This window comes from Streptosporangium sp. NPDC006930, assembly GCF_040635605.1.
Classification (GTDB): Bacteria; Actinomycetota; Actinomycetes; order Streptosporangiales; family Streptosporangiaceae; genus Streptosporangium.
Genome location: NZ_JBEYID010000004.1, coordinates 357,392 through 412,990 on the forward strand (window position 1 = coordinate 357,392; position 55,599 = coordinate 412,990).

Consider the following 55,599-nt stretch of genomic DNA (forward strand, 5'->3'; position numbering starts at 1 on the left):
GGGGCGCGGGGGGGGGGGGGGCCGGCCCCCCCCCCCCCGCCCGGGGCGCCCCCCGCGGGGGGGGCCCCGCCCCCCCGCCGGGGGGCCCCCCCCCCCCGGCCGGGAAACGATCGCGTCCAGCGAGAACGGCCGCTCCGGCCGGGCGGCGACCGCGCCCGGCAGGAAAACGAAATGAGGGATGCTGCGCTTTCAGCGAAAAGCGCTGACAGCGAACGAACGGAAAACGCGGCTCCCTGCTGGACTATGGTCGCGGGTATTCGTTTATTAGCAAACCTCGGGTTCGGAGTAGGTGGAAGACATGAGCGGTCCCCAGATCGTCCCCGAAGACCAGCTGTATCAGAGGCTGCTGCGCAAGCGGATCGTCGTGCTCGGCAGTGAGGTGAACGACGAGGTCGCCAACCGGATCTGCGGGGAGTTGCTTCTGCTCTCCGCCGACGACGACCGTCGCGACATCTGGCTCTACATCAACTCACCCGGTGGCTCGGTGTCGGCCGGAATGGCCATCTACGACGTGATGCAGTACGTCCCCAACGACGTGGCCACCGTGGGCATGGGCATCGCGGGGTCCATGGGGCAGTTCCTGCTCTGCTCCGGCGCTCCCGGAAAGCGCTACGTCCTGCCGCACGCCAGAGTGATCATGCACCAGCCCTCGGGAGGCCTCGGGGGCACGGCCGCCGACATCGCCATCCAGGCCGAGCAGATGCTCTACACCAAGCAGATGATGCGCGAGCGGATCGCCTTCCACACCGGCCAGTCGCTGGAGCGGATCGAGGAGGACTGGGATCGCGACCGCTGGTTCACCGCCACCGAGGCCAGAGACTACGGCTTCGTCGACCAGGTGATCAAAAACACCAGCGAGGTGGTGTCCGAAGGCTGACCTGCCGTTTCCGAGGGCGATTTCCTCCCGGGGGGTATTTCACTCCGGGAGCGATCGCGCTTTCGGAGTGGTTTCCTGTTGCCTCTCCGCGTATTTCGCATGGAATGGTCTGGCGCCATTTTCGGCCTCGCTCGGAAATGGCGCCACGCGATAAAAACGGTGCCGCGCGATGAATCGTCGCCTTTGGGGTCGTCGAGGGGCCGTCGGCCGGTTTTGCCGCGTCAGTGTCGGCAGAGCAGGCAGCGTACGGCGTGTTCGAGGGACTCCGCGTCGCCGATGGGCGAGGGCCATGGAAGCCGGATCAGCGTCGGGTCGCTGTCGACGCCGCAGCGGACGGTCGCCCCGAAGCGGTCGAGCTCCCAGAGCCAGGCCTCCGGCGCCGGTGCGGCGAGCAGGGAGACGAGCGCGGCCTCCAACTGCCGGCGGTGGGAGCCGTTGATGTGGTGGAGCATGCGCTCGGCGTCGTCCATCAGAGGGTCGGGGGCTGCGCCCAGATACTCCTCGGCGTCCAGCAGGCCTGACTCCGGCCCGGTGAGATAGATCACCCTGCCGACGTCGACGCGGATCAGCCGAGGGCCGTCCATCCCCTCCAGCGTCTCGAACAGGGCCTCGTCCGGGCAGCGTTCGGCGATCGCCACCGCCGTCTCCCTCACCTCGGCCTCGGGCACCGCCTGCGCCCAGCCCTGCACCTTGAGCAGGCCCCGCGAGAGCTCGTGCCCTCCCAGTGAGCGGGTCGACGTCAGATCCACGGTCACCACGGGCTCGTCTCGCACGTCATGGAGCGGATCGCCGGGCAGGACGAGCAGCACGGGTCGCCCGGCGCCGTCCACGCCGCCCCTGGCGGGTGTCGCGGGAGCGTTGGTTCCGGAGACGGACACGTGGGTGGGAGCGGCGGTGGCTGCGAGGGTGCGGACCCGCTCGGGGATCGGCGGAGCGGTGACGGGCTGCATGAACCGGCTCTCCTTGAGGTCGGGGACACTGCTGTGTGTAAGATTAGCCTTGCCTAACTAAGGTAAACCTAACCACAGGGGAGTGAGTATGCGCTACACCGGGCCGAAGGTGCGTCTTTCTCGGAGGGCCGGCGTGCCGCTGACCCGCAAGGCCGTCCGATACTTCGAGGAGCGCCCCTACCCGCCGGGTGAGCACGGTCGCAAGACCAACCGGCGGCAGACCGGTGACTACGGGCTGCGGTTGATGGAGAAGCAGAAGCTCCGCTGGTACTACGACGTCTCCGAGCGGCAGATGCGTCGCTACTGGGACATGGCGCTGCGCGGCACCGGGCGGGCGGGCGCGGAGCTGGTGGTGCTGCTGGAGACGCGCCTCGCCTCTCTCGTCCTGCGCTCAGGCCTCGCCCCGTCCATCTACGCGGCCCGCCAGTACGTCGCCCACGGCCACATCACCGTGGACGGCCGCAAGGTCGACATCCCCAGCTACCTCGTCAAGCCGGGCCAGGTCGTCGCGGTGCGCGAGAGGTCACGCCGGATGCAGCCGTTCGTCGCGGCGTCCGAGGGCGTGTACGCGGATGACCGGACGGCCGCCTACCTCGACGTCGACCACGCCGACCTCCGGTTCACCCTTTTCAGCCGCCCGCTGCGCGAGCAGGTCGTGGTCCCGGTGGACGAGCAGCTCGTGGTGGAGTTCTACTCGCGCTGACCCGGCGCCTATCCGCGCCGCCGGCCCGCCGCCTTCCGGGCGGCGGGCTTTCTCACGCCGCCGTTCGTCGCGCCCTTCGAACCCGAGCCGTTCTTTCCCTCGGAACCGTTCTTCCCCCCGGAGCCTGAACCGTTCCCTCCCCCGGAGTTCGCGCCGTTCTTCCCTGCGGAGCCCGAGTCGCCGTTCGCCGTGCCCTTCGCCCCCGCGGTGCCGTTCATCGGCGCCGGGACCCGGTCCCGCAACTCCCGCACCTCGGCCCGGAGCGAGGCCAGTTCGGCGAGCACGGTCCTGCCCAGTTCCTCGGTCGCCTGTACGGACTCCTCGGCGTGCTCCTCCTCCATCGCGCTGACCACCACCGCGATGAACAGGTTCAGCACCACGAAGGTGCACACCAGCATGAACACCACGAAGAACAGCCACGCCGACGGATGCTCGTCCATCACCTCCCTGGTGATGTCGGACCAGGCGTCCCCGGTCATCATCTGGAACAGGGTGAACAGCGAGGTGGGCAGGTCGCCGAAGTACTCGGGGGCGGTGACGTGGTAGAGCTTCGTGCTCATCACCGCCGCGACGTAGAGCACCAGTGCCAGCAGCAGCACGATCGAGCTCATCCCCGGTAGTGCCGTGAGCAGCGCGGTCACCACCCGGCGCAGGCTGGGCAGCACGGAGATGAGCCGTAGCGCCCGCAGGATGCGCAGCGCGCGCAGCACCGAGAGCCCGCCCGCCGTGGGGAGCAGCGAGACCGCCACGATCACGGTGTCGAAGAGGCTCCACGGGTTGCGGAAGAACCGCCAGCCGTAGGCGTACAGCTTGGCGGCGAGTTCGGCGACGAAGATGTAGAGGGCGAGGTGGTCGACGGCGGCGAGCACCGCGCCGTACGGCTCGGCGAGCGTCGCCGAGGTCTCCAGCCCGAGCGTGACCGCGTTGATCACGATGACGGTGATGATGAACTGCTGGAAACGGTGCGTTTCGAGCAGGCGGCGGAGACGCTCGCGCGGTGGCACGGGGACTCCCGGAAGTCGGAAAGGCCAAGGACAAGCAAAGATCATAACGGACCGGTGAAGACCGAAATCCGCCTTTCGTAAGGCGAGATATCCCAAAATATTTGATCTTTGTGGTACGGGAACGCTCCGTGCCGGGAAGAGGGTGCCGAACCACTGCTTACGGCTCTGCCCCGGTGCCCCGTCCGGCGGGCGGAGGGGCAGGGGGCCGTCCCGTCCGGCGAGCGCGGTGTTCAGTGCGGAGGGCCGTACGGCTCGATCCTCGGGTCCGAGTAGGGGCCGCCGCCCGCCTTCGGGTCGACCCGGCGGGCGGCGGCCTCGCTCACCCGCAGGCCGTACAGGCCCTGGTCGGGGTCGATGAGCACCAGGCCGTAGTCGGTGTCGACGTCCTCCTCGGGCAGCTTCAGGTGCCGCATGGCCTGCGCGAGCGTGGCGTCGGGCGGAAGCCGTACGGTGATCAGGAGCATGCACTCACGCTACGCGCCTGGCGCGGCGTCGCAACGAGGCGAGCATCCCGGGGGTGTCGACGACTCCGTAGCCGTAGTCGTGGTCGAACCCGATGTCGCCGTGGTCGTCGGCGGTGCGCCGGAGCAGGGTGCGCAGCTGGGAGGGTGACAGACGGGAGGAGGGCCACAGGGTGCGGATGGCCGCGACGAGCCCGGCGACGACGGGGCACGCGGCCGAGGTGCCCGAGTCGGCCTCGTCGTCGCCGAAGGCCCGCGAGCCGGAGAAGTGGGTGAAGGCGCAGAGATCGGGCTTTCTCGCGGTGAGGCGGCCGGGGCCCTGCGAGGAGTAGCCGACCCGCTCGCCACGGATGTCGACTCCGCCGACCGACAGGACGCGCGGGTGGGAGTTGGCGCCCGTGATCGGTCGGTTGGCGTACGCGCACCGGCCGTCGGGGCAGTCGCGCCCGCAGTTTCCCGCGGCGAACAGCACGTCGGCGCCCGCCCGCTCCAGGCTGGAGACGATCAGGTTGAACGGGTGGGCGGGGTTGTCGGAGTAGTTGCCGGGATGGCCTGCGGGGAAGTCCCAGGTGGGGGAGAAGGAGCCCCAGCTGTTGGTGACGACGAGGGAGCGTGAGGCCGCGGGCTGGTCTTCGAGGACGGTGCGCAGGTGGGCGAAGGCGGCGACCGCGTCCGACAGCAGGCCGTCCAGCGCCGAGCCGCCCGGACGCCGGGAGAGCAGCACGGGCACGTCGATCAGCGACGCCCTCGGGGCGGCGATGAGCGCGTCGAAGGCGCACATCGTGCCGTGGTCGACGGGGAACTCGCCCGCCTCGCCCCGCACCCCCGACGGCTTCCAGCTGCGCTGGGCGTCGAGGGCCACGCCGCGGTCGAGCTGCCGGGCCACGTGCGCGGCGTTGATGCCGCTGTCGAGCACCGCGAGCGCGACGCCCGAGCCGTCGAGGCCCTCGCGCGCCAGCTCGGGGACGTGGAGCAGCCGCTCCACGTCGCGCCAGTCGCCCACCGGTGGCGTTCCGCCGCAGGTGAGGCTCCGCTGGATCATCGGGTCGGCGAAGACCCCAACCACGTCGGGACGCAGCGAGGGCAGCAGGGTGATCCGGGTGGAGATCTCGTCGTCGGAGATCTCCCCGCGGACCAGGACGGAGGCCTCGTCGTCGGCGAAGGAGAACGTGAGCGGCTGGTTGAGCGAGAGGGGATCGCCCCCGGCGAGGGGGACCGGGCGGGGAGCGACGACAGGGGTGAAGGAGGGGTCCACGACGACCCCGGGCAACGCGTCGGCGACGTCGGCCGCCGTCGTGCTCACCGAGGGGTCGGCCACGGCCGCCACGACGTCGGGGGATGGACGGAGCTGGAGCAGGACCCGCATGTGCACCACCGGGACTTGAGAGGATCGGGTTCCACCACGTTCCTGCATCCGCCTCGATCGCGTCCAGCCGTTGAAACCACCCCCTATCTGGTCTCATGGCAGGTAACCCACACAAACGACAGGGATGGATTTCCTTCCCTGCGCGGGTGCCGGTGACTAGCGTTGGGCGGCATGACCGCAGAGGCGGAGACGACTCCACCCCCCACCCCAGATGTCCGGCACACCCACTGGCTGAGCACACGGCCCAGACTGATCGTCGCCAGTGGGTTCATGCTCTTCCTGGAGCTGGCCCTGATCCGGTGGACCGGATCGAACATCGTTCATCTGAGTTATTTCACCAACTTCGTCCTGTTGGGATCCTTTCTCGGTATCGGACTCGGCTTCCTCCGGGTAGGACGCACCACCCGGCAGCCGTACTACTCGCCGATCGTGCTCGCCGTCCTGGTGCTGGTCGTGTGGCTCTTCCCGGTCACCGTGGACCGCCAGACCGAGGGGGTCCTGTACTGGACGAGCCTGAGCGAGAGCGGGCCGCCCGCCTGGCTGATCCTGCCGGTGATCTTCGCCGCGGCGGCGATCGTGCTGATGGGCCCGGCCGAGCTGGTCGGGCGGTGCTTCCCCGAGCTGGAACGGCTGGAGGCCTACCGCTACGACCTGATCGGCAGCCTCGGCGGCATCGCGCTGTTCACCGCGCTGTCGTTCCTCAGCGCGCCCCCGGTGGTGTGGGGGGTGATCGCCGCGGTCGCCTACGCGGTGCTGCTCTGGCCCCGCAAGGTCTGGGCCCGCGCGGCGCTGCTCGTGCCGTCGCTCATCGTCGTCGGGGTCCTCGCGACGGAGTCGCTGACGGCCGGGGCGCTGTGGTCGCCCTACTACAAGGTGACCTACGTGCGCGGCTACTGGAACGACGTGCCGCTGATGGACATCAAGGTCAACGGCATCCCGCACCAGCAGGCCAGCCCGGCCAAGAGCCGCCTGGAGTGGGAACGCCAGTACGCCCTGCCGTACGAGCGCGCGACCTCGGGCAAGCTGGACGACGTGCTGATCGTGGGCGCGGGCAGCGGCACCGACGTGTCGATCGCGCTGTCGAAGGGCGCCAAGCGCGTGGACGCCGTGGAGATCGACCCCAAACTGCTCGAACTCGGCCGCTCCTACCACCCCGACAGTCCGTACAGCGACCCCCGCGTCACCGCCCACGTCACCGACGGCCGCGCCTTCCTGGAACGGACCTCCGACAAGTACGACCTCATCCTCTTCGCGCTGCCCGACTCGCTCACCCTGGTGTCCGGGGCGAGTTCGCTGCGGCTGGAGAGCTACCTGTTCACCCAGCAGGCGATGGAGGCGGCGAGGGACCACCTCAAGCCGGGCGGCACCTTCTCGATGTACAACTACTACCGTGAGACCTGGCTGGTGGACCGCCTCGGCTCCACCATGCAGGCCGCCTTCGGCCACAAGCCCTGCGTCGACATCGTCAGCGAGACCGGCCAGCAGGCGGTGATCACCGCGGGGCTCACCGCCGAGGCGCAGCGCTGCGACTCCGAATGGGCGGGGGCGAAGGCCGACACCCCGCCGCCGAGTGGTGACGACCGGCCCTTCCTCTACCTGAAGGACCGGACGATCCCGCAGATCTACATCATCACCCTCGGCCTGATCCTCATCGTCAGCCTGCTCGCCGTCCGCGCCGTCGCCGGTCCCTACCGGCGGATGCGCCCGTACGCCGACCTCTTCCTGCTCGGGGTGGCGTTCCTGCTGCTGGAGACGAAGAGCGTGACCGGGTTCGCGCTGCTGTTCGGCACCACCTGGGTGGTGAACGCGATCGTGTTCGGAGGGGTGCTGGTCGCCGTGCTCGCCGCGGTGGAGGTGACCCGCCGCTTCAGGGTGCCGTCCCTGCCCGTGATGTACGGCGTGCTGCTCGCGGGGCTGGTCCTCGCCTGGCTGGTGCCCAACTCGTGGCTGCTGAGCCTGCCGCTGCCGGTGCGCGCGGTGGCGGCCGTGGTCGTGGCGTTCCTGCCGATCTTCGCGGCCAACGTGGTGTTCGCCAAGCGCTTCGCCGACTCCGCGGACGCCACCGTGTCCTTCGGCGCGAACCTGCTGGGCGCGATGGTCGGAGGTTGCCTGGAGTATCTGGCGCTGGTCATCGGCTACCAGGCACTGCTGATCGTGGCGGGCCTGGTCTATCTGGGGGCCTTCGTCCTGCTGCCCAGGACCGCGAGGGGCGTCGGAGCGGCCAAGGTCGGCTGAGCCCGGCCGGCTCCGGGGGAAAAACGTGTGGCCCGTCCTCCTTCGCGGAGGGCGGGCCACATACGTGCGGGGTGGTCGGCGACGAAGCCGGTCACGTGGGGCGGTCAGAACCCGCAGAGCTCGTCCAGGGACGCGGCCTCGCCCTTGCCGTTCGGGGTGGGCGTCTGGCTCGGCTTGGCCACCGCCGTCCTGGAGGGCTTGGGTGTGGCGGTGGGCGTCGATCCGCTCGCACCGCTCGTGCCGGGGGAGGCCGTCGCGGCGAGGGGGCGGCGGGCGGGCTGCAGTGACTGGCGCAGCGTCCTGGCGGTCGCGGCACGGATCTTCTGCCAGTCGGGGGAGCCGGTGTAGAACTCCGGCGGCACGAACTGGAGGCTCACGATCCTCGCGTCCTTGACCTTCAGCCCCAGCTCGGTGATGTGCTCGAGCAACTCGCGAGGGATGTCGGTCTTGGCCATCTTCTTGGCCACGTTCGCGATCTTGACGAAGTTGGTGAGCACGACCGACGGGGTGGCCTGCTGGGTGAAGGCGCCGATGACGCAGCGCTGGCGGGCCATCCGGGAGAAGTCGTCGCTGCCGACGCGGGAGCGCCCGTACCAGAGGGCCTCCTCGCCGGTGAGCTTCCGGTATCCGGCCTTGATGGTCCCCGCGGTGCCGTAGAGGCCGCCCCAGGGGACGTCGCTCTCCACCCTGATCCTGAGACCGCCGATGGCGTCCACCAGGTGGGCGAAACCGAACATGTTGACCAGGGCGTAGTAGTCGATCTTCAGGTTGAGCGTGTAGCCGATCGCGTCCATGAGGGCCCGGGGGCCTCGATGGCCGTCCTTCACGTCGGGCATGAGCTCGGGGTGGTCCTCGGCGTACTGCCAGACCTCGTTGAGCAGGCCACCGTTGGGCAGCTCGCGCATGAAGCCCTCGGGGAACCGCTTGCCGAGCGGGGTGTTCGGCGGGAAGCGGACGTGCTGGAGGTTGCGAGGGAGGCTGAACATGGCGGTGTTGCCGGTCGCGACGTGCACGCTGGCCATGGTCATGCTGTCGGTCCGCACGCCCTCCCGGTTTCCGGCGCCGTCGCCGCCGACGAGCAGGAAGTTCACCCGCTTGCGCCCGCCCCACGGGTCCTCGTGCTTGACGGGAGCCGCCGTGGGGTTGGCCGAGGCGCTCTCGAAGATGCTGTTGGCCGCGTCCTTGACGGTCAGCACGGTGCTCGCGGTCAATGCGAACGGCGCCATCACCGACACGCACAGCACGCCGACCGCGACACCCGACACGATCTGTCCCCTGCCGCTGAGCCGGTCGGGCCCGAGGGAGACGTAGGAGAAGAGCACCAGCAGGAACCAGGCGATCGCGCCGACGATGGCGAGGACCGCTCCGGTCATCAGCGTGCTGTCGCGGGCGACGAAGCCCGCGTTTCCCTCACCGCTGAGGACGAGCGCGCCGACCAGGGCGGCGAGCAACAGCGCGCCGAAGATCGTGAGGAGGATGTACCCGGTGCGGCGGTGTCCCGCCCGCAGGTGCGCCGCGCCGGGGAGGAGCGCCGACAACGCGGTCCAGCCGATGAGCGCGCCGACCGTCATCGGCTTGGCGAACCGCGGCCGCTTCCCGGGCGGCCCGGGAGGGGCAGGGGGACCGGGGGGCGGTCCTCCGCTCTGGCCAGGTCCCCCGCTCTGGCCCGGTCCTCCACCCTGGCCCGGTCCTCCGGGACGGCTCGGCCCTCCGGTCTGGGCTGCTCCCTGAGGCTGAGCCGGCCCCGCGGTCCGGTCGGGCCGCGGGGCCGCTCCGGCCTGCGAGGGAGAGGCCGCCTCGGTCTCGGGCGTACCCCGGGAAGGAAGGGATTCCTGCGCGTTGTGCGTGGCCTGCCCGTCGCGTACGACATTCGGGTGAAGCGTCTCCTGCCCGTCGCGTACGTCGTGGGGGGAGGGTGCCTTCGGCCCGTTGTGCGCGCCCTGAGGGGAGCGCGCCTCCTGCCCGTCGGTGGCGCCCCGTACGCCGGGCCGGGTCTGCGGGGGTGTTCCCCGCCCGTCCGGCACGCTCTGGACCTGGCCGGGAGCCGTCCGGAGCCCGCTCGCGTCCCTGGAGGGGGGCGCGCTCTGCCCGGAGGGAGCGCCCTGGGCCTGTGGCGTGCCGGGTGGAGCGGAGGGGGACTGCGTCTCGGCCGGCCCCTGCGCGCCGCCACGACCCGCACCTTGGCCGCCGCCGCGGCCCGCACCCTGGCCACCGCTGCGGCGCCGGGGGCGCCGTTTCCCGTTCCCACTGTCGCCGGCGAGATCCCCCGAGTCTTGCCCAAGGCGCATCGTCACATCGCTTCCTACTACGTCTTGCCCCGGTCTACCTGGCAAAACAGCCAAGGTTCCCCGATTGAACGGAATTTGCCAGGATTCTAGTCCCCATACCTGGACATGACAGACAGATAGCTAATCTGTGGTGAATGATCGTTTAAGTCGTGATGTTATCTAAGACGTCGCCGAAGACGGCGCCAACCAGGTGTTGCACTGGAACGTCTTGTTCTTCTCGTAGCCCTGACGGAACCACCGATGGTTGTTCGCCGGGGAGCCGTGGTCACGGGGGTAGCCGGGCCAGTCGCCCACGCGGGAGTAGAAGTAGTAGAGGGTGTTGCGCCGGGCGGGGGTCACCGGATAGCTGGCCGAGACCGAGCGCATGAACATCGCGCCGAAGCAGGTCGCCTGGAGCTCGAACCGGCGGCTGAGCGCGAGCCTTCCGCTCTGACCGCTGGAGCGGAGCGACCTCTGCCACCAGGTGTTGGACAACCCCGACAGATGCTGCACGTGGTGCCCGTACTCGTGCGCCATCATGCTGACGACCCCGCCGTGCCAGTCGGTGATGGAGCCGTACCCGCCGGAGTTGCCGACCCCTCGCACCATCGCCCTGGTCGAGGCGTAGATGGTGGTGTTGCGCGGGCAGTAGTAGGGCACCATGCCGCCCGGCGAGGGGAAGTCGCCGCAGGCGCCGCGGCCCTTCGTCGCGGTGAGGGCGTAGCCGGGCGGACGCCAGTCCATGCCCTGCTCGCGCATGATCTGGGACCAGCCCTTGTCCATGCACTTGGAGGTCTTGAGGATCAGTGCCTTGAGCTGACTGTGGCTGTAGATGCTGGCCGATCCCGCCGGGCAGTTCACCCTGGGAAGCCCTCCGGCCCGGTAGAGCGTGTTCTTCTCCAAGCTGGTGTTGAGCGCCCGCGCCCTGGTCGGGGGCGTGACCGTGTCCTTTGAGGCGTCGGAGGAGGTCGTCGTCCGCCTCGGCTCGCTGGAGGCGGTCCGCGCGGGCTTCGCGGTGGGCCTGCCGTCCAGGGAGGTGGGCGGCGGCGAGATCGCGACCGGCGAGACCGAATCCGAGCGGCGGCTGTTCTTGGCCACCGCGCCCATCACCACGAGCCCGAGGAAGACCAGCGCGAACACGCCGAGGAACCCGCCGACGATCGCTCCGGCGCCGCTGGAACGAGAGCGCTGCGGCTGCCACTGCGGCGGCGGGTAGGCGTGCCGCTGCCGGAGGTCCGGTGGTGGCGGGGCCGGATGGCCGTATGGCGGTGGTGGCGGGGCCGGATGACCGTACGGCGATGGTGGCTGGGGTGGATGACCGTACGGCGTCTGACCCCCGGGCAGTGTGGGCATATGCCGGTATCCCTGTGCCGGCGGCGGCTGCTGCGGGCGCGCCGGCGGGGGCGGGAACCGGGGCGGATATCCGGAGGGCGGTGGCTGGGGGTGGCCCTGGGGCGGGCTCGGCTGACGGGAGGCGGGGGGATACCCGTAGCCGGGAGGGAATCCCTGTCCTGGCGGCGACGCCGGGTGGCTCCCGTGCCCCGGCGGCGACGCTGGATGGTTTCCCTGTCCCGGTGGTGCCGGTGCGTATCCGGCCTGTCCCGACGGTGGTGCCGGCGGATATCCGGCTTGTCCCGACGGATATCCGGCCTCTCCCGGAGGCGGTACCGGAGGGTTTCCCTGTCCCGGCGAGGGGTGCCCCTGCTCCGGGTACATGGGCAGGATGAGCGTATGCGGATAGCCCTGCCCCGGCGGCGACGGGTGTCCCTGCCCCGGCGACGCCGAACGGCCTCCCTGTCCCGGTTGCTGCTGCGGATACCCCGGCGGTGGCGGCTGGGGGTGGCCGTGAGCCGCCCACACGGGCGGCTCCTGAGGTGGTTGCCCCCGAGGTGGAGGGGGCGGTGGAGGATGTTGTCCGTTGCCTGTCACGCTGTCTCCCCGTTAACCCGAGCGTCCGATATGAGCTACAGGTCCGGACTTTTGCCGAATTTGGGGCGTAAGCATACTGATTTATCATCCGTCACGGATGTCGCTGCATTCGATTACATTCCGAAATCATCCGAGGTGATCTCCGCTATGTACCGGACCGATCCAGGGCCCGTGACCTAGCTTCAAACCATGAATCTGCAGCAGCTCCGCTATGTGGTCGCGACGGCGGAGCATCGCACCATGACCGACGCGGCCAGGTCGCTGTACATCGCACAACCTGCCCTTTCCCGTGCGATCAGGGATTTGGAACGAGAACTCGGGATGACGTTGTTCGCACGTTCCGGACGTGGCGTGGTCGTCACGGCACAGGGACGCCGGGTGGTCAAGCTGGCCCGGGAGGCACTCGACGCCGTCCGCGAGATCGAGTCACTGTCCACGCACGGCCACGCGTCCGAGGCGGAGCTCCGCATCGCCTCGATACCCAGCCTCGAACCGGGGCTGGCAGGACGCCTCCTCCCCGCGTACACCGCGGAACATCCCGGGGTACGCATTCACATCGTCCGCTGTGACGGGCGGGACGGCGTGGTGAGCGCCATCAGGGACCAACGGGCCGATCTCGGCCTGACGGACCTGCCCGTCCCCACCGATCTGGTCAGCCACCCGCTGGAGCGCCAGGAGATCGTGCTGATCTCCCCGCCCGGCGTGGACCTGCCCGACCCGGTGCCGATGAGGAGACTCAACGGCATGCGGCTGGTGCTGCCGGTTCCCGGCAGTTCCCGGCGCAGGGAGTTCGACGCGCTCTTCGCCAAGCACGGTGTGGTCCCCGTGGTGGCGACGCAGCTCGACGAGCGCGGCAACTGGCTGAGCACCGTCCGTTCGGGTACGGCCTCGATGCTCTGGTACCGGGGAATGGCCGAGCAGGCCTCCCGCGCCGGGCTCGTGGTCCGCACCCTCGATCCCTCGGTCCGCCGGGTGATCGCCATCGTTCACGCGCGACGGCGGCTGCCCGCCATCGCCCAGGAGTTCCTGTCCGTGGCCGAAAGTGGGTCGGCCGCGTAAGGACCCTGTGGTTCGTTGGTTTTCCCAGATTTCCCCCAGAGGCGGCGCAGGTGGGAGCGCCGTCCTCTCCGACACCGGGGCTATAGGCTCGGTCTCGATGACTATCCTGCGCCTGCGTGGCCGTGAGTTCCGGCCCGGCGAGTTCGCGATCATGGCGGTGGTCAACCGCACCCCCGACTCCTTCTTCGACAGGGGAAGGACGTACGGCTTCGCGGCGGCCCTGGAGGCGGTGGACGGTGCCGTCGCGGGAGGCGCGGACATCGTCGACATCGGCGGTGTGAAGGCGGGTCCCGGCGACGAGGTCGATCCCGCCGAGGAGATCCGCCGGGTGGCCGACCTGGTCGCCGAGGTCAGGCGCCGTCATCCCCGGCTCATCGTCAGCGTCGACACCTGGCGCGCCGAGGTCGCCGAGGTCGTCGCCGAGGCGGGCGCGGACCTTCTCAACGACACCTGGGGCGGGGTGGACCCTGAGCTGGCAGGAGTCGCCGCCAGGCACGGCATCGGCCTGGTCTGCGCACACGCCGGGCGCGTGACCCCGCGCACCCGCCCGCACCGCATCGCCTACGCCGACGTGGTCGCCGACGTCATCGGCTACACCGTCGACCTCGCGGAGCGCGCCGTCGCCGCGGGGGTGCACAGGGAGTCGATCCTCATCGACCCGGCGCACGACTTCGGCAAGAACACCTGGCACTCCCTGGAGGTCAGCCGCCGCCTGGACGAGATGGTCGCCACCGGCTGGCCGGTGCTCGTCGCGGTCTCCAACAAGGACTTCGTCGGAGAGACCCTCGGCGGCCTGCCGGTGGACGAACGCCATGCCGGGACCATGGCCACGCTGGCGGTCTCCGCCTGGCAGGGCGCCCGGGTCTTCCGCGTCCACGACGCCGCCTCCGCCCGCGCCGCCCTGGCCACCGTCGAAAGACTGCGCCGGTGACGCCGGTGGATCAGGAATAGATGACGGAGAGGAAGCGGATCAGGATCGCCTCTCGCCGATCGGCGGGAAGGGCGTCGAGAACCGCGTTGACCACGGCCATCTCCGGCTGCCCGGAGCCGCCCAGGTCCACCCCGACCGCGGACGCCAGCTCACCGAAGGCGGCGTCGTCGAGCGCGTCCAGATCCAGGCCCGCCACCAGCTCCACCAGCCCTTCCGGCAGCTTGGCGGGACCCCGCTCTCGCGCGGCCTCCACGGCTTCCGCGATCACTTCCAGCATCGCCTCGACGCCTCGCAGTGTCACCCCGGTCACCGTGATGTGGATGTTGGCCGGGATGCCCGCGTAGGACAGCTGCGGCTGCAGGAACCACCCGCGCCTCCTCGCCTCGTCCGACAGCACGAACACGTCCACCCCGTCACCGTCGGAGTCCCCGCCGGAGTCCCCGCCGGAGTCTCCGTCGGAGCCGAAGGCGACGAGCGCCGACTCCGGGTCACCGAGCACCCGCAGCCCGGGGATCTTCGCGATGCCCGCGCGGAGCTCGCGGGCCGCCGCCAGGGTGGTGCGGCCGAGCTCCAGGTAGCCCTCCCTGCCGAGGGCCTGAAGGGTGGCCCACGCGCCGCCCAGCGGGCCCGCGGACTTCGAACTCTGCACGGTGGCGTTGATCACCGTGTAGCCGGGCCACGACGCCGAGGCGAAGTACGCCCGCCGTCTCATCGCCGGGTCGGCGAACAGCACGACCGAGGCGCCCTTGGGGGCGTAGCCGAACTTGTGCAGGTCGCACGAGAGCGAGGTGACCCCGGGTACCGACAGGTCGAAGGGCGGGATGTCCGCCCCGGCCTCGCGCAGCCACGGCAGCAGCCACCCGCCCACGCAGGCGTCCACGTGGCACGGCACGCCACGCGCGGCGGCGATTCCGGCGATCCGGGCGACCGGGTCGATCACGCCCTGCGGGTAGGACGGAGCCGAGGCGACCACCAGAACGGTGTCCTCGGTGATCGCGGCCTCGACGTCGGAGGGGGAGGCGCGGAAGGTCACCGGGTCCACCGGCACGGCGTCCACCACGAGCCCCAGGTAGTGCGCGGCCTTGTGGAAGGCCGGGTGCGCGGTCACCGGGACCGCCATCCGGGGGCGCCCTTCGGTCTTCCGCGCGTCCCGCGCCGCCTTCACCGCCAGCATGATCGACTCGGTGCCGCCGCTGGTGAAGATGCCCGACCCACCACCGAGCAGATCGGCGACCGCGCCGACGACCTGTTTCTCCATCTCCACCACGCTGGGGAAGGCCGTCGGGTCGAGGGTGTTGACCTCCAGCATCTCGAAGTAGGCCCTGGCGGCGGCCTCGTGCACCTCGGGCCGCCCGGTGTCGTAGACGTACGCGGTCACCTTGCCGCCGCGCACCGGCAGGTCCTCCCGCTTGAGGCGGGTGATCTCGGCCAGCAGTTCCTCGGTGCTGCGGCCCTTGTCAGGCAGGCTCATCGCTCTCCTCGGGGGTACGGCTCGCGCGGGCCGGAAGGGAGCGGCCCGCGAGGGCCGCCGGGAAAATGCCAGCATCACACGAATCGACCCGTGCGGGGGATACGACGGAGGCCCGTCGCTCGGCCAAGCGGGTGATCCAACGGCCTCGTTAACGGCCTCGCTCAGGACAGCGGAAGCCGTACGACCGCGCGAAGACCCGGGGAGGCGTCCTCCAGATGGACCGCGCCGCCGTGGGCGTGGACCGTCTCGCGCACGATGGCCAGGCCCAGTCCGGCTCCGCCCTCGTCGCGGCTGCGCGAGCTGTCCAGCCGGGTGAACCGGTCGAACACCCGCTCCCGGTCGGCCTCGGGGATGCCCGGCCCGTCGTCGGTGACGGTCAGCACCGCGTCGGCCCCCTCGGTCCGCAGCTCGACCACCACGGGGGCGAAGGTGTGCCGCAGCGCGTTGTCGACCAGGTTGACCAGCACCCGGCCCAGGTCCAGCGCGTCCCCGGTGACCGTGATCGACCTGCTCTCCACCGCGCCGCCGGCGTCGCGGGACCCGTTCTCCGACGTGCTGGCGACGCCGCCGGACACGCCCTCGGTCGCGTCGACGACCGCGCCGCCGACCGGGGCGGGGCCGCTCTCCCGCGCGCCGTCCGGTTCGCCGATGATCCTCACCGTGACGGCCTCGCCGTACCGCTCGACGGTCTGCGGGACGAGCTGGTCCAGCTCCACCGGCTCCCCCCGCGCGGGCGTGCCGCCGCGCTCGTCCAGGCGGGCGAGTGAGAGCAGGTCCTCGGCCAGCCGGGACAGGCGCATGGTGTCCTCGAGCACGCCCTCGGCCGTCTCCCGCCAGTCCTGCCCCTCGGGGTGGCCGAGAGCCACCTCCAACTGGAGCCGGATGCTCGCCAGCGGGCTGCGCAGCTCGTGCGCCGCGTCCGAGACCAGGGCCCGCTGCCGGATGCCCGCCTTCTCCAGCCGGGCCAGCATCGCGTTCAGCGTCGTGGCCAGGCTGTGCACCTCGTCGCGTGCCTCGGGCACCGGCAGGCGACGCGAGCGGGCGGTGTCGGTGATCTCGTCCGCACCCCGGCGCAGCGCGGCGATCGGCCTCAGGGTTCCACCGATGATCACCCAGCTCGCCGCCGCGAGGAGGACCAGCAGTAGCGGCGTGCCGACGATCAGCACGTTTCCCGCCGTGGAGATGCTGGTCTGCACCTCGCTGAAGGAACGCGCCGCGATCACCGTCTGCCCCCGGTCGGCGCTGAGCACCCGGACGCGGAGCAGGTGCGGGATGCCGTACGGCTTGCCGTCCAGGAACCGTGCCTCGCCCTCGCCGATCGCCGCCGCCCGCTGTTCCGCGTCCAGCAGCGGCACCAGCCTGTCGGTGCCGGTGGTCGTGTGGGTGATCCGCCCCGCGCCGTCGATCACCTGCAGGAGAGTGCCGTCCGGCGAGGTCATCTCGTCGGGCAGCCGTCCGGCGTCGGCGAGCGAGACCGTGTCCCTGGCCCGCTGGTAGATCGACTCGTCGATGGTGCCCCGCAGCGCGTTGCCGAGCACGGTGATCATCACGTAGGCCGAGACCACCAGCGCCACCGCCAGCACGGCCGAGGCGACCGCCGTCAGCCGGAAGCGCAGGCTCTTGCGCCGCCACCGGCCGACCGCACGCCCTCCTCCGTGCGCGCCCGTGCCGGTGGGGGAACCCGCGCCCGTGCCGGTGAGGGAACCCGTGCCCGCCTTGGCGGGTGGGTCCCCGAAATCCCGGTGGGCCGGATCAGCCGCCATCGCCGGCCAGCCGGTATCCCGCTCCCCGTACCGTCTGCAGCGCGTTCCGGGAGAACGGCACGTCGATCTTGCGCCGCAGGTAGCCGACGTAGACCTCCACCACGTTGGGATCGGTGTCGAAGGTGTCCCAGACATGCTCCAGGATCTCCGTCTTGGAGACCACCTCGTCGTGGTGGCGGAGCAGGAACTCCAGCAGCGCGAACTCCCTGGGCGTCAGCTCCACCGGCGTCTCACCCCTGGCGACGCGCCGCCGCGCCGGGTCGAGCTCCAGATCCCCGGCCCTCAGCACGGCCGGGCGCCGGCTCGCCCCGCGCCGCAGCAGCGCCCTCAGCCTGGCCACCAGCACCACGTACGAGAACGGCTTGGTCAGGTAGTCGTCGGCGCCGAGGTCGAGCCCGTCGGCCATGTCGTACTCGCCGTCCTTGGCCGACAGCATGAGGATCGGAACCCAGTTCTCCTCGGCCCGCAGCTGCTTGCAGACGTTGTAGCCGGAGATCCTGGGCAGCATGATGTCCAGCACCACGACGTCGTAGTCGCCGTGCCTCGCCTGGTGCAGACCCTCCTCCCCGTCGTGCGCGAGGTCGACCACGAACCCCTCGGCCTGCAGGCCACGCCGCAGGGCGGCGGCCATCCTCCGCTCGTCCTCGACGACGAGAACCCGCATGACTGCCCCTTTCACCGTCTCGACGTGCCCATCCTCGACCACCCCGCCTGAGAGGCGGCTGAGAAGCCTGTGAGGCCTCTCAGTCTGTCTCAGCTTCGGCACAGGACCCGTCGCGCAGGCTGCTGCTGACAGGGATTGACGGCATACCGTGGAGGAATGAGATGTCTGAGCAAGCGAGACGGGGGCGCGCGGTGAGGTGGGCGGTGCCGGTCGCCGCGATCGCGGTGGTCGCCGGAGCCATCGGAGCCGGACCGGTCATCGCCGCCGTCCAGGGGGACCCCGCGCTGCCCGAGCGCACCGCCGAGCAGCTGCTGGCCGACGCCGTCCAGGCGAGCCAGGCCGGGCTCAAACCCATGTCGGGCACCGTCGTGCAGACCGCCTCACTCGGGTTGCCGGGGCTGCCCGATGTGGCGGGCATGGGCGGATCCTCGCCCGCGGGCCTGCTCGCGGGCTCGCACGAGCTCAAGGTCTGGTACGGCGGTGAGGACAAGGTCCGCTTCGCCCTTCCGGGGCGGATGAGCGAGACCAACCTGATCGTCAACGGCGACCAGGTGTGGATGTGGCAGAGCGACGCGAACAAGGCCACCCGTATCAAGGTGGGGGAGGCGAAAGACGCCGATGGCCTCGGGCACGGGGGGCCGGCCGACGGCGCCGCACGTAGGGCGCTGCCCACGGCGACCACACCGCAGCAGTTCGTCCAGCAGCTGCTGGAGAAGGCCGGGGACGACACCGCGATCAGCGTGACCAACACCGAGAAGGTCGCCGACCGTGCGGCCTACCAGCTCGTCCTCGCGCCCAAGGACACCTCGTCCCTGGTCAAGGAGGTCAAGGTGGCGCTGGACGGGGAGACCTTCGTCCCGCTGCGGATCCAGGTGTACGCCAGGAACGCCGCCGAGCCCGCCTTCGAGGTCGGCTTCACCTCGGTCACCTTCTCCCCGCCCGCCGCGGAGAACTTCGCCTTCACCCCGCCCGCGGGCGCCAAGGTCGAGGAGACGTCGCTCGGCGAGCTCGCCGAGGAGCGCGGGCGACAGGGAGAGAAGCTCAGGGAAGGTGAGGAGATCAAGAACAAGGCCGAGATCGTCGGCGAAGGCTGGACCACGATCGCGGTGATCCCCGCCTCCGAGATGCGGAAGCTGACCTCGGCACCACAGGGCGAGGCCTCGCGAGACGCGGTCGGACAGGACGCCGATGCGATCACCGACGCCATGCTGAAGTCGGCCAAGCCGATCAGCGGCACGTGGGGCAGCGGCAAGGTCGTCCAGACCAAGCTGGTCTCCGCGCTGCTGACCGACGACGGCCGCCTGCTGGTCGGTGCCGTCACCCCGGAGAAGCTGTCCGAGGCGGCCGGTCGGAAGTGAACACGATGCCGGGAGTCAGGTGTCCGCGCCCGGCTCCCGGCGGGCGTCCTCCGATTCCCCGTGCGGGATCAGGGGGCGTGAACCGGACGCCCTCCGGACCACGCGGGCGTTCGGGAAAGCAAGCGGATCCATCACGTTCGTGGGTGCTCGTGAATGTCCGGGGCGTGAGATGAGGCGGGACGGCCGCGCGGCCGTCCCGCGACCGACGAGCAGTGGGGGAGAAGTGCCGATCGTCCAGAACGCGAGGAACGGCGGGGACGGTGAGAACCGGAGCGGCGAGGCCTCGGAGAGCGGAGCCGGCGAGGTCAGGGACGGCGGGGTGGCCGGGGGCACCGTGCTGACGGCCGAGAGACCGGTGCCGGGTCCCGCCGCGGACGGGGATCTCGCCATCGTCACCAGCGGGCTGACCAAGCGCTTCGGAAGCGGTCAGGTGGCCGTGGACGCCCTCGACCTGGCCGTACCCAGCGGGTCGGTGTTCGGTTTCCTCGGCCCCAACGGCTCGGGAAAGACCACCACGATTCGTATGCTGCTCGGCCTGGTGGCCCCGACGGCGGGGGAGTGGCGGTTGCTCGGCGCGCCGATGCCCTCGGGGGCGGGCGGCGTGCTGCCGAGAGTGGGCGCACTCGTCGAGGGGCCGGCCTTCTACCCCTACCTGTCGGGCGAGGCCAACCTGCGCCGCTACGACGCCGCCGACCCCTCCGCGGACCCGCGCACGGTCTCGGCCAGGATCGGGCACGCGCTGGAACGGGTGGGCCTCGCCGCCGCGGCGGGCAAGCGCTACCGCGCCTACTCGCTCGGCATGCGCCAGCGGCTTGCCATCGCCGCCGCGCTGCTCGGCCCGAGGGAGTTGCTCATCCTCGACGAGCCGACCAACGGCCTGGACCCGCAGGGCACCCGTGAGGTGCGTGGCCTGGTCAAGGAGATCGCCACCGAGGGGACGACGGTGTTCGTCTCCTCCCACCTGCTGGCCGAGGTGGAGCAGATGTGCTCCCACATCGCCGTCATGCGAACCGGGCGGCTCGTCGCCCAGGGATCCATCGCCGATCTGCGCGCGCAGGAGACGGTGAGGATCCGGGTGGAGACCCCCGACACCGTCGAGGCGGCGGCCGTGCTGGCGGGGCTCGGCCTGGCGGAGATCCGCCTCGGCGACGGTGAGGTCAGCGCCGCGCTGGGGGGCGGCGCGGCGGAGCTGGTGTGCGCAGCCCTGGTCGCCGAAGGCGTCGCCGTCCGCGGCCTCGCCGTCCAGCGACCGAGCCTTGAGGACATGTTCGTGGGCCTGACCGGGGAGGGATTCGATGTCGACGGTTAGCGGTGCCCCTCCGCTCGCGCGGGCGGTGGGCGCCCCCCGGGCGTGGCTGCGGCTGCTCGGCTCGGAGATCGGCCTGATCTTCCGGCGGCCGAGGAACATCACGATGCTCGCCGTGCTCGCCGTGATCCCGGTGCTGATCGGGATGGCGCTGCGGATGTTCAGCGGATCCATGGGGGGAGAGGGAGGCTCCGGAGGCGGATCGGCGATCTTCGAACAGGTCGCGGGGAACGGGCTCTTCCTCACCTTCGCCGCGTTCTCCGTGCTGGTCCAGCTGTTGCTGCCGGTCACCGTCGCGGTCGTCGCCGGTGACTCGATCGCGGGGGAGGCGGGGATCGGCACGCTGCGCTACCTGCTCGCGGCCCCGGCCGGCCGGACCCGCCTGCTGGCCGTCAAGTACGCCGGCGCGGTCGTCTTCTGCCTGGCCGCCGTCGCCGCGGTGGCGCTGTCCGCGCTGCTCGTCGGTCTGCTGCTGTTCCCCGCGGGGCCGATCACGCTGCTGTCGGGAGGGACGATCCCCTTCCTCGACGGCGTGCTGCGAATCGGTGTCGTGGCGCTGTACGTCACCGCGGGCATGGCCGCGCTGGCCGCCGTCGCGCTGGCGCTGTCGACCTTCACCGAGGTGTCCGTCGGGGCCATCGCATCGGCCGTGGTCGTCGTCATCGTGTCCCAGCTGCTGGGGGTCATCCCGCAGCTGTCGGCGATCCAGCCCTACCTGCTCACCCATTGGTGGAGCGGCTTCGACGGTGTCCTGCGAGATCCGGTGGCCACCGGTGAGATGGGGCAGGGGCTGCTGGTCTTCGCCGCCTACATCGCCGTCTTCGGCTCCGTCGCCTGGGCGCGCTTCACCGGCAAGGACATCACCGCCTGATCCGCCTGATCTCGAACGGCGCCACCGCCTCCTCCGTGCCGGGGCCTGCGCCGGTTTCCGGGAAAGGTGTGGACGGGCGCGGCGGACGCGGAACGGCCCCGGGAAGCTCCTCTTCCCGGGGCCGTTCCGCGTGCGATCAGAAGACGATCACAAGGTGATCAAAGGATGTTCAGGAGGCGCGCCCGCGGCGCAGGCCGAGCGCACCGACCACGAGTCCGGCGATTCCGAGCACGAGCCCGGCCCCGCCGAGCAGGCGGGCGGTGCCGTCCGAGCCCTCGGCGGAGGCGGCGGCCGGGGCCACAGAAGGTGCCGATGCGGGGGCTGCGGTCGAGGGAGTGGCGGAGGCTGCGGCGTGGCCGTCTCCCTCGGCGGAGGCGGGCGTGAGCTTCAGCGTCGGGGCCGGGCGCTCGGGCTCGGAGCCGTCGGCCTTGGGCTCGTCCGCCCACTTCACGACCTCGCCGCCGCTGTAGGTCTGGGTGGTGGGGAAGACGAGCTGGTCGGTGTCGGTGGGCAGGGCTCCCATGGACACCTCGAACTCCTGGAACTGGCCGGGATCGATCTTCCCGCCCGACCAGGTGACCTTCGTGACCGCCTCGGTGAGCTCGCCGTACTCGGTGGTGACCGGTTTGGGCAGCTTGCCCTCGACCACCTTGACCTCCCAGCCGGGCACCGGCTTGACCGAGACGAACGCCAGCGGGTGGTCGGTGGGGAAGGTCACCTCGAGCTTGGTCGTCGAGGCGTCGTCGCGCTCGTTCGGGACCCGGAAGGCGACCTTGGTGAAACCGCCCTGCTGGGCGCTGCCGGGATTGATGGTGACGTGCGCGAGGGCGGGAAGGGCGAGGCCGAGGGTGAGCGCGGTGACACCGGCGGTGACGGCGGCGAGTCGACGGCAGGCATGCGTGAGCGACATGGGGGTTCTCCACTTCGGAGGTTCGGAGGTTCGGGTTTTCCTTGGTCGAGTCAGGCGGCGGGAAGTGGAGGACCGCGTCGGCTGACGAAGTGACGGAGGACGGCACGCGGGAGAACAGGCGTGACCGGGGCGTACGCGGGGCGTGGGGGAGCGGCGACGGCCGCCGGGGGCCGCAGCAGCGGGAACACGGCGCCGAGACGTCGACCGGCCGAACGGAGCAGCGCCCACAGGGCACTCTCACCGCGGGCCAGCCACCAGCCGGTGATGAGGGTCGCGGTGAGGTGCGCGACAAGCATGCCGAGACTCTCGCCCAGCCCTCTGACGTGCGGATGAGGAAGCGAGATCCCCGTGGCGTCACCGAGGGCGAACACCTCGTGCAGCGACAGCTGCAAGGTGGCGAGCCCGGCACCGATCGCCACCGCCGACCGCTCCCGTCCCGCGAGCAGCGCGGCCATCGCGGTGACCGCCGTGCCCGCCGCGGCCACCGCCCACGGCCCCGGCACCGAACCGCCCGCGGCCACGTGGCCGAGGACGGCGAGTGCCAGGCAGACGGCCGAGAAGGCGGCCGCGCGCATGAGGCGTAATGGGAGGCGAGCGCGCATGGTGACCCACATATTCTCACGTTCCGGGGCGTCTGCCGTTTTAATGTTTTTGTCGCTATGGTTGCCGCGACCGTGACAGCTCCTTCGAGCCGAGGTGATGGCGATGCGGCACGTCGCTGGAGTGTTGGTCGGACTGGTCGTGTCGGCCGTGCTTCTCTTCGGTGCGGGCTGGGCCGTACAGGAGGCGGGGGTGAGCCTGGCGTCTGTTCCCCCGGCGGAGAGCGGTTCGAAGACCTGGATCGCCCTCGGGGTGATGGCCGGGATCGGTCTCCTGGTCGGTCTGGTGGTCGCCGGTCGTGTCTCCCCGATGGCGGCCTTCGTCCCGTCGATGGTCCTGCTCGCCTGGACCGTGGTCTACGCCCTGGACGTCAGGCGCGCCATGGGCCTGGTCCCGGACGATCCGACCTTCCACGAGGTGCTTCTGCAGGCCGGTCGCGGCATGGGCCTGTTGCTGACCAGCGGCGTCTACGCACTTCTCGGCATCCTGCTTTTCCTGCCGGTGCTGATGCCCTCCCGCTGGGCACCGCGGTTCCGGGACGACGAGGAGTACGAGGAGGACTACGAAGAGGTCCGATGAGCGTGACCCCTGTCACCGCCGGTGGTGCCCGGCCGAGCTGACCGATTTCTCCTCGCCGCGGCCCTCCGCGCCGTCGTTCTTCTCGCCGGTGGTACTCCTGGCGGGAGGTGGGGCCTTCGACGCGTCGTCGAACGTGGCCTGCGGACCGTTCCCGCGCGGCCGCGCGTCCGACAGCGGTAGCCGCAGGACGAACCTCGCCCCTCGCGGCGAGTCCTCGATCAGCAGGGTTCCCCGATGGGCGTGGGCGATGTCGCGGGAGATGGCGAGGCCGAGCCCGCTGCCGCCGGAGTCGCGCAGACGCCCGTCGTCCAGGCGGGTGAAGCGTTCGAAGACGCGTTCGCGATCGGCGGGCGCGATGCCGGCGCCGTCGTCGACCACGGCCACGACGGCCTTGCCGTCCTCGACGCCGACGAAGACCTCGACGCGGCTGTCGGCGTGTCGTCGCGCGTTGCTCAGAAGGTTGCCCACCACCCGGATCAGCTGGATTCGGGAGCCGCGGACCCATACTCCGTCGGAGGCATGGACCCGTATCGGCATCCCGATGCCCTGGGCCGCCTCCTCCGTCACGAGGGCGCCGAGATCGATCGGCTCCTGCGGCGCAGGGTCGGCGGCGCGCAGCCTGGCCAGCTGCAGCAGGTCGTTCACGATCGCCTCCAGCCGGCCGCTGGTCGTGAGCGCGCTCCGGATGGTGTCGCGAGGATCGGTCTCGTTGGGATAGAGCAGTGCCTCCTCCAGCTGCACGCGCAGCCCGGTGATCGGGGTCCTGAGCTCGTGGGAGGCGGTGGAGGCGAAACGACGCTGCTGTTCCACGGCCTCCTCCAGCCGCGCCAGGGTCTGGTTGGCGGTGCGGGCGAGCAACGCGATCTCGTCCTCGCCCGGCGGGGCGGGCACCCGCAGGCTCAGGTCGCTCACCGTGATCTCCGACATTCGCGCACGTATCGCCGCGACCGGCCGTAGCGTCCGGCCCACGACACACCAGGTCATCCAGGACGCCAGGGCGAGGAGAACGAGAAGACCCGCGCTGATGAAGTACTCCAGGTGGTTTTTCTGCAGGATCGCCGGCTCCCTGAGGCCCGCGTAGACGACGGGTGAGTCGGCCGCGGCGGAGACCCGAATGGCCATGACCATGAGGGAGCCCTCGGTCAGCTGCTGGAACCGGTCGTCGGGCGGAGGACGGAAGGAGCTCATCGGCGCCATGCCCATCGCTCCCGTGCTGGAGTTGACGACCACGCCGTGGGCGTTCACCACCTGGACGAGATCGACCGGAGCCGAGCCGGGGATCGGATCGGGAAGGGTGCCGATCCTCGCCATCGCGCTCCACTGGCTCGCGACCTGCTCGGCGTTGCCGAAGGCGTCGTCCTGGATCCGGTAGCGGATCGCCATGTCGATGCTCGCCCCCACCACGGAGAGGATGACGAGGAGCACCATCGTCGTGATGATCGTGTATCGCGCCTGAATCGAGCGCAGTCGTGATCCCTCCGCGTTTTTCATGACGACGCCGGCGCGGAGAGGCCGCCCAGCAGGTCCAGGGCGTGCGCGGACCGGGCGCGCAGGAACTCACCCAGGAGCTTGTCACTGTCCATGACATTTACGGTATGTCAGAAACTCTTTGACAAGGCGGCAGTATCACTCCCACGAAAGCTTCCCTTTCCCTGGGGAATCCCTGCTCAGAGCCGCTTTTGGTAGATCGTTCATGATGGCCGTCCGCCCTCGGGCCGATGATCGACCGACCGTTTCGCTCACCTCCGCCTGAGAGGTTTGTGGCTACGCGCAAGGGATTTCGGCGGAAAGGAGAGTGGCGGGTGCTGCCGGAAGGCCGGGTCCGCATACGGGGAGACCGTTCCGGTCAAGGGCGCTTCAAGCCCTCACCAGGAGCTGTCCCACGACCTGCGGTGATCGCCATTGTGTGACAAACATCACATTTAACTCGGCGGGACTTCGTAGTAGGCATCTCGGCCTCTGGGCTTCGGTGTCCTGGCCGACGTCGAGGTGGTCGGAGAGTCGATGTCCGGAGGGTTTCGCCGGCCGCCTCCAGGCCGTTCCCGATCTCGTCGAACGCCGGTGTGACAGGGGTCACCGTCCCGGCCTCGGTGACGCCATGAGACGAGAGGGCGACGGAGGTCGACCGTTGAGCCGATCCCGATCAGGGTTGCAGGCGTGATTACGGTCGGTGTGCGGATGTGACTTACGGGTGACGTGTACCCGCGTGATACATAGTTGTAATCTTCTCGATATGTTCAATCGCCGATAGAAGCCCATTCTGGGGGGAATGTCCTTTTTTGGAGGTCCCCCATGCACGACGAGATCGATATGGACGTCAGTCCGGCCTATCCCTTCAGCTGGCAGGCCGCAGCCCTTAACGTGATCATGCGTGGCACCTTCAAACCCATCTCCGACCTGCTGTTGAGGAACGACGTCGGCTTCGCCGCGGCCTCCCGCATCGTCGCGCTGGCGGGCAGGGTGCCGTTCCGCCTGCCCGTCCACGTCACCGTCACACCCGACGAGGCGGGACCGTGCCCGGGAGAGTGGGTACGCGCCGGGGAGGAACTCGACGAGGACAAGGTCCTGCTCTACTTCCACGGCGGAGGTTACTTCGCCTGCTCCCCGGTGACCCACCGGCCGATCACCTGGCGCCTGGCGGCCGCGACCCGGCGCCCGGTACTGGCCGTCGACTACCGCCAGGGTCCCGTCCACAGGCCGGCCGAGGCTCTTGAGGACGCGATCGCCGCCTACCAATGTCTCCTGGAGAACGGGTACGACCCCGCCGACGTCGTCTTCAGCGGGGATTCCGCCGGAGGTCACCTCACCCTCGCCACGCTCCTGGCGCTCCGAGACCGGGAGATGCCGCTGCCGTCCGCCGCCGTGTGTCTCTCCCCGTGGACCGATCTCACCGGCGCGCCCCGCAGGGTCAACCGGCTGCTCGACCCGATGATCCCGGCCGGTCGCGTCGACTGGCTCGCCCGCCGCTGGACCGCGGGCCTCGACCCCCACGACCCCCTGCTCTCCCCGGTCCTCGGCGACTACACCGGCCTGCCCCCGCTGATGGTCGTCACCGGCTCCACCGAGGTCCTGCGCGACGAGGGACGCCGCGTGGCCGAGCGGGCCCGCACCGCAGGGGTGCCGGTCACGTACGAGGAGTGGCCCCGCATGCCGCACGTCTTCCCCATCCTCGCCGACGTCGTCCCCGAGGCCCGCGAGGTGTATCCGCACATCGCCCGCTTCCTCGCCGCGGCCCAGGACCTCCCGCCCGTCCATGAAGGCTCGAAACGGAGCCGCGCGATGCCGGACCTGACCGCGTCGGACCTGACCGCGTCGGACCTGACCGCGTCGGATCTCTCCGTACCGGATCTTCTCCCGTCGGGGCTTTCCGTTCCCGACCTTTCCGGGTCGGATCTCACTCCGGAGGACACCGGTCCGGCGCTCCGCAAGCGTCCCGGGCGCTCCGGATCCGCCGCCGCCTGAGACGCGGCGCCCGCGACAGGCCGCGGGCCTTCCGCGCTGGTCACGCCGTTCCACCACGTCCCAAGGGCATCCCTCACACCACGGATTTCTTACCCTGAGGGATCATTCGCCTTACCTCTCATACCCCTTCTGGCCGGTCGGGGGCGAAGGACGCTCGAATCCCGCCACAGTGTGCTTGCCGGTAGCCCGCGCACGAGAGGCTCAACGAGGATGGCACGTGGGGGAGCAGGTTCTGTGAACGGCATGCCGACCGGTGTGCGGCCGCTGACCGTCGGGGACCCGGTCAGTATCGGCCGCTACCTTCTGCTCGGCCGCCTCGGAGTGGGTGGGATGGGCGTCGTCTATCTGGCCGAGCATCCGCAGGGCGGGGTGGTGGCGCTCAAGACGCCGCACCCGGTGCATCTCAACGATGCCACGCTCCGCGCCCGTTTCGCCGAAGAAGTGCGATTCTCCCGAAGAGTGGTGCCTTTCTGCACCGCCGCGGTGATCGAGGACGGTATCGACGGGAACCGTCCCTACCTGGTGTCGGAGTACGTTCCCGGCCCCGCGCTCTCCCAGGTGGTCTCCGCGTACGGCCCCCTCACCCCCGACCTGGCGTACGGCGTCGCCCTGGGGGTGGCCGCCGCGCTGGTGGCGGTGCATGAGGCGGGGCTGGTCCACCGCGACCTCAAGCCCGGCAACGTGCTGCTGTCGGACACCGGTCCCCGGGTGATCGACTTCGGTATCGCGAGGGACGTCGACGTGCTCGCCGCGCACACGCAGGCCGGGCAGGTCATGGGCAGCCCCGGCTGGGTCGCCCCCGAGCGGCTCACCGGAGGGCTCGCGATGCCCGCCTCCGACGTCTTCGCCTGGGGCTGCCTGATCGCCTACGCGGCCGGCGGCCACCACCCCTTCGGCGCGGGGGAGGCGGACACGCTGACCCGGCGCATCCTGGTCGAGCCGCCGAGGGTGGCCTCGGTGCCCGCCCTGTTGCGCCCTGCCGTCGAGGCGTCCCTGGTCAAGAACCCCGCAGAACGACCCGGTGCGGCCGACCTGCTCGGAGCGCTGCTCGCCGCGGGCGGCGTGGGCGATCCCTGGGATCTGCGCGAGGCGGTCGCGGAGGTGCTGGCGGAGATCTGGACACCGGTGCCCTACACCCCGGGAACCGGGAGGGTACGGCTTGAGGCCCCGCCATCACCGCCATCGCCGCCGTCGCCGTCGCGTCTGTCGCACGCGTTCGCCCAGTCCTCCCCTCCCTCGCGCCTGCATGACGAGCCCTCGGTCCCGGTGGAGATCTCCGGCAAGGGGGCCCGCAGAGCCGCGCGCAAGGGTGCGCACCTGTCGCAGGCCGGCTTCGCGGCGCTGGCCACGGTCTCCATGGCGGCGGTCACCGTGGCCGCGGCGACCGGTGGCGGCGGGTCGGGTTCGGACGGCGGTTCCGATGTCCCCGAGTCGGTGCCGCTGGTTCTCCCCGCCGAGGGCACTCCCTCGGGTTCCATCTTCCGTGCCGCCACCCGTCCGCCCTCCGGCACGTCGCTGGAGCGGACGCCGACCACCCCCTCCACTGTGGAGATCACCACCACCAGGACCGTCTCACTGCCCACCACGAGCTATGACGGCAGCGACGGACGGCAGGAGCCGGCGCCCGAACGGCCTCGCGGCCCCGGTGGCTCCGGCGACTCGCCCGACGACGGTGACGACCCGCGTGACTGCGCGGACGCGACCGCCAGGGGCAAGGGCAGGGCGAGGGACTGCCCGACGGCCTCGGACGATCCCAGACCCTCGGGCGGCACTAGACCCTCGGGCGGCACCAGGCCCTCCTTCACCCAGATCCCGCAGACGGGCGACGGTGAGAGCCCGATCCCGACCCCCACCGTCCCCGCCCCCTCGGGGACGACCATCACCCCGCACCCCACCCCGGGCCCGTCCATACAGATGGGCTGAGACCTGCTTTGCAGGCGATGTACGGGGAGGTATCGGTGCATCGGTTAAAGTGAGCGCCGCGAATCGACGCGGAGGGGGATACCGATGGGCGGGCCTGTGTTCGGTGCGGTGGAGTTGAGCGGCGTCGGGGTCCGGGTGGTCGGCCGTACCCTGCTGGAGGGCGTCGACTGGCGGGTCGGATACGGAGAGCACTGGGTGGTGCTCGGCCCCAACGGGGCGGGGAAGACCACGCTGCTCTCGTTGGCCGCCGCCGTACGCCATCCCACCGAGGGGGCCGTCACCGTGCTCGGCCAGCGGCTGGGCCGGGTCGACCTTCGCGAGCTGCGCCGCCACATCGGTCTCGTCGCGGCCAGCCAGCGGCTCGTCGACGAGGAACTGCTGGAGGAGGAGGGGGCCACCGCCCACACCGTCGTGCTGACCGGCCACACCGGGACCAGTGCCCCGCTCTGGGACCGCTACGGCCCCGCCGAGCACGAACGCGCCCATCACCTGCTCGCCGACATGGGCTGCAAGGACCTCGCGGACCGGCCTTTCCGTGTCTGCTCCCAGGGAGAGCGTGCCCGCGTCCGCGTCGCCAGGGCGCTGATGTCCGAGCCGGTGATCCTGCTGCTCGACGAGCCGTTCGCCGGGCTGGACCTGCCCGCCCGCGAGGATCTGATCACCTCGGTGGAGGACCTGGCGGAGATCCGCCCGGCGCTGACCACGGTCACCGTCACCCACCACCTGGAGGAGGTCCCGGCCACCACGACCCACGCCCTGCTGATGCGCGACGCCCGCGTCCAGGTGGGCGGTCCGGTGGCGGAGATCCTGACCGCGGAGAACCTCTCGGAGTGCTTCGGGCGTCCGCTGCGCGTCGACCACTTCGACGGCCGCTGGGCCGCCCGCGCGGTACGCGGCGGGTACCGCGAGGGGTGATCTGCGGAAAAGCGGTGTTATGCGGGTGATCTTCCCGCTACGGTGTCACCCATGGCGACCAAGTTGAACCAGATCCTCGCCGTGGAGAAGGGCGTCAAGTCCGACACCCAGCGCAAGGTGACCGACGCTTACCACACGATCCAGAAGAACGCCCTGCTGTCGGGTCTCTCACGGACCTACCAGCCCATCGACGACGAGGGTGAGCAACTGCCCCCCGAGTCGACCCGGGTGCAGGTGCAGGGCGAGGATCTGCTCAAGCAGGTGGGCGCCGCGCTCACCCGGCTGTTCGACGTCACCGCCACCAAGGACTGGGCCAACTGCTCCGCGAGGGCCGACATCAAGGTCGACGGCTCCACCCTCCTGGAGGACGTGCCCGTCACCTACCTGCTGTTCCTGGAGAAGCAGCTGGTCGACCTGCACACCTTCATCGCCAAGCTGCCCGTCCTGGACGCCGCCGAGGCGTGGACGCTGGACCAGTCGACCGACTGCTGGCGGACCGAGCCGGTCAAGACGACCCGTACCAAGAAGGTGCCCCGCAACCACGTCAAGGCGGAGGCGACCGACAAGCATCCGGCCCAGGTCGAGGTCTACCACGAGGACATCGTCGTCGGCTTCTGGACCAAGGTCACCTTCTCGGGAGCCGTGCCCCAGAAGCGGGTGAACGAGCTCCTGGAGCGGGTCGGCAGGCTTCAGAACGCCGTGAAATTCGCCCGCGAGGAGGCGAACGGCACCGAGATCACCTACCAGCGCGTCGGCGAGAAGGTGCTGGGCTACGTTCTCGGGTAAGATCACAGGACTCCCCGTTGGAGCACGGGGATGCGCGAAAGCGCGAAAGCTGAAACTGAACCGTCAGACTGACACGCGGTCACAGTGGGGGTTCGAGTCCCTCTCCCGGCACCGTCGAGCCGGGATAGCCCAACAGGCAGAGGCAGCCGCTCACGCTCAGACTCTCGCTCCAGATTCAGCATTCGCCGCCGGGCGCCGGATCGAACGGATGCGGGCGACGAGGTCGAGTGCGGGTTCGAATCCCGCTGGGTGCTCCACATGCGCCTATAACTTAACGGCAGAGTGCGACCTCATCATGATGACCCGGATCCTTAAACGTGCCGGTGCCCCGATATGGCGGCACACTGGCCCTCGGGGAATGGATACTTCCCCGGGGGCCGCCGTCTTCCCCCGGACGCAGCCCTTGGCTCCACCCACGTCCCGGGTCGAGGCCCCGGACGGTCGGCGCGGGCGCGAAGAGGCCGGTCGGTGCGTAGGGTCGCGGGAAGGTCAGTCCTTCTTGCGCTGGCGGATCAGGCCCATGAACCCCGGACTGGGCTTGAACTTCGCCGTCCAGGTCTCCGCGATCTCCAGCGGCTCCCCGGTCTGCGGGTTGCGTCCGGTCCGTGCGGGCTTGTGCACGATCTCGAAGGACCCGAACCCGGGAATCGCCACCTTCTCCTCGGCCGCCACGGCCGTCTGGATCGTCCCCAGAATCGCGTCGAGAGCCGCGGCCGTCTGCCTCCGGGTGAGCCCGGCCTCGGCGGCGGCCTTCTCGATCAGCTCGCGCTTGTTCATGGAGACAGTTAACGCCATCACCACCCGGTGAATCGAGCCCCGTTCTCCACTCGCACCGGCCGCGAGAGCGGGATGCCCTCCGGTGAGCCGGACCACGAAGGCAACGCGCGCCCCTGTCGTCTGTTGCCGGGCTCGCCGCGCGGGTGCCCGCCGTTTCAGGCGGCGGGCACCCGTCCTCGTTCAGCGTTCGGGCTGGGCGGCCAGCCGTTCCGCCTCCGTGTGCAGTGCCTCGACGAGGATGAGCTCCATAAGGAGATCTTCGTCAACGAGGCCGATCAGAACATCCATCGAGCCTCCCTGACTACTTGACGTCCCAGTGGTCTCGGAAGTTGACAGGCGTACCGAACAAGACTCGGACCTGATCCGACTTCGATCGTCGGTATGCGCGGGGATCCGCCTAGGCCGGGACCAGCTCCGCCAGGTCGACGTGCTCTCCGACCTCGCGGATGCTCATGCAGTACGCCACCAGGACCCGCCGTCCGTCGATCCGGCGGGTGACCAGCAGACAGGGGCCGTCGCGGACCACGATCGCCTCAACCTCGATGCCCTGAGGGCTTCGCCAGATACCCATGAGCCCGAGGCTACGGAGAACCAGGTAAGAGCGGGGTAACCAAACAGGCATATCGTGATGCACAGTACGTATGCCGGGGATCTATCTGTATGTCCTCCGATGATTAACCGGGTTGCTTTGGGTAGCAGGACCCTGGAATTACCGTCATCAGGGAGAAAACACCATGGCTTTGCCCAAGCTCACCCCCGAACAGCGTCAGGCCGCCCTGGTCAAGGCCGCCGAGACCCGCACAGCTCGCGCCAAGCTTCTCGCCGAGGTCAAGAACGGCGCGCTCAGCCTGGAGCAACTGCTTGGCCGTGAGGACGACATCGCCAAGCGCATCAAGGTGTCCCAGGCCCTTCGAGCCCTGCCCGGGGTCGGAACGGTCAAGGCCGCGCAGCTGATGGAGCAGGCCGACGTGGACGAGGCACGCCGGCTGGGAGGTCTCGGTACCCAGCAGCGCCGCAAGCTCATCGAGGCCGTCGGCCGCTGAGATGCCCCCGACCGGCCGCCGCCCGCCGTTCCCATGAGGAGTACTCCCGGGAACGGCGGGCGGTCGAACGGGATACCCCGGGCCGCGGACCTGGAATGGGCGGGAGGACGGGAGGGCCCCGCCGCACGGACTCGGGGGAAGTCCGTGCGGCGGGGCCCTTTGGTCGACGACCTGGTCGTCGAGCCCGTCTCGGGGTGTCTCCCATGCCCTGGAGGTCGCCGGCGGCGGGCTCGGTTCGGAGAAGTCAGTGAGCCTCTGCGAACTGCTGCTCCTCCGTCGACCCCTTCAGGGCCGTGGTGGAGGAGTCCGGCGCGATGGCCGTGCTGACCAGGTCGAAGTATCCGGTGCCGACCTCGCGCTGATGGCGGGTGGCGGTGTAGCCGCGTGCCTCGGAGGCGAACTCTGCCTCCTGGAGTTCGACGTAGGAGGTCATGCCTTCCTCGGCGTACCCCCGGGCGAGGTCGAACATCGAGTGGTTCAGTGAGTGGAAGCCCGCCAGCGTGATGAACTGGAACTTGTAGCCCATGTGACCGAGTTCCCGCTGGAACTTGGCGATGGTGGAGTCGTCCAGGTGCTTTTTCCAGTTGAACGAGGGCGAGCAGTTGTAGGACAGCATCTGGTCGGGGTACTCGGCCTTGATCGCCTCGGCGAACTCGCGGGCCACGTCCAGGTCCGGGGTGGAGGTCTCCATCCAGAGCAGGTCGGAGTGGGGCGCGTAGGCCAGGCCGCGGGCGATGCAGGCGTCCACGCCGTTGCGGACCCGGTAGAAGCCCTCCGCGGTGCGGTCGCCGGTGGTGAACGCCTGGTCGCGGGGGTCGACGTCGGTGGTGAGCAGGGTCGCGGCCTGAGCGTCGGTCCGCGCGATGATCAGGGTCGGCACGCCCAGCACGTCCGCCGCGAGGCGGGCGGCGCTGAGGGTCTTGATGTGCTGGCCGGTGGGGATGAGCACCTTGCCGCCGAGATGGCCGCACTTCTTCTCCGAGGCGAGCTGGTCCTCCCAGTGCACTCCGGCGGCACCCGCGGTGATCATGCCCTTCATCAGCTCGAAGGCGTTCAGCACGCCTCCGAAGCCGGCCTCGGCGTCGGCCACGATCGGCGCGAGCCAGTGCGGCGCGTCCCGGTCGCCCTCCGACCAGGTGATCTGGTCGGCGCGCAGCAGCGCGTTGTTGATACGCCGCACGACGGCGGGGACCGAGTTGGCCGGGTAGAGGCTCTGGTCGGGGTAGGTCTGGCCGCCGAGGTTGGCGTCGGCGGCGACCTGCCAGCCGGACAGGTAGATGGCCTTGAGTCCGGCCTTGACCTGCTGCACGGCCTGGTTGCCGGTGAGCGCGCCCAGGGCGTGCACGTACTCCTCGGTGTTCAGCAGGTCCCACAGCCGCTCGGCGCCGAGCCGGGCGAGGGTGTGCTCCTCCTGGACGGAACCTCGGAGTCGAACCACGTCCTCGGCCGCGTAGGTCCGCTCGGTCCCCTTCCAGCGAGGGCTGGTCTCCCATTCGTGCCGCAGCTCGTCTGCGGCTCCCTTGAGGCGATCGTTCATCGGTGACTCCTTTTCGTCCCCTGGGTGGCCTACTTCGAGTGTGTGCTCCGACGAAACGGTCAAACAAGGTCGAGTCGGACGAAAGAATGGAAATTATTCTCCTGATATCAATACTTGTTGGTATTCAGGGGAGAAGAAGTTAATAGTTTTCTCTATGGACTAGACCAATTCTTGTGCCGGGATCGGGTGTGCGCGGGTCCCCGCCGGGGGTACACCCGAACTCCGGCGCGGGGGCTCGGTGATCGCGGTCGCCGGTTCCGGGCCGTCGCGAGGGCTTGATGATCGCGACTCCGGGTGGAGCCGATGCGAGGACGACTCCGGCGGCTCCGGGCGCGGGTGCGGCGATGTCCGCTCCGCGACCTGCCGGGGGCGAAATTTCCTCGGAAATTTCGTTTAGCATCGGGTCATGGCATCTTTGGTCGGTGAAGAACCGCTTTCCTTGACGCAGGAGCTCGATCTCATCGCGTTCGGCCAGCGGCTGAGACACCTGCGGAAGCAGCGTGGCCTAACCCTTTCCGACCTGGGCGAACGCGTGAGCCGCGCGCCCAGCCAGCTCTCCCTGCTGGAGAACGGCAAGCGCGAGCCGAAGCTGTCGCTGCTGAAGTCGCTGGCCGCCGCGCTCAACGTGCCGGTCGAGGAGCTGCTCCGCAGGCAGGCACCCAACCGGCGGGCCCAGCTGGAGATGGCGCTGGAGGAGGCGCAGCGCGACCCCCTGTACGCGGGGCTCGGCCTCGCCAGGCTGAAGATCTCCGCCCGTGTCCCCAACGACGTGCTCGAACACATTCTCGGCCTCTACGAGGAGTTGCGTTCGCGTCAGGCCAGGGGGACCGCCACCCCCGAGGAGGCCCGCGCGGCCAACGCCGAACTCCGCCGCAAGCAGCGCGAGCAGGGCAACTACTTCGCGGAGATCGAGCAGGCCGCCGCCGAGGCGCTCGCCGCGGTCGGTTACCGCTCGGGCGCGCTGTCGCAGAGCACCGTCCAGGCGTTGGTCAGCCACTTCGGCTACACCGTCCAGACGGTCCAGGACCTGCCGCGCACCGTGCGTTCCATCTCCGACCTGCGCAACCGGCGCATCTACGTCAAGCACGAGCAGGTCGGCATGCACACCCCGCGTACGATCCTGCTGCAGACCCTCGGCCATCTCTCCCTCGGCCACCACAGGCCCCGTGACTTCGCCGACTTCCTGCGCCAGCGGACCGAGGCCAACTACTTCGCCGCCGCCGTCCTGGTGCCCGAGGCCGCCGCCGTGCCGTACCTGCGGGAGGCGAAGAAGGACCGCGCGCTGAGCGTGGAGGACCTGCGCGACGTGTTCGCCGTCTCCTACGAGATGGCCGCGCACCGCTTCACCAACCTGGCCACCAATTTCCTCGACCTGGCCTGCCACTTCGTCCGCAACAACGCCGACGGGATCATCTACAAGGCGTACGAGAACGACGGCATCGTCTTCCCCGCCGACGAGCAGGGCGCGATCGAAGGCCAGCGCATGTGCCTGCAGTGGTCGGGGCGCCAGGTCTTCCTGTCACCCGACCGCTTCTCCGTCCACTACCAGTACTCCGACTCGCCCACCGGCACCTACTTCTGTCTCGCGCACGTCGACATCTCGCGCGAGCGTGACTTCGCCATCACCCTCGGCGTTCCCTATCGGGAGTCGCGCTGGTTCCGCGGCAGGGAGACCACCACCCGCACCAGATCCGGCTGCCCCACCGGCGAGTGCTGCCGCCGCCCGCCCGCCGAGCTGACCCAGCGCTGGGAGGGGTACGCCTGGCCCTCGGCCCGCGGCAACTCCCACATCCTGGCCGCGCTGCCACCCGGGTCCTTCCCCGGGGTGGACGAGGCCGACGTCTACACGTTCCTGGAGCGCCACGCCGCGGGCTGAGACGCGCGGGGGCGCCCTCCGAGGACCTCCGCGGATCCCCGTCCCAGGGTCCCCTGTCGCGGGCCGGCGGCGAAAAGGAGCGTGTCACCCCGTGGGCTGGGCCGTCCGGCGCAGTGTCAGGGACGGGTGGCCGTGGAACCGGTAGGCGCCCGCGCTGTCGGGGGCCTGCCCGCGCATGGACCGCAGCACCTCGGCCGGGGGCTCACCGGCGAAGCAGCGCCGATAGAACTCCGGCGCCAGACCGCCGCCCGCGGGCCAGAGCGGGGCGACGACCCCGCTCGCGCCCGCGAGCAGGAACGCCTGGGCGTCCCCCGGCTCCTCCAGGAAGACGAACGGGGCACCCGCCAGCTCGTAGTCCAGCGCCTCGGAGGCGGATCCGCCGTCCGTGAAGTGGACGATGTCGGGTCCCTGCCTGAGCGCGCCCAGGACGTCGCCGAGCGCGGGGGAGACCTGCGTGGCGCCGTACTCCGTCACCAGCGGATGCGCCTGCGCCTCGCCGTACACCACCGCGATGTGGTCGGCCCGCGCGTGCACGGGAGGGGGCAGCTCGGGACGCCGTCCGCCGAGGGGCCAGCGGCCGGTCGCCATCTGGCAGCCCAGGTAGGGGGGCAGGGAGGGATCGTACGGCTGCTCGAGCACGGCCAGCTCCCAGGGCACGTGCGGCTCCTGGGAGAGGATGAGCACGTTCGGGCGGCGCGGTGCGACCCGGCCGGCCACCGCGTACAGCAGCTCCCAGAAACCCCAGGGCACGCGCGAGCCGACCTCCCGCCCCAGTTCCTCGGAGAGACGGCCACGATCGGTCAGGTGCCGGCCGAACTCCGAGGCCCGGGTGCCGAGGTCGCAGGGCTCGGCCTGGTCCGGGGTGACGAAGTGCGGTGACTGGTAGGTCCACCACAGCAGTCCCGGCCTGTCTCCGTGGACGATGATCGCCGTGACGTCGGCGGGCTCCCCCATGAGGGCGGGACGGATACGGGTGCCCGAGACCGGCTCCAGCGCCTCGTGTCCGCCGAGGCCGCCGGGCGAACCGTGGACCGTGACCGCCCGCAGGCCGAACCCGACCACCTGACCGCGTACGGAGTAGGTCACCTGGATCTGCCGGGCGGCCTCCGGCTCCTCCTGGGCGAGGGCGACGAGGTTGACCACGGCCCGCGGGTACGGTGACGTCTCGTCGGCACGCAGCCGCACCCGCCGGCCACCGGGCGCGTCGAAGCCCTCGGCGACGATCTGGATGTCCAGGTCGATCGGCTCGCGCGGTGTCGCGGTGCCGTCCTGCCCCTGGCCCGGGGCGACGCCGACCGTCACCTCCGAGCCCCAGCCCGCGGCCGCCTCCGCGGGAGCCTCGATGAGCGGGATCGCCTCCCAGCCGGGCCCCGGGGCCGGAGCCTGAGTCTCCTTGCGCCGCCTGCGGAAGGCCCCGGTCAGCCGGTCGAGAACCGAGGGACCCCGGCTCTCCGCGGGACGCGGCGGCGCGGCCGGAGGCTCGGTCGCCGACGGTGCCGCGACCGGGGGCTGCGGCGCGGGGACCTGCGGTGACGACGCCTGAGGTGTCGGGGGCGGTGGCTCCGGGGGCGTCCGCGGCGCTTCGGGGAACGGTGGCGGATCCTCTCCGGACGTCTGCCCGGAACCCGGAGCGGGACGCCCCTGCCCGCCCATGTCGGGGAGCAGCCAGGCGGGAGTGTAGGAACCGGTCGCCGGAGCGTCGATCGGCTCCCAGCCGGAGGGGTCCGTGCCGTTCGGGGACGCCGCGCCCCAGGAGGACGGGGTGGGGCCCACGCCGCCCGGCGGAAAGCCGAGGCCGCTCCCGTGCGAGCCCGGCTCGGCGCCCGGCCGCCGGGAGAGCAGGGGAATCACCTGCTCGGGGGTGACGCCCCGCTCCAGGCTCAGCAGCGCGGTGAGCCGGTCCCAGGCGGGGCCGTACTCGGAGACGAGCCTGATGACCGCGTCTGCCAGCTGGTCCGAGGGCCGGCTGCCCACCTCGGCGAGCAGCGGATCCAGCCGGTCACGAAGCTCGCCGGAGGCGCCCCCCATCAGGCTGTCGAGCTCGTCGCGGACGCCGCGCGCCGCCCGCATCACGGCTACCGGGTTCATCCCGTCCCCCCTCATTCCGGACTGGACTGATCTTCCCACCTGCTTGGCGGAGACGGGAGCCGGTAGGTGTCGGGAATCAGCGCCACATAGGGTGATACCCCTAACCGCCGAGGTGATGGAAAGGGTGGGTCGTGCTGCCTGAGGTCGAGGCATGGCTACGCGGGCGCACCTCATCCTCGGGTGACTGGGCGCTGCCGGAGCTGCTGGAAGCCAAGGGTGAGACGACGATCAGTGTCGTGCTGCCCGCGCGCGACGAGGAGGAGACGGTCGGGGAGATCGTCGCGGCGATCCGCCGCGATCTCATGGAGGCCGTTCCGCTCGTCGACGAACTCGTGGTCATCGACTCCCGCTCCGTCGACGAGACCGCCGTACGCGCGGCGCGGGCCGGGGCGAGGGTGGTCGCCCAGGACGAGGTTCTGCCCGATCTCAAACCGCTGGACGGCAAGGGCGAGGCGCTCTGGAAGTCCCTCGCCGCGACCTCCGGCGACCTGCTGGTCTTCGTCGACGCCGATCTGCGCGAGTTCCGCACGTCCTTCGTGACCGGGTTGCTCGGCCCGCTGCTCGCCGACCCGGCGGTGGTCTACGTCAAGGGCTGCTACGACCGGCCCCTGTGGAACGCGAGGAGCGGTGGCGGGCGGGTCACCGAACTGGTCGCGCGCCCCCTGCTCAACCTGCACTGGCCACGGCTGGCCGGGTTCGTGCAACCCCTCGCGGGGGAGTACGCCGGGCGCAGGTCCGTGCTGGAGCGCGTCCCGTTCGTCACCGGCTACGGCGTGGAGCTCGCCCTGCTGATCGACCTGCTCGATCTCGCGGGTCTCGACGCGTTGGCCCAGGTCGATCTGGGACGCCGGGTGCACTCCCACCAGTCGACGGAGGCGCTCGGTGGGATGGCCGCCCAGATCCTGCAGACCTCCTGGTCACGCCTGGAGCGCCAGAACATGATGGTCTCCCTGCATCGGCCGTCTCCCCGCCTGGCCCAGTTCCGCCGGGGCGCGGACGGCCACCAGGTGAGCGTCAGGGACGTCGCCGTCGCCGAACGCCCCCCGATGGGGACGATCCCGGCCTACCGCTCGCTCCGCTGACCAGGCCGTACCACCGTGACAGCGAGGTCGGCGAGGGTGGCGAGGATACCGACCGCCCGGTGGAAGCTCTCACGGCGAGGGCCGGTTCGTCCCAAGGCCCCGCGAAGACCGTCCCGGGAGCCGGCCCTTCGGCCGGCTCCCGGGTGTGGCGGTCAGGAGGCGAGCAGTGAGGCGTAGCGGTCGAGGTCGACGTTGCCCCCGCTGACGATCACACCGACCCGTTTCCCGCCCAGCCGGTCGGCGAGGTCGCGGACGGCGGCCAGGCCGAGGCATCCGGTGGGCTCGACGACGATTTTCATGGCCGATCCGAAGAGCTTCATCGCGTCGACGAGATCGGCGTCGGTGGCGGTGACGATGTCGTCGACCTCGCGGCGGATGATCTCGAACGTATGGGTGCCGAGCCGCTGGGTCTGCGCGCCGTCGGCGATGGTCTTCGGCGTGTCGATCTGGACGATGGAGCCCTGCCGCAGCGACCGCCGCCCGTCGTCGCCCGCCTCCGGCTCGACGCCGTACAGCGCGCAGCCGGGTGACAGCGCGCGAGCCGACAGCGCCGTGCCGGAGAGCAGCCCGCCTCCGCCCAGGGGGACGAAGAGCGCGTCGAGATCGCCGACCTCGTCGAACAACTCCTTGGCGGCGGTACCCTGACCGGCGATCACGTGAGGGTGGTCGTACGGCGGGATCAGCGTGAGGTCGCGGTCGGCGGCGAGCGCGCTGCCGATCTCCTCCCGGTGCTCGGTGTAGCGGTCGTAGCGGATGATCTTCCCGCCGTACCCCTCGGTGGCGGCCACCTTCGAGGCCGGCGCGTCGTGCGGCATGATGATCGTGGCCGGGATGTCGAGCAGCCGGGCGGCCAGGGCGATCGCCTGGGCGTGGTTGCCCGAGGAGTAGGTGATCACGCCGGAGCGTCGCTGCTCGGAGGTGAACCGTGACAGCGCGTTGAACGCGCCGCGGAACTTGAAGGCGCCCATCCGCTGGAAGTTCTCGCACTTGAACACCACGTCGGCGCCGACGCTCTCGTTGATCCGGCGTGAGCGCAGCACGGGGGTGCGGTGGACCTGCGGAGCGATGCGGGCGGCGGCGCTCAGGACGTCGTCGTAGGTCGGGGACATCGGGGACGTCGATGACTGGGACATCGGCTGGCTCTCCTCGGTCGGCGCGGCTACTCGAAGCCTGGCATTCCCGTCGTACGGACGGTGTACCGGGGGCGGAGTCACGGCGACGATCCCCGGCACGCGACCCGTACGCGGTGTCGTGAGGCGGTGTGCGCGGTGCTTGGTGGGATGGCGCCGCGGCACGGAATCGATGAGGACACGGCGCGCCGTCCGGTCTAGCATCGGGTCGTCCGGTGTGACAGGCAGGCCGGATTCACCGGCCGGACAGTGCCGGAAGGTGAGCGCGAAGTGGTGCGACTCTCGGTGTAGGTGGTGTTGTGGTGGCAGTTGGTACGATCCTTCGTTTCGACGAGGTACGCGGGTACGGGTTCATCGCCGCGGTCAGCGGGGGCGAGGATGTGTTCTTCCACGCCAACGACTTCGGTGAGAGCAGGCATGTCCTCCAGCCCGGCCTGCGAGTGGAGTACGAGGTCATGGAGGGCGAGCGGGGCCTGAAGGTCTCGACCGTCAGCCTTCTGGACCCGCCGCCGAGCCGACGGCCGGTCGCGACCGTGCCTCTCTCGGACGCCGTCTCCTCGCAGCAGTTCGGCGACGACGAGGGGGTGTGCGACGTGTTGTCGGCGAAGTCCTTCAACGGCGCAGTGACCGAGCTGCTCATCGAGCACGCGCCCACGCTGACGGGCGCGCAGATCGGGCAGGTCAGGAATCGTCTCCTGACGTTCGCCCGGTCCCACGGCTGGGTCGACGACTGAGGCCGGACGATGCGTCTTTGCCGTTCCGGATCCGCGGCGGGTCGGGATCCGGAACGGCATGGCTCGCGCGAGCCGCGCGGGACGCGCGAGCCGCGGTGGGGGCGGCCGGAAGGCCCGTACCCGGTCACCTCGAGTGGAAGGAGGCGGTCTCGGTCGCCGGGCTTCGAGGAAGCCGTCGCGTGCCGCGGAACAGGTGCCGGACGGGCGTGGGACGTGGGTGGGAGCGGGGCGGGGTGCGGGGCGCCCGATCGGCGTGAACAGGTGCGGAACGGTGAGGCTCACAGTCCTTGACGTTCTTCGGTTGGATGCGTGCCAAAGTTCTGTTCATATGGGACAAAAGCGGTTATTCTCGACGAGCATTGACCGTGATCGGCCGGAATCGTCCGTGATTCCGCAGGCCAGCGGGCCTTTCGGTGGAGAGCAGGGGTGGCGATGGCGCGCTGGTTGGGCCAGCTGCTCGTGCTGGCCGTCGTCGCCGTCGTCGCGCTGACCACCCTCGCGACGCCCGCCTCCGCGCACGGTCAGCTCGCGATGTCGACACCGGCCAAGGACAGCACGGTGAAAGAGCCGCTGGAGTCGCTCGCGCTCTACTTCACCGAGAAGCCCGCTCCGAACGCGTACTTCACCGTCACCGCCCCCAGCGGTGTCCGCGTCGACGAGCCCTGGTCGCACGGGCAGCCCGAGCGCCTCGACGAGCCGGTCAGGGAATACAACCTCGTGGACGGTACCTGGCAGCCCAGCCTGTACCACACCGGGTTTCCCGCGACCGTCCCCGTCGCCCACTGGCCGGAGAAGGGCCTGTACGTCGCCCGCTACATGTCGGTCGCCTCGGACGGCGAGAAGGTGGAAGGCGAGGTCCGGTTCACCTACAAGGGCCCGACGTCGGGTCCGCCCAAGGGCTGGAAGGCCCCCGTGAACGAACCCGACCCCGCGCTGCTCGCCATGTTGGAACCCGGCGCCACCACGCCGTCGGCCGCGGCGGCCGGACCCGTCGTCCCCCAGGCCACCTCGCAGGCCACGCCCCAGGCCGCGGCTTCGAACGCGCCCCAGGCCACCTCGGGTTTCGACCTGTCGGTGTGGCTGCTGCCCACCCTCCTCGTCGTCGGAGCGGGGTTCATGGTGGTCCGGGCGGCACGGCGGCCTTCGCCCTCCGGCGCGCAGGTCCGGCGACGCTCCACCGGGCCGCCCGGGAGGAAACCCGCGGGTCGGCCGACGGCCGCGTCGCGCAGGACGGGGAGCGCGAAGGCGGTCAAGTCCGCCAAACGACGCTGACCCGCCTCCCGCGCTCCGGCTCCGCCGACGACACCCGGTCCCGTACCGGCTCACCGCTCCCGTACCGATTCACCGTCCCCGCCTCCCCGCCGACTCGTCGGCCCGACCACCGACCCCCAGGAGAACAGTCATGACCTCCCCCCTTGCCCGCCGCCTGCTCGCCGTGCTCATGCTCGGCGTGACCCTGCTGACGGCCACGGCCTGTGGCTCGTCCGCCGCGGAGCCCGGCGCCTCGACGGTCAAGGAGATCACGGTGACCATCGCCGGACGGCAGGTGACGCCCCCGCCCGGACGGATCGACGTGACCAAGGGCCAGACGGTAAGGATCACGGTGACCGGCGACGCGCCCGACGAGGCGCACGTCCACGGCTACGACAAGGCCGCGACCCTGACGCCCGGCACGCCCGCGACGATCGAGTTCGTCGCGGACCAGGACGGCCTGTTCGAGGTCGAGACCCACGATTCGAAGCTGCAGCTCTTCCAGCTCGTGGTGCGCTAGGCCGACGTGATGTTCCTGGCTCACGGGATCGGCGGGCGCCAGGACCTGCCGATCCCCTTCGAGGCCGCGCTGATCGGCGCGATCCTCGCCCTGCTGGTGTCGTTCGTGGCGCTGGGCGCCCTGTGGACCGAGCCGCGGCTGGGCGTCGACGCCCGCCGTCCCCGCCCGCTCGCCTCCCTGGTCCAGAGTGTGGTCTCCGCGCGGGCGTGGCCGTGGTTCTGGCGAGTCGCCGGGCTCGTCGCCGCGGCGTACTTCTGCGTGGGCCTGCTCTTCGGCCCCGACCGGGTCGAGAATCCCACGGCGGGAGTGTTCTACGTCCTGTTCTGGGTCGGCCTGGTGCCGCTCTCGCTGCTGTTCGGACCGGTGTGGCCGGTCCTCAACCCGCTGCGGACACTGCACCTGCTGGCCTGCCGGGGACTCGGACGCGACCCCGAGACCGGGATGCGCCCGCTGCCGTCGGGGCTCGGCTACTGGCCCGCGGCGGGCGGTCTCCTCGCCTTCGTCTGGCTGGAGCTGGTCGCCCCGGAACGGGCCACCCTGCCGGTCATCGGGGCCTGGCTCGCCGTGTACGTCGTGTTCGTGCTCGGGGGAGCGGTGCTCTTCGGGTCGCGCTGGTTCGACCACGCGGACGCGTTCGAGGTCTACAGCACCCTCGTCGGCCACCTCGCCCCGGTGACCAGACGCCCCGACGGCGTCGTGACCTGGCGTAACTCGCTCGACGGCATGGCCGGGCTCCGGCCGGTGCCCGGGCTGACGGTGCTGGTGGTCGTGCTTCTCGGCTCCACCATGTACGACAGTCTCTCCAACGCCCCGGTCTGGGTGCGCTTCGTGCAGGAGAGCTCGCTGCCGGCACCGGTCATGGGAACGGCGGGGCTGCTCGTCGTCATCGGCCTGGTGCTCGCGGCGTATCGCGGGGCGACCGCGCTCGCCGGTCGCTGGGGGGCGGCGGAGCCGGGGACGACGGCGGGCGAACTCGCCCACGCGGTCGTCCCGATCGCCGTCGGGTACGTGGTCGCCCACTACTACACGCTGCTCCTCCTCGAAGGGCAGCGGACCCTCGCCCTGCTCTCCGATCCGCTGGGCACCGGCGCCAACTGGCTGGGCACCGCGGGGTGGACCGTCCAGGCGGCCGGTACCTCCCCCGCCGGGATCGCCATGCTCCAGGTGACGGTCATCATCGTCGGTCACGTGCTGGGCACCGTGCTCGCCCACGACCGCGCGCTCGCCCTGTTCCCACGCAGGACCGCCGTCCTGGGACAGATTCCCCTCCTCGTGCTGATGGTGGTCTACACGGTGGTGGGCCTCTTCCTCCTCTTCGCGGGCTGACCCGCCCGGCACCGGCCCACAGAGCTTGAGACGGTGCCGGGGACGGCGGTCACCGGGGTCAGGCGTGAGGAGTGGAGGATCTCGCGGATCGGCTGGAGGGTGCGGGGCCCCGCACCGACGTGGTGGGCGTCACCGCTTTGGGGATGGGGCCGAGGGTCCTCCTCGGAATGCACCACGACCACCAGGTCGCTGTCCACTCCGATGGACTTGACGACATTCAGGGTCGCCGGGGCGTTCCTGGACAGGACGACGACCTTGTTGATCCGCACGTCGACGTAGCGGATGGTCCCGTCGTTCGGATGGGCGGACAGCACATCGTCGAGTCTTCCCTTGACCGCGCTCAGCGTCGCCAACGACGCGCGGACGACCTTTGGTGTGGCGCCCGCGGAGGCGATCGCCGGGATGTCGGCGGGACTGGTGGTGGCGATCATGAGGGTTTCCGCGAGGGTTCCCGTGAACCAGGAGCCGCCGAAACGGTCGCCGAGCTTCTCGCGCAGCCGCGCCTCGACCGGTGTCAGCCGGGCCTCGTTGAGCAGCCGGGTCGCGACCTGCTTCCTGGTGAGACCGAGGTCGCGCTGGAGCGCCTCGATGAGGCCCGGCGGCAGGTTCGACAGGATGGAGGGGTCCGGCGGCGGCGGAGGCGCGGTGACGCTGGGATCGGCGGTCGGTGCGGGCGCGGGGCACGTCGTCGGGGAGGTGTTGACGGTGGGACGGGGTGTCGGCGCGCACGCGGCGCTTGAGAGGCGGGTCTTGTGCGAGGGCGCGGTGCCCGCCGTCCGGGGTGTGGTGACGGTGGTAGGGGGCGTCAGGGCGAGCGTGGCGACGGCTGGAAGAGACGCCAGGGCGAGTGTGGTGATCGCCAGGATGCCCCCCGTGGTGGCGATGCGGCGACGGGACATGTTGCTCTCTCCTCTGCCTCTTTCGAAGCGTGAGGGGGAGCGGCGCCACATCGTCGGTCGCACGACGTGGACCGACGTGGACCGACGTGGACCGACGTGGACCGACGTGGACCGACGTGGACCGACGTGGACCGACGTGGACACCGCCACCTTAGTCCGGCCGCCGCCGGATCCGGCCGCGAAAGCCTGGCGCCACGCTGGGCGGACAAGACCTGGGCGTGGGTCAGCCGATGCGCAGCGGGAGCGCGCGTGGCCCGCGGACCTGGCCCGTGGACCAGGTCACCGCCGCCGGGTCGTCGAGGCCGAAGCGCGGGTTCCGCTCCAGCCAGACCTCGAGGGCGACCTGCAGTTCCATCCGGGCCAGGTGCGAGCCCGCACAGCGGTGGATGCCCAGGCCGAACGCGGCGTGCCGGTTGACCTCGCGGTCGATGACGACCTCGCCCGCCCGGTCGAACTGGGCCTCGTCGCGGTTGGCCGCCGGGAACGACAGCAGGATCCAGTCGTCGGCCTTCATGTCGACACCGTTCCAGTGCATGTCCTCCTTGACCAGCCGGGCCATCGTGACCGGTGCGTAGGCCCGGAGGAACTCCTCCATCGCGGTCGGCAGCAGAGCCGGCTCGGCGACCAGGCGCTCACGGTCGTCCGGAGTCTTGGCCAGGTGCCACAGCGACGCGCCGATCGCGCTCCACGTCGTGTCGATGCCCGCGATGAGCAGCAGCGCCATCGTGCCCGCCACATGGGCCGGCTCCAGCTTCCTGCCGTACAGCTCCGCGTTGACGAGGTAGGTCGTGAGGTCGTCACGCGGGTTGGCGACGTGGTCGCGGATCTGCTCCAGCAGGTAGTCGAAGAGCTTGTCCATCCTGGCGATACGCTCTTCCGGTGGCCGGTTGACGCCCTCCAGCGCGTTCTCGACGAATTCACGGAACCGCGGACCGTCCTCGGGCGGGAAGCCCAGCATGTCGCTGATGACGCGCACCGGGATGTGCTGGGCGTAGTCACGGGCGGCGTCGACGACGTCCTGCCCCTCAAGCGCGTCGATGAGCGAGTGGCAGAACGCTCGCGTCGCCGGCTCCTGCCTGGCGACCACCGTCTTGGTGAACATCGGCAGCAGCAGCTTGCGCGCGTCGTGATGGAAGGGCGGGTCGGAGGAGATCGGCGGTGTGCCGCCCACCGGGGCCGCCTCGCGTGGTGGCCGGAAGTTGCCCACGATGATCGACCGGGAGGAGAAGCGCTCGGTGTCGTAGGCGATGGCCGCGACGTCCTCGTAGCGGGTCGGCAGCCAGGCACCGCCGAACCGATCGGTGTGCGCGATCGGGCAGCGCCGCCGCAGGTCGTCCTGGATCGGGTACGGGTCGGCCGCCCATTCCGGCTCGGTGTGGGAGAAGTCGGTCGCCCAGTCCGAGACAGGCCCGGTGATGATCTCGTTGCGCACGCCGTCAGGGCGGTCCTGCTGCCTCCCGTCGAGCGCTTGCTGGCTGAAACGGTCATCGACGGTCATGTCGCGCCTCCTGAAGGATCTCGATCGTTCTTTCCGGGCAGTTCGCCACGGCGAGGCGCGCCGCCCGCTCCTCACCCGGCGGTACGACGCCGTCACCGACGACCTGCCCGTAGCCCTCATCGTCCTCGTCGAACAGGGCGGGGGCGAGGGCGTAGCAGCGACCGTGTCCCTGGCATCCCTCGGGGTTGATCCTTACTCTCACTGTCGAACTCCTCTCCGTGCCGTGGTGTCGGCAGGGGGCGAGGGGTGTGGCGTGTCGCCGTCAGGGGCGAAGGCGGCGACGAGACGGGTGAGCAACGCGGCCCACTCCTCCTCGTCGACCGTGTGCAGGTCGGGTGTGACGAGCGCGCTGCCCATCGCGAGCAGCAGACAGAGATGCGACAACGCGTTCGGCGACAGCGCGCCGTCCAGTTCGCCGTCGTTCTGTGCGGCGCGGACGAGTCCGGCGAGCCAGTCGGTGCGCTCGCCGACGTAGTCGCGCATCGGCCGGGCGACGTCCTCGTCGCGGCGTGCCGCCACGAGTGCCTCGACGATGAGATGGTTGTGGGCGTCGGGCCTCCTGTGCGGGAGCCCTTGGCCGACGACGGCGAGCAGTTTCGTGATCGACTGGTCCGGGTCCGCGGCGAACAACGTGGCCAGCAGTCGCGGCCCGTGCTCGCGCAGCGCGGCCACCAGCAACTCGGCCTTCGAGCCGAAGTGCGCGTACAGGGCACCGTTGCTCACCCCGGCGGCAGAGGCGATGTCGGCCACGCGCGTGCCGTCGTAGCCACGTCCGGCGAAGGACTCGGCCGCCGCGCGCAGCAACCGCTCACGGGTCTCGGCGGCGGTGACACCTGCGATACGCCCCATGCGTCAATTAAAAGAACGTTCATTTGATGTTGTCAACAGTGGGACGGCGGTGGGATGGGGGTCTGGCGCCGTCGAACTTGAGAGTTCGGCGCGCATCTTGAGAGTTCGGCGCGCATCTTGAGAGTCGACTCGAGAGTGAGGAGCCGAAGATGAGAGTTGGATTCCTCTCTCGGCGCCTGGCGTTGGTGTTGAGCCGCAGCCCGACGAGTCGTTCTCCTCTTGGGTTGATCGGATGGCGATGCGGACCGGATGCCCGTCGTGGACACTCGTCGAGTCGCTGGGGCTCGATGTGCGGGGGCTGTCTGGCGATGTCCGCTCACTGGCGTACGGCGTCGTCGATGGCCGACAGGTAGGTGTCGGTGGTGTTGGGGGCGCGGTGGCCGTTCTTCCGGTGGCGGCGGAAGTCGCGCACCGCGCCGGTGGCCGTGATGGGGTCGGTGAGCGGGGCGCCGTCGAGGGCGCCGACGTCGGCTTGGTCGGCGAGCCAGGGCAGGTAGCCGCGCAGCCGGGAGTGGTACTTGGTCTTGCTGGAGTCGGCCAGTGGTGAGCGCTCGAGCGTGGCGGCGTACGGGCCGGGGAGCGCCACGGCTGGCGGCCGGTTTGTATTTCCGGAAGCTGATCCGAGGGCCTGCGCGTTCTCTGCGGTTGTGTTTCCGGAAGTCGCTTCTGGAGTCTACTTCCGGAATTGGACAATTCCGGAAGTAGACGTGGCTGGGCTGGTCACGGCAGCTATCGGCGCCATCAGCGTGAAATCGTCGCGCTCAATGCCGCGTTGCTCGGCTGTCAGCGGTCGGGCGTTTCGGGGTCGCCGGTCTCGTAGACGTCGGGGATGCCGTCGCGGTCGAGGTCGGCGGTCTCCTTCTCGTGGATGCGCCGGTAGGTGCGGTCGCGCAGGCGCAGGATCACCGTCGCCAGCAGTGCGGCGGTCAGGGAGCCGGCCAGGACGGCCACCTTGACGTGCGCGTCCTGGCCGGCGCCGAAGGCCAGTTCGCCGATGAGGAGGGAGACGGTGAAGCCGATCCCGGCCAGGATCGACAACCCGAGCATGTCGATCCAGGCCAGGTCCTCGTCTAGGTCGGCGTGGGTGAAGCGGGACATCAGCCAGGTCGCGCCCATGATTCCGATCGGTTTACCGGCCACCAGGCCCACGGCGACGCCCAGCACGACGGGGTCACCGAACACGCCGGCCAGGCCGTCCAGGCCGCCGATGGACACCCCTGCCGACAGGAATGCGAACACCGGCACGGCCACCCCGGCCGACAGCGGGCGGAAGCGGTGCTCGAAGTGCTCGGCCAGGCCGGGGCCGGCCTGCGGGCCGCCGGCCTGTTCGCTGCGCAGCACCGGGACGGCGAAGGCGAGCAGAACTCCGGCGACGGTGGCGGGCACACCGGAGGCGTGCACGAGTGCCCAGGTGGTCATGGCCAGCGGCAGCAGCAGCCACCAGGAGCGCACCCGGCGCTGCACCAGCACGGTGAACAGGGCGAGCGGCACCAGCGCCGCGGCCAGCGTCAGCGGCCCCAGGTGCTCGGTGTAGAACAGCGCGATGATGACGATGGCCACCAGGTCGTCGACCACGGCCAAGGTGAGCAGGAAGGTGCGTAGCGCGGTCGGCAGGAACCGGCCCAGCCGGCCAGGGAGAGGTTCAGATGCAGCGCCTCGGGCCCGACGCGCAGATCGCGCAACGCCTCGTAGGCGTCGGCCCACGGGGAGTTGACCCAGATCATCGCCGCCCCCGCGGCGGCCAGTAGCAGTGCCCCGCCGACGGTCTCCTTGCGCAGGATGTCGGCGATGCGGCGGGCCTCACCCCAGGAACCGCGCCCCAGGAGAGCAGGGGTACGCGGCGGGACGGGAGCGTTCATGCAGTGCTCCAGAATTCGGGAACGAGTCGGACATCGCCGACCAGACTTCCCGGCACACCGCGTTCACTCTACCCACCCGCCGGCGGACAGCCGCGTGAAGGGTCTGCCACGATCTGGGCGCTTTCGTCCGGTTCGTTGCGGTCCGGCTCCGGGCGGTGGACAGCCGGCGACGCCTCACCTGCCAGGGGCAACGGAAGGCGGGTGGATTAAGTTGGAAGACCGTCGCCGGATGGCGATCGTGGCCGCCGGCGCACCTGGTGATCGGCGCAAGCGGACCGGCTCCGCCGCTTTCAAGCCAGGAACCGCGTACACATTGTTCGGATATATCCGAACAATCCGATATATTCGTCTTATGATGGTGGATGCTTTCGTGGAAGACGCCGGGCTGTTCTATGAGCGGCTCGGCCTGAGCCGCACGGCTGGGCGGGTGATGGGCTGGCTGCTGGTCGCCGAGACCGGCGACGCCGACGCGCCGGAACTGGCCGAGGCGCTGGCCGTGGCCAAGAGCAGCATGAGTGTCGCGCTGCGGCAGCTTGAGCAGGCGGGGCTGGTGGAGCGCTTCCGGGTGCGAGGCGGGCGGCGCGACCGCTACCGGCTGGCCGAGGACGTCTTCGCCCGCGCGTTTCGCGCCAAGATGGCCGAGTTCGAGGGTTTTCGGGCGCTTGCGGAGCAGGGGCTGCAGGCGGTGGGCGACGATCCGGAGCGCCGGCGGCGGCTGGAGCTCATGCGCGACATGTACGCGTTCATGATGGACCGCTTCCCGCGCCTGCTGCAGGAGTGGGACGAGCTGAAGGACCGGCGATGAGACCGTTACTGATCACTGTGGGCAGCCGCGGCGACGTCCAGCCGTACCTGGCTCTGGCGTGTGGGCTGCTGGCCGCCGGGCACCGGCCGCTGCTGGCCGCGCCCCGCCGCTTCGCGCCCCTGGCCGCAGCGCGCGGCGTGGAGTTCGCGCCGCTCGACGACGAGATGCTCGGCCTGCAGGACTCGGTCAAGGGTCAGGGGGTGCGCGCGGCCATCACCGCCGCCCGTTCGGTCACGCCGATGCTGCGCCGCCTGCTGGATGATCAGGCCGCGCTCGCCACCCGCCGGGAGTTCGACGTGGTCGTCTACCATCCCAAGTCGCTCGGCGGGCCGTACGTCGCCGAGAAGCTCGGCGTGCCCGCCCTGGCCGGCCTGCTGCTGCCGCTGTACCTGCCGACCTCCGCCTTCGCCTCGCCGATCCTGCCGGTACGGGTGCCGCCCGTGCTCAACCGGGCGAGCTGGCGTATCACCTCGGCCATCGAGGCCCCCTACCGCGGCACCGTACGGGCTTGGCGCCGCGAGAAACTGGGCCTGGCGGGCGCCTTCCGGCCGATGTCCGACCTGGTGCGCGAAGGCGAAGTGCTGCACGCGTGGAGCCCGCACCTGCTGCCCGCTCCGGCCGACTGGCCCGCCGCGGCCCACCCAACCGGCTTTTGGACGATGCCCGCCGAGGCCGCCTGGGCGCCGCCCGAACCTCTGGCCCGGTTCCTGGCGGACGGGCAAGCACCGGTATACGTCGGCTTCGGCAGCTCGGTCGGTGGCGATCCCGAAGCGCTGGCCGCCACGGTGCTGGAGGCGATCGGGATGTCGGGCCGGCGGGCGGTGCTGGCCACCGGCTGGGGTGCGCTACGGCCGGGCCGGCACACGGACGACGTCCTGGTGATCGAGGAGGCGCCGCACGACTGGCTGCTGCCGCACATGGCGGTCGCCGTCCACCATGGGGGTGTCGGCACGGTGGCGGCGGCGCTGCGCGCGGGCGTCGCGCAGGTCGTCCGCCCGTTCCTGGGCGATCAGCCGTTCTGGGCCGCCCGCCTGCACCACCTCGGCGTCGCCGCGCCCCCGTTGCCGCGCCGGCTCCGGCCCGAGCGGCTTGCCGCCGCCATCACCGCCGCGGCCGACCTTGCCCCGGCCGCACATGCGCTCGCCGGACATCTGGCGACCGAAGACGGTGTCGCCGTCGCCGTCGCCCGCCTGGAGAAGCTGTCGGACGGCTGAGGGGCACCTCGGCATTCCCCGCAGTCCAGGCGGTAGGCGAAGGCCAAGACGATGACGACGGTGCCGGACAGCCGAGAGCAGACGCCCCGGCCCGAGCGGCCCGCGCAGGGTGTTCGGCACATGGGCGGGACCGGGCCGCGGCAGCGCGAGGCCGGCGCCGATGTCCCGGCGACTCGACAGGACGTGGGCAAGTGGTGCTCCATCGACCAGTCGATCCACGGCCTGGGTCACCACCACTGGCGGTGCCGAGCACATCATTGGACACAACCTCCAAGGCATGGCAGCTCATAGAGGTGGACCGGCATGCTCAGCCGGTCCACCTCCCGCCCATGCTCGGGCGGTGTTGCGCTGGAAGGTGCTTCGTGGTGAGCCCGCCGCAGGGACTCCTTGCCGCATACATTTATTTTAGTTCATACTGAAATAACTGAAGTGTGGAGAGGTGGGATGACTTGAGTGACGAAGAGTCGTTGCTGGAGTGGGTGGAGCGCGTCGCCATGTACCTGGCGCGTGACGGCGTGCCGCCGATCGCCGGGCGGGTGCTGGGCTGGCTGATGATCTGCGATCCGCCCGAGCAGTCGGCCGGGCAGATCAGCGAGGCGATCGGTGCCAGTCGCGCGTCGCTGACGTCCAACCTACGGCTGCTGACGAGCATGGGCTTTTTGACCTGGCGGACACGGCCGGGGGATCGGACCGTTTACTACCGGATGGCCGAGGACGCCTGGGCGGTCGTGGTGCAGCGGCAGATCGCCTCGATCACCTCTTTCCTGGAAATCACCCGTGACGGCGTGGAACTGGCCGGTCCGGACGACGAGCGGGCCGCGCGAGTCCGCCAGGCGCACGCCGCCTTCGCTTGGATGGCCAAGATCTTCGACAACGCCCCATCCCTGAACACCGGAACCGAGCAGGAGAAGTCGTGACCAGACAGGCCATCGTGGTGGGCGGCGGCATCGGTGGCCTGGCCGCCGCCGTCGCGCTGCATCGAATCGGCTGGCGGGCCGTCGTCCTGGAGCGGGCCGCCGAGGTGCGTGAGATCGGCGCGGGCATGTCCCAGGCGCCGAACGCGATGCGCGCGCTGGATGCGCTCGGTGTGGGCGAGCAGGCCCGATCGGCCGGGGTGCCCACCTACTCCGCCGCCAACCTGCGCCTGCCGGACGGCCGCTACCTGCAGCAGGCCCGTCCCGGCGACCCGACGCCATTGACCGCCTTCCACCGTGCCGACCTTCATCGCGTGCTGCTGGAGGCGGTGCCCGCGGGCTGGGTGCGCACCGGCACGGAGGTCACCGGCATCCGGCAAACCGAGCGGCAGGTGACGGTGACCTGGAGCGGCGGGGAGGCCAGTGCCGATCTACTGATCGGCGCGGACGGCATCCGCAGTACGGTGCGCCGGCTGTTGTGGCCGGAGGCGCCGGCACCGCGTTTTCTGGGGCGTACCGCCTGGCTGGGCATCGCCAACGCCGCCGCCGACGGACTGCCCGGCAGCATCACCATGGGCTCCGGCGGTTACTTCCTCATCCACCCGATCAGCCGAGGCCGCGCCTACTGGGCCTACGTCACTGCCGCCGAACACCCTGAGATCCGCTACGCCGAGGAAAAGACCGAGGTCGCCCGCCGGGTCACCACCTGGCATCAGCCGATTCCGGCGTTGATCGCAGCGACCCCGGACGATGCGGTGATCCACATCGACATCTGCGACCTGGACCCGTTGCCGGCCTACGTCCGCGACCGGGTGGCGTTGCTCGGCGACGCCGCGCACGCCATGAGCCCCGACCGCGGCCAAGGCGCCGGCCAGTCCCTGGAGGACGCGGTCGTGCTCGCCGCGGCCCTGACCGGTGAACCGACGGTCGCGGCCGCGCTGCGCAGCTACGACACTGAACGCCGCCCGCACACTCAGGCCACCGCGCGGGGCGCCCGCGCCGACGGGCGCCGCACCACCTCCCCCGCCCTGCACCGGGGCCTGACGACCATGATCCGGCTGACGCCCGCCTCGCTCTGGCGCCGAGGCATCGCCGCTGAGGGCAACGCCACCTGGCGCTGGAGGCCGCCGCACCTGCCGTCCTCGGCCACGCAGCACTGAGCCACGCCCGCTACCGGGGCGCCAGGGCGCAGACAGTCACCAGCATCGCGCTTGTCAGGGACCGGCGGGTCGCAGCAACAGGTGACTGGTTAGCCGCTGACATCGCCGGGCACCTTCCGCCCGGAGACGGTGCGAGCGCGGGCAGGCAGGCGTGTCAGGTGCCCGAGGTCTTGCCGAAGCTGCCGAACGCGTGGATGCGTCGCTACCGTGGGCGCGAGATCGAGGCCGTCACCGGCTGCGTCAAGCAGGTGACGCAGCCGGTGATGATCACCCCAGGAGCTGGCAGCAGCCCAAAGACAGAGCGAACCGTCAGCCCTCCTGCAGGTCACGTCGCTGGAAGGCGGTGATCCCGGCGACCAGGAGCGCAGCGGTGACCACGCCGAGACCCAACAGCGGACCGGCGTCCACGGGCTGGCTCAGCGTCTGCGGGACGTGGGCGAAGGGAGACAGGTTCATGACCCAGTCGTCCAGCTGAAGCAGTTCGCCGAGCTGGGCGAGCAGGGCGAAGGCCAGCAAGGCCGCCCACGCCAGCGCGGTCAGCCGGGGCAGCAGCCCGAACAACAGCATCGCGATCGCGGCCAGGGTCCAGGCAGCGGGCGCCTGCACCAGCGCCGCACCCAGCATGCGCGCGGCCTGAGCGGCCGGTTCGCCGATCCGCAGGCCGTGCGCGAGCCCGGCCGCCAACCCTCCCACCGACAGGATCAGGGCACTGCCGCCCAGGGCGACGCCCAGGTGGCTGAGGCTCCATCGGCGGCGGGTCACGGCCGCGGCCAGGACCGGTCCAGCCCGCAGCGCCGACTCCTCATCGCGCAGCCGCAGCGTCGCCTGGACCGCGTAACCGCCGGCGACCAGGCCCAGCACGCTCAGCTCGGCGGTCAGGAACGCGTCGGTCAGCGCGTCGGTGCCGCCGAGCTGCGCCAGGAGGGCGGCCAGTTGCGGGTTGTCGCCGACGATGTCACCCATGCTGTGGGCCAGGGCGCCGAACAGCATGCCCGCGACCGCGAAGCCGATCGCCCAGCCGAGCAGGCCACCGCGCTGCAACCGCCACGCCAATGCCAAGGGGCCGGCGAGATACGGGCGGGCCTCCGGCAGGCCCGGGCGCGACGGCAGAAGTCCGGCGCCGAGATCGCGCCGCCTGGCCAGCAGCGCCGCCGCGGCCATCAGCGCCAGGGCGGTGACGGCGAGCAGCGCGACCACCCACCAGCGCTCGCCGGCGAAGGCCCGCACCCGCTGCGCCCACCCCAGCGGGGACGACCAGGCAAGCGCTTCCACCTTCGCGGCGTCACCGAGCGCCCGCAGCAGGAACGCCACCCCGAGCACCGCGCAGGCCAGGGCATTGGCGGTGCGCGCATGCGTGGTGAGCTGGGCGGCGACGATTGCGACGCCGGTGAACACCCAGCCTGTCCCGCCCACCGCCGCGCCGAAGGCCAGCGCACCTGCGACGGGCAGCCCTTGGCCGGCCAGGCCCACCGTGATGAGCAGGGCGATGAGCACGTTCGCGGCGGTGGCCACGAGCACCGCCGCGCCCGGGACCGCCTGGCGGCCCACCGCGCAGGAGCCGACCAGCTCGGCGCGGCCGGTCTCCTCCTCGGCGCGGGTGTGCCGGGTCACCACGAGGATGCTCATCAAGGCGGCCAGCACCGCGGCGATGGTGGTGGCCCGCCACGCGGTCAGCCCGCCGATCGAGGTGGCGTCGAAGACCGGTCCGGTGAGCGCCTGCAGGGCGGGGGCCGCGCCGATGGTGACGCCCAGCGCGATGCGCTGGCCGGCCTGCGGATACAACTCGGCGATGGCCGAGGCGCTGACGGTGACGAGGCCGGCGATCACGACGATCCAGACGGGCACCAGGACGCGGTCCCGGCGCAGCGCCAGCCACACCAGCGTCAGCGTGCCGGTCATGCCATTCATGCTGCGGCCCGGTAGTGGCGCAGGAAGAGCTCCTCCAGGGTGGCCGGCCGGCAGGTCAGTGCGCGCACGCCGGCGTCGGTGAGCAGGCGCAGCACCGCCTGGAGATGTTCGCCGTCGACCTGGAAGCGGACCTGGAACCGGACCGGGGAGCCGCTGACGGCCAGGCCGTGCACGCCCGCCAGATCGTTCAGGCCGTCGGGGACATGGTCGAGTTCGGCGTCGATGGTGGCACGGGTGAGGTGGCGCAGCCCGGCCAGGGTGCCGGTCTCCACCGTCCGCCCGTCGCGGATGATGGTGACCTGGTCGCAGAGCGCCTCGACCTCCGACAGGCTGTGGCTCGACAGCAGCACCGTCCGGCCGCGGGCGCGTTCCTCGCCGACGACCTCGCGGAAGGTGGCCTCCATCAGCGGATCCAGACCGGAGGTCGGCTCATCCAGCAGCAGCAGCTCGACTTCGGAGGCCAGCGCGGCGATCAGGGCCACCTTCTGGCGGTTGCCTTTCGAGTAGGCGCGGCCCTTCTTGGCAGGGTCGAGGTCGAAGCGTTCCAGCAGCGCCGCCTTGCGCCGCCGGTCGAGGCCTCCGCGCAGCCGGCCGAGCAGGTCGATGGCCTCGCCGCCCGACAGAGTGGGCCACAGCACGACGTCGCCGGGCACGTAGGCCAGCCGCCGGTGCAACTCGACGGCGTCGTGCCACGGGTGGCCGCCGAGCAGTTCGGCGTGGCCGGCGTCGGCGCGTAGCA

Annotated in this window: 50 protein-coding genes and 1 tRNA gene (1 of these 51 running past the window's edge); 25 read left to right on the forward strand and 26 right to left on the reverse strand. The window is 70.7% G+C overall.

Annotated elements, in window-relative coordinates; translation table 11 throughout:
* Positions 1-298 precede the first annotated feature (298 nt).
* Entirely contained in the window at positions 299-877 is a 579-nt protein-coding gene (locus ABZ664_RS10225) for an ATP-dependent Clp protease proteolytic subunit (RefSeq protein ID WP_362505994.1), read from the forward strand.
* Positions 878-1,098: 221 nt separating this feature from the next.
* On the opposite strand, the gene ABZ664_RS10230 is transcribed toward ABZ664_RS10225, so the two are convergent.
* On the reverse strand, positions 1,099-1,827 hold the full coding sequence (locus tag ABZ664_RS10230) for a DUF2470 domain-containing protein (RefSeq protein WP_362505998.1): 729 nt from the start codon (positions 1,825-1,827) through the stop codon (positions 1,099-1,101).
* A gap of 88 nt (positions 1,828-1,915) precedes the next feature.
* On the opposite strand from ABZ664_RS10230, the gene rpsD reads away from it, so the two are divergent.
* Positions 1,916-2,530: a 30S ribosomal protein S4 gene (rpsD, locus tag ABZ664_RS10235; RefSeq protein WP_362506001.1), complete on the forward strand. Its 615-nt coding sequence runs from the start codon at positions 1,916-1,918 to the stop codon at positions 2,528-2,530.
* An 8-nt stretch (positions 2,531-2,538) separates the two neighbouring features.
* Here rpsD and ABZ664_RS10240 read toward each other — a convergent pair whose 3' ends face one another.
* From ABZ664_RS10240 to ABZ664_RS10250, 3 genes are all read right to left on the reverse strand, one after another.
* Positions 2,539-3,534, reverse strand: a complete 996-nt coding sequence (locus ABZ664_RS10240) for an ion transporter (protein ID WP_362506004.1) — start codon at positions 3,532-3,534, stop codon at positions 2,539-2,541.
* 230 nt (positions 3,535-3,764) lie between these two features.
* Positions 3,765-3,998: a hypothetical protein gene (locus ABZ664_RS10245; RefSeq protein WP_362506007.1), complete on the reverse strand. Its 234-nt coding sequence runs from the start codon at positions 3,996-3,998 to the stop codon at positions 3,765-3,767.
* 4 nt (positions 3,999-4,002) lie between these two features.
* The gene (locus ABZ664_RS10250) at positions 4,003-5,361 is read right to left on the reverse strand and encodes a S8 family serine peptidase (protein WP_362506326.1); all 1,359 of its coding nucleotides are present in this window, start codon (positions 5,359-5,361) and stop codon (positions 4,003-4,005) included.
* A gap of 171 nt (positions 5,362-5,532) precedes the next feature.
* Between ABZ664_RS10250 and ABZ664_RS10255 the strand changes: the two genes are divergently transcribed.
* Complete coding sequence (locus tag ABZ664_RS10255; RefSeq protein ID WP_362506010.1) at positions 5,533-7,596, forward strand: spermidine synthase; 2,064 nt, start codon at positions 5,533-5,535, stop codon at positions 7,594-7,596.
* A gap of 104 nt (positions 7,597-7,700) precedes the next feature.
* Here the strand turns inward: ABZ664_RS10255 and ABZ664_RS10260 are convergent, their stop codons facing one another.
* Entirely contained in the window at positions 7,701-9,884 is a 2,184-nt protein-coding gene (locus tag ABZ664_RS10260; protein WP_362506329.1) for an LCP family protein, read from the reverse strand.
* A gap of 159 nt (positions 9,885-10,043) precedes the next feature.
* Positions 10,044-11,216: a neutral zinc metallopeptidase gene (locus ABZ664_RS10265; protein WP_362506013.1), complete on the reverse strand. Its 1,173-nt coding sequence runs from the start codon at positions 11,214-11,216 to the stop codon at positions 10,044-10,046.
* A gap of 765 nt (positions 11,217-11,981) precedes the next feature.
* Between ABZ664_RS10265 and ABZ664_RS10270 the strand changes: the two genes are divergently transcribed.
* Together ABZ664_RS10270 and folP are read left to right on the forward strand one after the other, a co-directional pair.
* Entirely contained in the window at positions 11,982-12,851 is an 870-nt protein-coding gene (locus tag ABZ664_RS10270; RefSeq protein ID WP_362506016.1) for a LysR family transcriptional regulator, read from the forward strand.
* 97 nt (positions 12,852-12,948) lie between these two features.
* Positions 12,949-13,782: a dihydropteroate synthase gene (folP, locus tag ABZ664_RS10275; protein ID WP_362506019.1), complete on the forward strand. Its 834-nt coding sequence runs from the start codon at positions 12,949-12,951 to the stop codon at positions 13,780-13,782.
* A gap of 10 nt (positions 13,783-13,792) precedes the next feature.
* Here folP and ABZ664_RS10280 read toward each other — a convergent pair whose 3' ends face one another.
* From ABZ664_RS10280 to ABZ664_RS10290, 3 genes are all read right to left on the reverse strand, one after another.
* Positions 13,793-15,253 carry an aspartate aminotransferase family protein gene (locus tag ABZ664_RS10280; RefSeq protein ID WP_362506022.1) on the reverse strand — a complete coding sequence of 487 codons (1,461 nt, stop codon included), beginning with the start codon at positions 15,251-15,253 and terminating at the stop codon, positions 13,793-13,795.
* A gap of 161 nt (positions 15,254-15,414) precedes the next feature.
* Complete coding sequence (locus ABZ664_RS10285; protein WP_362506025.1) at positions 15,415-17,016, reverse strand: HAMP domain-containing sensor histidine kinase; 1,602 nt, start codon at positions 17,014-17,016, stop codon at positions 15,415-15,417.
* Positions 17,006-17,680 carry a response regulator transcription factor gene (locus ABZ664_RS10290; protein ID WP_362506028.1) on the reverse strand — a complete coding sequence of 225 codons (675 nt, stop codon included), beginning with the start codon at positions 17,678-17,680 and terminating at the stop codon, positions 17,006-17,008. The genes ABZ664_RS10285 and ABZ664_RS10290 overlap by 11 nt, the downstream gene beginning before the upstream one ends.
* Positions 17,681-17,841: 161 nt before the next feature.
* On the opposite strand from ABZ664_RS10290, the gene ABZ664_RS10295 reads away from it, so the two are divergent.
* The 3 genes from ABZ664_RS10295 (at position 17,842) to ABZ664_RS10305 (ending at position 21,215) form a co-directional block, all read left to right on the forward strand.
* Positions 17,842-19,038, forward strand: a complete 1,197-nt coding sequence (locus tag ABZ664_RS10295; RefSeq protein WP_362506031.1) for a DUF2092 domain-containing protein — start codon at positions 17,842-17,844, stop codon at positions 19,036-19,038.
* A 223-nt stretch (positions 19,039-19,261) separates the two neighbouring features.
* Positions 19,262-20,347: an ABC transporter ATP-binding protein gene (locus ABZ664_RS10300; protein ID WP_362506034.1), complete on the forward strand. Its 1,086-nt coding sequence runs from the start codon at positions 19,262-19,264 to the stop codon at positions 20,345-20,347.
* Entirely contained in the window at positions 20,334-21,215 is an 882-nt protein-coding gene (locus ABZ664_RS10305; protein ID WP_362506037.1) for an ABC transporter permease, read from the forward strand. The genes ABZ664_RS10300 and ABZ664_RS10305 overlap by 14 nt, the downstream gene beginning before the upstream one ends.
* 169 nt (positions 21,216-21,384) lie before the next feature.
* Here ABZ664_RS10305 and ABZ664_RS10310 read toward each other — a convergent pair whose 3' ends face one another.
* A complete protein-coding gene (locus tag ABZ664_RS10310) occupies positions 21,385-22,125 on the reverse strand; it encodes a YcnI family protein (protein WP_362506040.1) in 741 nt (246 codons plus the stop codon).
* Between the two features lie 50 nt (positions 22,126-22,175).
* Entirely contained in the window at positions 22,176-22,727 is a 552-nt protein-coding gene (locus ABZ664_RS10315; protein WP_362506043.1) for an MFS transporter, read from the reverse strand.
* 103 nt (positions 22,728-22,830) lie between these two features.
* On the opposite strand from ABZ664_RS10315, the gene ABZ664_RS10320 reads away from it, so the two are divergent.
* Positions 22,831-23,304, forward strand: a complete 474-nt coding sequence (locus ABZ664_RS10320; protein ID WP_362506046.1) for a hypothetical protein — start codon at positions 22,831-22,833, stop codon at positions 23,302-23,304.
* Between the two features lie 12 nt (positions 23,305-23,316).
* On the opposite strand, the gene ABZ664_RS10325 is transcribed toward ABZ664_RS10320, so the two are convergent.
* Complete coding sequence (locus tag ABZ664_RS10325; protein WP_362506049.1) at positions 23,317-24,732, reverse strand: HAMP domain-containing sensor histidine kinase; 1,416 nt, start codon at positions 24,730-24,732, stop codon at positions 23,317-23,319.
* 864 nt (positions 24,733-25,596) lie between these two features.
* Between ABZ664_RS10325 and ABZ664_RS10330 the strand changes: the two genes are divergently transcribed.
* The 5 genes from ABZ664_RS10330 to ABZ664_RS10350 all read left to right on the forward strand — a co-directional run bounded on the left by ABZ664_RS10330 (position 25,597) and on the right by ABZ664_RS10350 (position 30,647).
* The gene (locus ABZ664_RS10330; RefSeq protein WP_362506052.1) at positions 25,597-26,766 is read left to right on the forward strand and encodes an alpha/beta hydrolase; all 1,170 of its coding nucleotides are present in this window, start codon (positions 25,597-25,599) and stop codon (positions 26,764-26,766) included.
* A gap of 243 nt (positions 26,767-27,009) precedes the next feature.
* Positions 27,010-28,689, forward strand: a complete 1,680-nt coding sequence (locus ABZ664_RS10335; protein ID WP_362506332.1) for a protein kinase — start codon at positions 27,010-27,012, stop codon at positions 28,687-28,689.
* 84 nt (positions 28,690-28,773) lie between these two features.
* On the forward strand, positions 28,774-29,604 hold the full coding sequence (locus tag ABZ664_RS10340) for an ATP-binding cassette domain-containing protein (protein ID WP_362506055.1): 831 nt from the start codon (positions 28,774-28,776) through the stop codon (positions 29,602-29,604).
* Positions 29,605-29,655: 51 nt separating this feature from the next.
* A complete protein-coding gene (locus tag ABZ664_RS10345) occupies positions 29,656-30,390 on the forward strand; it encodes a hypothetical protein (protein WP_350949102.1) in 735 nt (244 codons plus the stop codon).
* A 124-nt stretch (positions 30,391-30,514) separates the two neighbouring features.
* Positions 30,515-30,647, forward strand: a tRNA-OTHER gene (locus ABZ664_RS10350).
* A gap of 232 nt (positions 30,648-30,879) precedes the next feature.
* Here ABZ664_RS10350 and ABZ664_RS10355 read toward each other — a convergent pair.
* Both ABZ664_RS10355 and ABZ664_RS10360 read right to left on the reverse strand, forming a co-directional pair.
* Positions 30,880-31,167 (reverse strand): HU family DNA-binding protein, encoded by a 288-nt coding sequence (locus ABZ664_RS10355; protein WP_350949101.1) that lies wholly within the window; start codon positions 31,165-31,167, stop codon positions 30,880-30,882.
* Positions 31,168-31,564: 397 nt separating this feature from the next.
* Positions 31,565-31,738: a hypothetical protein gene (locus tag ABZ664_RS10360; protein WP_362506059.1), complete on the reverse strand. Its 174-nt coding sequence runs from the start codon at positions 31,736-31,738 to the stop codon at positions 31,565-31,567.
* Positions 31,739-31,901: 163 nt separating this feature from the next.
* On the opposite strand from ABZ664_RS10360, the gene mihF reads away from it, so the two are divergent.
* Positions 31,902-32,210, forward strand: a complete 309-nt coding sequence (mihF, locus tag ABZ664_RS10365; RefSeq protein ID WP_329083125.1) for an integration host factor, actinobacterial type — start codon at positions 31,902-31,904, stop codon at positions 32,208-32,210.
* A gap of 244 nt (positions 32,211-32,454) precedes the next feature.
* Here the strand turns inward: mihF and aceA are convergent, their stop codons facing one another.
* Positions 32,455-33,747 carry an isocitrate lyase gene (gene aceA / locus ABZ664_RS10370; protein ID WP_362506063.1) on the reverse strand — a complete coding sequence of 431 codons (1,293 nt, stop codon included), beginning with the start codon at positions 33,745-33,747 and terminating at the stop codon, positions 32,455-32,457.
* A gap of 439 nt (positions 33,748-34,186) precedes the next feature.
* Here aceA and ABZ664_RS10375 point away from each other — a divergent pair, with 439 nt between their 5' ends.
* Positions 34,187-35,623 carry a helix-turn-helix domain-containing protein gene (locus ABZ664_RS10375; RefSeq protein ID WP_362506334.1) on the forward strand — a complete coding sequence of 479 codons (1,437 nt, stop codon included), beginning with the start codon at positions 34,187-34,189 and terminating at the stop codon, positions 35,621-35,623.
* An 84-nt stretch (positions 35,624-35,707) separates the two neighbouring features.
* On the opposite strand, the gene ABZ664_RS10380 is transcribed toward ABZ664_RS10375, so the two are convergent.
* Positions 35,708-37,711, reverse strand: coding sequence for a hypothetical protein (locus ABZ664_RS10380; RefSeq protein ID WP_362506066.1), 2,004 nt, complete (start codon positions 37,709-37,711; stop codon positions 35,708-35,710).
* Positions 37,712-37,842: 131 nt separating this feature from the next.
* On the opposite strand from ABZ664_RS10380, the gene ABZ664_RS10385 reads away from it, so the two are divergent.
* Positions 37,843-38,793, forward strand: coding sequence for a glucosyl-3-phosphoglycerate synthase (locus tag ABZ664_RS10385; protein WP_362506069.1), 951 nt, complete (start codon positions 37,843-37,845; stop codon positions 38,791-38,793).
* Positions 38,794-38,945: 152 nt separating this feature from the next.
* Here ABZ664_RS10385 and ABZ664_RS10390 read toward each other — a convergent pair whose 3' ends face one another.
* Positions 38,946-39,926 (reverse strand): threo-3-hydroxy-L-aspartate ammonia-lyase, encoded by a 981-nt coding sequence (locus ABZ664_RS10390; RefSeq protein WP_362506072.1) that lies wholly within the window; start codon positions 39,924-39,926, stop codon positions 38,946-38,948.
* 299 nt (positions 39,927-40,225) lie between these two features.
* On the opposite strand from ABZ664_RS10390, the gene ABZ664_RS10395 reads away from it, so the two are divergent.
* The 4 genes from ABZ664_RS10395 (at position 40,226) to ABZ664_RS10410 (ending at position 43,754) form a co-directional block, all read left to right on the forward strand.
* Entirely contained in the window at positions 40,226-40,657 is a 432-nt protein-coding gene (locus ABZ664_RS10395) for a cold shock domain-containing protein (protein WP_362506075.1), read from the forward strand.
* A gap of 432 nt (positions 40,658-41,089) precedes the next feature.
* On the forward strand, positions 41,090-41,929 hold the full coding sequence (locus tag ABZ664_RS10400; RefSeq protein WP_362506078.1) for a copper resistance protein CopC: 840 nt from the start codon (positions 41,090-41,092) through the stop codon (positions 41,927-41,929).
* A gap of 130 nt (positions 41,930-42,059) precedes the next feature.
* The gene (locus ABZ664_RS10405) at positions 42,060-42,428 is read left to right on the forward strand and encodes a hypothetical protein (protein ID WP_362506081.1); all 369 of its coding nucleotides are present in this window, start codon (positions 42,060-42,062) and stop codon (positions 42,426-42,428) included.
* 9 nt (positions 42,429-42,437) lie between these two features.
* Complete coding sequence (locus tag ABZ664_RS10410) at positions 42,438-43,754, forward strand: hypothetical protein (RefSeq protein WP_362506084.1); 1,317 nt, start codon at positions 42,438-42,440, stop codon at positions 43,752-43,754.
* Here ABZ664_RS10410 and ABZ664_RS10415 read toward each other — a convergent pair.
* The 7 genes from ABZ664_RS10415 to ABZ664_RS10445 all read right to left on the reverse strand — a co-directional run bounded on the left by ABZ664_RS10415 (position 43,715) and on the right by ABZ664_RS10445 (position 48,859).
* Positions 43,715-44,653: a S1 family peptidase gene (locus tag ABZ664_RS10415; protein ID WP_362506087.1), complete on the reverse strand. Its 939-nt coding sequence runs from the start codon at positions 44,651-44,653 to the stop codon at positions 43,715-43,717. The two genes, ABZ664_RS10410 and ABZ664_RS10415, sit on opposite strands and share 40 nt — an antisense overlap.
* 223 nt (positions 44,654-44,876) lie before the next feature.
* Positions 44,877-46,151: a cytochrome P450 gene (locus tag ABZ664_RS10420; protein ID WP_362506090.1), complete on the reverse strand. Its 1,275-nt coding sequence runs from the start codon at positions 46,149-46,151 to the stop codon at positions 44,877-44,879.
* Complete coding sequence (locus ABZ664_RS10425; protein WP_362506093.1) at positions 46,138-46,353, reverse strand: ferredoxin; 216 nt, start codon at positions 46,351-46,353, stop codon at positions 46,138-46,140. Before ABZ664_RS10425 ends, ABZ664_RS10420 begins: the two co-directional genes overlap by 14 nt.
* Positions 46,350-47,000: a TetR/AcrR family transcriptional regulator gene (locus ABZ664_RS10430; RefSeq protein WP_362506096.1), complete on the reverse strand. Its 651-nt coding sequence runs from the start codon at positions 46,998-47,000 to the stop codon at positions 46,350-46,352. Before ABZ664_RS10430 ends, ABZ664_RS10425 begins: the two co-directional genes overlap by 4 nt.
* Before the next feature lie 316 nt (positions 47,001-47,316).
* Positions 47,317-47,586: a hypothetical protein gene (locus ABZ664_RS10435; RefSeq protein WP_362506099.1), complete on the reverse strand. Its 270-nt coding sequence runs from the start codon at positions 47,584-47,586 to the stop codon at positions 47,317-47,319.
* Positions 47,587-47,783: 197 nt separating this feature from the next.
* Entirely contained in the window at positions 47,784-48,575 is a 792-nt protein-coding gene (locus tag ABZ664_RS10440) for a Na+/H+ antiporter NhaA (protein ID WP_362506337.1), read from the reverse strand.
* A complete protein-coding gene (locus ABZ664_RS10445; protein WP_362506102.1) occupies positions 48,509-48,859 on the reverse strand; it encodes a Na+/H+ antiporter NhaA in 351 nt (116 codons plus the stop codon). Before ABZ664_RS10445 ends, ABZ664_RS10440 begins: the two co-directional genes overlap by 67 nt.
* 352 nt (positions 48,860-49,211) lie before the next feature.
* On the opposite strand from ABZ664_RS10445, the gene ABZ664_RS10450 reads away from it, so the two are divergent.
* The 4 genes from ABZ664_RS10450 to ABZ664_RS10465 all read left to right on the forward strand — a co-directional run bounded on the left by ABZ664_RS10450 (position 49,212) and on the right by ABZ664_RS10465 (position 52,952).
* Positions 49,212-49,664, forward strand: a complete 453-nt coding sequence (locus tag ABZ664_RS10450; RefSeq protein WP_362506105.1) for a MarR family transcriptional regulator — start codon at positions 49,212-49,214, stop codon at positions 49,662-49,664.
* Positions 49,661-50,878 (forward strand): glycosyltransferase, encoded by a 1,218-nt coding sequence (locus ABZ664_RS10455; protein WP_362506108.1) that lies wholly within the window; start codon positions 49,661-49,663, stop codon positions 50,876-50,878. Before ABZ664_RS10450 ends, ABZ664_RS10455 begins: the two co-directional genes overlap by 4 nt.
* A gap of 449 nt (positions 50,879-51,327) precedes the next feature.
* The gene (locus ABZ664_RS10460; RefSeq protein ID WP_362506111.1) at positions 51,328-51,795 is read left to right on the forward strand and encodes a transcriptional regulator; all 468 of its coding nucleotides are present in this window, start codon (positions 51,328-51,330) and stop codon (positions 51,793-51,795) included.
* Entirely contained in the window at positions 51,792-52,952 is a 1,161-nt protein-coding gene (locus tag ABZ664_RS10465; RefSeq protein WP_362506114.1) for an FAD-dependent monooxygenase, read from the forward strand. The genes ABZ664_RS10460 and ABZ664_RS10465 overlap by 4 nt, the downstream gene beginning before the upstream one ends.
* 309 nt (positions 52,953-53,261) lie before the next feature.
* Here the strand turns inward: ABZ664_RS10465 and ABZ664_RS10470 are convergent, their stop codons facing one another.
* Together ABZ664_RS10470 and ABZ664_RS10475 are read right to left on the reverse strand one after the other, a co-directional pair.
* Positions 53,262-54,851 (reverse strand): ABC transporter permease, encoded by a 1,590-nt coding sequence (locus ABZ664_RS10470; protein WP_362506117.1) that lies wholly within the window; start codon positions 54,849-54,851, stop codon positions 53,262-53,264.
* A gap of 5 nt (positions 54,852-54,856) precedes the next feature.
* Positions 54,857-55,599, reverse strand: the 3' portion of a protein-coding gene (locus tag ABZ664_RS10475; protein ID WP_362506120.1) for an ABC transporter ATP-binding protein. The gene runs 163 nt beyond the window's last position; only the last 743 of its 906 coding nucleotides appear in the window; its start codon lies off the right edge, out of view; the stop codon is at positions 54,857-54,859.

Excerpts from the sequence above, each read along its gene's own strand:
- ABZ664_RS10270 (WP_362506016.1), top strand. The coding sequence starts at position 11,982 with ATGAATCTGCAGCAGCTCCGCTATGTGGTCGCGACGGCGGAGCATCGC.
- ABZ664_RS10450 (WP_362506105.1), top strand. The coding sequence starts at position 49,212 with ATGATGGTGGATGCTTTCGTGGAAGACGCCGGGCTGTTCTATGAGCGG.
- ABZ664_RS10445 (WP_362506102.1), bottom strand. The coding sequence starts at position 48,859 with ATGAACGCTCCCGTCCCGCCGCGTACCCCTGCTCTCCTGGGGCGCGGT.
- ABZ664_RS10305 (WP_362506037.1), top strand. The coding sequence starts at position 20,334 with ATGTCGACGGTTAGCGGTGCCCCTCCGCTCGCGCGGGCGGTGGGCGCC.
- ABZ664_RS10340 (WP_362506055.1), top strand. The coding sequence starts at position 28,774 with ATGGGCGGGCCTGTGTTCGGTGCGGTGGAGTTGAGCGGCGTCGGGGTC.
- ABZ664_RS10310 (WP_362506040.1), bottom strand. The coding sequence starts at position 22,125 with ATGTCGCTCACGCATGCCTGCCGTCGACTCGCCGCCGTCACCGCCGGT.
- ABZ664_RS10405 (WP_362506081.1), top strand. The coding sequence starts at position 42,060 with ATGACCTCCCCCCTTGCCCGCCGCCTGCTCGCCGTGCTCATGCTCGGC.
- ABZ664_RS10290 (WP_362506028.1), bottom strand. The coding sequence starts at position 17,680 with ATGCGGGTTCTCGTCGTCGAGGACGAGCGGAGGATGGCCGCCGCCCTG.
- ABZ664_RS10315 (WP_362506043.1), bottom strand. The coding sequence starts at position 22,727 with ATGCGCGCTCGCCTCCCATTACGCCTCATGCGCGCGGCCGCCTTCTCG.
- ABZ664_RS10285 (WP_362506025.1), bottom strand. The coding sequence starts at position 17,016 with ATGGCGGCTGATCCGGCCCACCGGGATTTCGGGGACCCACCCGCCAAG.
- ABZ664_RS10345 (WP_350949102.1), top strand. The coding sequence starts at position 29,656 with ATGGCGACCAAGTTGAACCAGATCCTCGCCGTGGAGAAGGGCGTCAAG.
- ABZ664_RS10280 (WP_362506022.1), bottom strand. The coding sequence starts at position 15,253 with ATGAGCCTGCCTGACAAGGGCCGCAGCACCGAGGAACTGCTGGCCGAG.
- ABZ664_RS10455 (WP_362506108.1), top strand. The coding sequence starts at position 49,661 with ATGAGACCGTTACTGATCACTGTGGGCAGCCGCGGCGACGTCCAGCCG.
- ABZ664_RS10230 (WP_362505998.1), bottom strand. The coding sequence starts at position 1,827 with ATGCAGCCCGTCACCGCTCCGCCGATCCCCGAGCGGGTCCGCACCCTC.
- ABZ664_RS10250 (WP_362506326.1), bottom strand. The coding sequence starts at position 5,361 with ATGCGGGTCCTGCTCCAGCTCCGTCCATCCCCCGACGTCGTGGCGGCC.
- ABZ664_RS10335 (WP_362506332.1), top strand. The coding sequence starts at position 27,010 with ATGCCGACCGGTGTGCGGCCGCTGACCGTCGGGGACCCGGTCAGTATC.
- aceA (WP_362506063.1), bottom strand. The coding sequence starts at position 33,747 with ATGAACGATCGCCTCAAGGGAGCCGCAGACGAGCTGCGGCACGAATGG.
- ABZ664_RS10320 (WP_362506046.1), top strand. The coding sequence starts at position 22,831 with ATGCGGCACGTCGCTGGAGTGTTGGTCGGACTGGTCGTGTCGGCCGTG.
- ABZ664_RS10265 (WP_362506013.1), bottom strand. The coding sequence starts at position 11,216 with ATGCCCACACTGCCCGGGGGTCAGACGCCGTACGGTCATCCACCCCAG.
- ABZ664_RS10260 (WP_362506329.1), bottom strand. The coding sequence starts at position 9,884 with ATGCGCCTTGGGCAAGACTCGGGGGATCTCGCCGGCGACAGTGGGAAC.
- ABZ664_RS10255 (WP_362506010.1), top strand. The coding sequence starts at position 5,533 with ATGACCGCAGAGGCGGAGACGACTCCACCCCCCACCCCAGATGTCCGG.
- ABZ664_RS10390 (WP_362506072.1), bottom strand. The coding sequence starts at position 39,926 with ATGTCCCAGTCATCGACGTCCCCGATGTCCCCGACCTACGACGACGTC.
- ABZ664_RS10470 (WP_362506117.1), bottom strand. The coding sequence starts at position 54,851 with ATGACCGGCACGCTGACGCTGGTGTGGCTGGCGCTGCGCCGGGACCGC.
- ABZ664_RS10245 (WP_362506007.1), bottom strand. The coding sequence starts at position 3,998 with ATGCTCCTGATCACCGTACGGCTTCCGCCCGACGCCACGCTCGCGCAG.
- ABZ664_RS10380 (WP_362506066.1), bottom strand. The coding sequence starts at position 37,711 with ATGAACCCGGTAGCCGTGATGCGGGCGGCGCGCGGCGTCCGCGACGAG.
- ABZ664_RS10295 (WP_362506031.1), top strand. The coding sequence starts at position 17,842 with ATGTCTGAGCAAGCGAGACGGGGGCGCGCGGTGAGGTGGGCGGTGCCG.
- ABZ664_RS10430 (WP_362506096.1), bottom strand. The coding sequence starts at position 47,000 with ATGGGGCGTATCGCAGGTGTCACCGCCGCCGAGACCCGTGAGCGGTTG.
- mihF (WP_329083125.1), top strand. The coding sequence starts at position 31,902 with ATGGCTTTGCCCAAGCTCACCCCCGAACAGCGTCAGGCCGCCCTGGTC.
- ABZ664_RS10360 (WP_362506059.1), bottom strand. The coding sequence starts at position 31,738 with ATGGGTATCTGGCGAAGCCCTCAGGGCATCGAGGTTGAGGCGATCGTG.
- ABZ664_RS10325 (WP_362506049.1), bottom strand. The coding sequence starts at position 24,732 with ATGGTGCTCCTCGTCATCCTCTCCGTGGTGGGGGCGAGCATCGACATG.
- folP (WP_362506019.1), top strand. The coding sequence starts at position 12,949 with ATGACTATCCTGCGCCTGCGTGGCCGTGAGTTCCGGCCCGGCGAGTTC.
- ABZ664_RS10330 (WP_362506052.1), top strand. The coding sequence starts at position 25,597 with ATGCACGACGAGATCGATATGGACGTCAGTCCGGCCTATCCCTTCAGC.
- ABZ664_RS10225 (WP_362505994.1), top strand. The coding sequence starts at position 299 with ATGAGCGGTCCCCAGATCGTCCCCGAAGACCAGCTGTATCAGAGGCTG.
- ABZ664_RS10420 (WP_362506090.1), bottom strand. The coding sequence starts at position 46,151 with ATGACCGTCGATGACCGTTTCAGCCAGCAAGCGCTCGACGGGAGGCAG.
- ABZ664_RS10400 (WP_362506078.1), top strand. The coding sequence starts at position 41,090 with ATGGCGCGCTGGTTGGGCCAGCTGCTCGTGCTGGCCGTCGTCGCCGTC.
- ABZ664_RS10415 (WP_362506087.1), bottom strand. The coding sequence starts at position 44,653 with ATGTCCCGTCGCCGCATCGCCACCACGGGGGGCATCCTGGCGATCACC.
- ABZ664_RS10355 (WP_350949101.1), bottom strand. The coding sequence starts at position 31,167 with ATGAACAAGCGCGAGCTGATCGAGAAGGCCGCCGCCGAGGCCGGGCTC.
- rpsD (WP_362506001.1), top strand. The coding sequence starts at position 1,916 with ATGCGCTACACCGGGCCGAAGGTGCGTCTTTCTCGGAGGGCCGGCGTG.
- ABZ664_RS10410 (WP_362506084.1), top strand. The coding sequence starts at position 42,438 with ATGTTCCTGGCTCACGGGATCGGCGGGCGCCAGGACCTGCCGATCCCC.